The sequence below is a fragment of the Pseudoalteromonas sp. SANK 73390 genome (assembly GCF_054966645.1).
This window is the reverse complement of the sequence record NZ_ARPN01000079.1, coordinates 1-48601: the sequence shown is the minus strand read 5'-3', so window position 1 is coordinate 48601 and position 48601 is coordinate 1. Positions and strand designations below refer to the sequence as shown.

Below are 48601 nucleotides of genomic sequence, written 5' to 3'. Positions count from 1 at the left end.
GAAGAAAAGTGATAAAAACATATTGTTCGTACAAAAATAACGCTAAAAGCTCAATAAAAGCACTTTAATTTTGAGTTTTAGGCATTAAAGCTCGTATTTACTGCAATACAAATCGTTATTTCTCTATATATCCATTACAAAAGCAGCAGAAAACTTGTGTTAAGTTCATTAACTTTTACTTTATAAATAAAAAACTCTATAAGCTAAGTTAAAAGAACAGTGAAATGCTCTACATTAAGTGATAACGATGCTATTGAAGTAAGTTAACGCAACAAAAAACTTAGGAAAGAAAAAAGCCGAGCAATAGCTCGGCTTTTTTTGTGTCTTATAATAAGACTTACTCTGCAGACTGCACGTCTTCTTGAGTTTCTTCCGCAACTGGACGGTCTAGAAGCTCAACATAAGCCATTGGTGCATTATCACCAGCACGGAAGCCACACTTAAGAATACGAGTGTAACCACCTGGACGACCCTCAAAACGAGGACCGATTTCGCTGAATAATTTACCAACTACTTCTTTATCACGTGTGCGAGCAAACGCTAAACGACGGTTTGCAACGCTATCAGTCTTAGCCAGTGTGATTAAAGGTTCAATTACACGGCGCAACTCTTTCGCTTTAGGCAAAGTTGTTTTGATGATTTCGTGCTTCACCAAAGAACCAGCCATGTTGCTGAACATCGCTTTGCGATGGCTGCTGTTACGGTTTAATTGACGACCACTCTTACGATGGCGCATGACCCTATCCTTCTAACTAAATAATATAGTAACTTAGCTTATTCAGCTAAGCTTGCCGGTGGCCAATTTTCTAGGCGCATACCTAGAGATAGACCACGTGAAGCTAGTACATCTTTGATTTCAGTTAGAGACTTCTTACCAAGATTTGGTGTTTTCAGAAGCTCAACTTCAGTACGCTGTACTAAGTCACCGATATATTGAATTTGCTCGGCTTTCAAACAGTTTGCTGAACGTACTGTTAGCTCAAGATCATCAACTGGACGAAGCAGAATAGGATCGAATTCTGGCTTCTCTTCTTTCTCTTCTGGCTCAGAAACATCACGTAAATCTACGAATGCATCTAATTGCTCAGCTAAGATAGTAGACGCACGGCGGATCGCTTCTTCTGGATCTAAAGTACCGTTTGTTTCCATATCAATGATTAACTTGTCTAAGTCTGTACGTTGTTCAACACGGGCTGACTCAACCGAGTACGCAATACGCTCAACTGGACTGAATGATGCATCAAGCAGCAAACGACCAATTGGACGCTCATCGTCATCAGAGGATAAACGGCTAGACGCTGGCACATAACCACGACCGCGTTCAACACGAATACGCATGCTGATCTCGCTGTTACCTGCCGTTAAATGGCAAATAACGTGATCTGGATTGGCGATTGTAACATCTCCGTCGTGCTGGATATCTGCCGCAGTCACAGGGCCTACACCAGACTTAGTCAGGGTCAGAAAAACTTCATCTTTACCTTCTAGAGATACCGCTAAACCTTTTAGATTCAACAAAATTTCAATGATGTCTTCTTGAACGCCTTCTTTCGCGCTGTACTCATGCAATACACCGTCGATTTCAACTTCAGTTACTGCACATCCTGGCATAGATGACAACAGTATACGGCGTAAAGCGTTACCCAAAGTGTGGCCAAAACCACGCTCTAATGGCTCTAAAACTACTTTAGAACGCGTTGGGTTGATAGCGTCGATATCGACTAACCTTGGCTTTAGGAATTCGGTTACAGAACCCTGCATTTTATCCTCTCTTAACTCTTAACTTTACTTCGAGTAAAGTTCGACGATTAATTGTTCGTTAATGTCCGCAGACAGATCAGAACGCTCAGGTAGGCGCTTGAAGCTACCTTCCATTTTCTTACCGTCAACTTCAATCCAAGTTGGCTTTTCACGTTGCTCAGCCAACTCTAGAGCAGCGATGATACGCGCTTGTTTTTTAGACTTCTCACGAATTACTACTACATCTTCAGGAGTAACTACGAAAGAAGGGATATTAACAACACGACCATTAACCATAATCGCTTTGTGGCTTACTAACTGACGTGCTTCAGCACGTGTGCTTGCAAAGCCCATGCGATATACAACATTGTCTAAACGTTGCTCTAGAAGCTGTAATAGATTTTCACCTGTGTTACCTTTAAGGCGAGCAGCTTCTTTATAATAGTTACGGAATTGCTTTTCTAATACACCGTAAATACGACGTACTTTTTGCTTTTCACGTAATTGTAAACCGTAATCAGATAGACGACCTTTACGAGCGCCGTGCTGACCAGGTGCAGTCTCAAGTTTACACTTTGAGTCGATAGCTCTTACGCCGCTCTTAAGGAACAGGTCAGTACCTTCACGACGACTCAGCTTGAGCTTAGGGCCCAAATATCTTGCCATGTTCTTTCTCCTAACCTATTGTTAAACGCGACGTTTCTTCGGTGGACGACAACCATTATGAGGGATTGGCGTCACGTCAGTGATGTTTGTGATACGGTAACCCGCAGCATTCAATGCACGTACAGCAGACTCACGGCCTGGACCTGGACCTTTAATGAATACTTCAAGATTCTTAAGACCATACTCTTGAGCAGCAGTACCTGCACGCTCAGCAGCAACCTGTGCAGCGAACGGAGTAGACTTACGTGAACCACGGAAACCAGAACCACCTGCAGTCGCCCAAGAAAGAGCATTACCTTGACGGTCAGTAATGGTTACGATTGTATTGTTGAATGATGCATGAACATGAGCCATTCCATCAACAACTTGTTTTTTGACCTTTTTACGACGAATTGGTGCTTTAGCCATAACTTACCTCACCTTATCTTTTGATAGGCTTGCGAGGACCCTTACGAGTACGCGCGTTAGTCTTAGTACGTTGACCACGTAGTGGTAACGAACGACGATGACGTAAGCCACGGAAACATCCAAGGTCCATAAGACGCTTGATGTTTAAAGTCACTTCACGACGAAGATCACCTTCGACAGTGTACTTGCCAACTTCTTCACGAAGTACGTCAAGTGTTTCGTCTGAAAGTTCACCGATTTTTGTATTCTCGGCGATACCTGTCGCTGCTAAGATAGCCTTAGCGCGAGTTTTACCTACACCATAGATGCTAGTTAAACCAATAACTGCATGCTTATGATCAGGGACGTTAATGCCAGCGATACGGGCCACTAACACATCTCCTATATTTAGATCCGATTCCCATGTGTTTGAAAAGCCCGCAAGGATACTCAAACGAAGATCGGATCACATTCAAAAACACAGGCTAAGTAAAATTTTACTTAGCCTGCATGACTTTTATTAGCCTTGCCTTTGCTTGTGCTTAGGCTCACTGCATATCACACGTACTACACCAGCACGCTTGATAACTTTACAGTTACGGCAAATTTTCTTAACGGAAGCACGTACTTTCATTGCTCAACTCCGTGAAAATAACCTTATCGACCGTAGCCTTTAAGGTTTGCTTTTTTCAGCACAGAATCATACTGATGTGACATCATATGAGTCTGTACTTGTGCCATAAAGTCCATGATAACAACAACGATAATCAAAATTGATGTACCGCCGAAGTAGAATGGCGTTTGCCACGCCATCGTCATAAACTCGGGCACCAGACAGATAAAGGTTATATACAAAGCACCTGCCAATGTCAGGCGTGTCATCACTTTATCAATGTATTTAGATGTCTGCTCACCTGGACGAATGCCTGGAATAAAAGCGCCAGATTTTTTCAGGTTATCTGCTGTCTCACGCGGGTTAAATACCAACGCAGTGTAGAAGAAGCAGAAGAAGATAATAGCCGCAGCTAACACCATCGCATACAGAGGTTGACCAGGAGTCAACACTGCAGAGATAGCTTGTAGCACATCAGCGACCGGACCTTCACCTTGGCCGAACCAGCTTGCAATTGTACCAGGGAACAAAATTATACTGCTAGCAAAGATTGGTGGAATAACACCCGCCATGTTTACTTTCAATGGTAAATGCGTGCTTTGAGCAGCAAATACTTGACGACCTTGTTGACGTTTAGCATAGTTAACGACAATTCGTCGTTGCCCACGTTCAAAGAAGACTACAAGATAAGTAACTGCGAATACGATTACCGCAATCAATAACAGTACAAGAACATTCAGATCACCTTGGCGCGCCATTTCAGCTGTCGAACCAATCGCAGACGGCAGGTTAGCTACAATACCCACAAAAATCAGTACTGAGATACCGTTACCAATACCTCGTTCTGTAATTTGTTCGCCCAGCCACATTAAGAACATAGTACCAGTTACTAAACTTACTACTGCAGTAAAATAGAAACCAAAACCTGGGTTAACAACTAACCCGTTCATCATGCTTGGTAAGCCAGTGGCAATACCTATTGACTGGAATGTAGCAAGCACAAGCGTACCATAACGCGTGTACTGACTAATTTTCTTACGCCCTTGCTCGCCTTCTTTTTTAAGCTCTATCATCGCAGGATGTATGTGCGTTAATAGCTGCATAATAATTGAAGCCGATATATAAGGCATAATACCGAGTGCCAGTACCGAAGCACGCTCAAGCGCACCACCGCTGAACATGTTGAACATTTCAACAATGGTGCCCTTTTGTTGCTCGAAGAATTCGGCAAGTACAGCGGCATCAATCCCAGGGATCGGCACGAATGAACCTAGACGGTAAATAATGATAGCACCCAATACAAAAAGTAATCGACGCTTCAGTTCCGCAAGCCCACTTTGTGCACTTTGCATATCTTGACCTGGTTTAGCCATTAGTGTACTTCCTTAGTCTTCTACCTTGCCTCCGGCAGCTTCGATAGCCTCGCGAGCACCTTTAGACACTTTCATGCCTTTAACGGTAACTGCGCGTGAAACTTCGCCAGATTTAACAACTTTAACGAACAGAACGTTCTTTTTAACTAGACCAGCTGCTTGTAACGCGTTTAGGTCTACCACATCGCCTTCAACTTTAGCGATTTCGTAAAGGTTTACTTCTGTAGATACTAAAGATTTACGTGAAGTGAAACCAAACTTAGGTAGACGACGTTGCATAGGCATTTGACCGCCTTCAAAACCAACGCGTACTTTACCGCCAGAACGTGACTTTTGACCTTTGTGACCACGACCACCAGTCTTACCAAGACCAGAACCGATACCACGACCAACACGTTTAGCAGTAGTTTTTGAACCTGCAGCAGGAGAAAGTGTATTCAAATGCATTCGAATTACCCCTCAACCTTAACCATGTAAGAAACTTGGTTGATCATACCACGTACACATGCTGTGTCTTCCAACTCAACAGTGTGATTGATACGACGTAAACCAAGGCCACGTAAAGTCGCTTTATGCTTCGGTAAACGACCGATAGAGCTCTTTACTTGAGTAACTTTTACAGTTTTATTAGCCATGGTTAATTACCCCTGAATCTGTTCAACAGTTAAACCACGTTTCGCAGCAATACCTTCAGGAGAATTCATATTCTCTAGAGCAGCAATTGTTGCACGTACAACGTTGATTGGGTTTGTTGAACCGTAACATTTAGAAAGAACGTTTTGAACACCCGTTACTTCTAATACTGCACGCATTGCACCACCTGCGATGATACCAGTACCTTCAGAGGCTGGTTTCATGAACACTTGTGAACCTGCATGGCGACCCTTGATAGGGTGTTGCAATGTGTTACCGTTAAGATCTACATTGATCATGTTACGACGCGCTTTTTCCATTGCTTTTTGAATAGCAGCTGGAACTTCACGTGCTTTACCGTAACCAAAACCTACTTTACCTGCGCCATCACCAACTACTGTTAGTGCTGTGAAGCTAAAGATACGACCACCTTTAACTACTTTAGACACACGGTTTACCGCAATTAGCTTTTCTGCTAAATCAGGCTGTTGTTGCTTTGCTTCTACGTTAGCCATTGTCTACTCCTAGAATTGCAAACCGGCTTCACGCGCAGCATCAGCTAGCGCCTTCACACGGCCGTGATATTTAAAGCCACTGCGATCAAAAGCAATTTTTTCAATGCCTTTGTCAGCTGCACGTTCAGCAACCGCTTTACCTACAGCTTGCGCTGCAGCAACGTTGCTTGTACCTGTAACTGTTTCGCTAATCGCTTTTTCAACAGTAGAAGCAGCAGCCAGTACACCACCCTCAGCATTAACAACCTGAGCATAGATGTGACGTGGCGTGCGGTGGATAACAAGGCGCGTAGTGCCTTGTTCAATAAAATTTCTACGGGTGCGTTTAGCACGACGTAGACGAGCTGTTTTTTTATCCATCGTCTTACCTTACTTCTTCTTAGCTTCTTTACGACGCACATGCTCATCAGCGTAACGTACACCTTTACCTTTATAAGGTTCTGGCTCACGGTATGCACGGATGTTAGCAGCAGTTTGACCAACTAGTTGTTTGTCAGCGCCTTTAACTACAAGTTCAGTTTGGCTTGGAGCTTCGATAGTAACCCCTTCAGGGATATCGAAGTTCACTGGGTGAGAGAAGCCAAGAGTTAAGTCTAAAACTTTACCCTTAACAGCCGCACGGTAACCAACACCAACTAGCTGAAGTTTTTTCTCATAACCTTCATGCGTACCAACAATCATGTTGTTGATAAGTGCACGAGCAGTACCTGCTTGTGCCCACGCGTTCGCAACGTCACGAGGTGTCGTTGTGATCACGCTGTCAGTAAGAGTTACTTCAACTGCGTCGTTGATAGTACGAGACAACTCACCATTTTTGCCTTTAACTGTGATGTCCTGGCCTTTAATTGTAACTTCTACACCGGCAGGAACTGTAATTGGAGCCTTCGCTATACGAGACATAGTTCCTCCGATTAAGCTACAAAGCCAATGATTTCACCACCAACGCCTGCACTACGTGCTGCGCGGTCTGTCATCAAGCCTTGAGAAGTTGATACGATAGCGATACCTAGACCACCCATTACCTTAGGTAATGCATCACGTTTCTTATAGATACGTAGACCAGGGCGGCTAACACGCTGGATGTTTTCAATAACAGCTTTGCCTTCGAAGTACTTTAATTCGATAGTCAATTCTGGTTTTACGTCGCCAGATACTGCGAAGTCAGTGATATAACCTTCGTCTTTAAGTACCTTAGCTACAGCTACTTTCAGCTTTGAAGTTGGCATTGCTACAGCAACCTTCTTCGCAGTCTGACCGTTACGGATACGTGTGAACAAATCCGCAATAGGATCTTGCAAGCTCATGTCTTACTCCCGTGATTCTATTACCAAGAAGCCTTTTTAAGGCCAGGAATTTCACCGCGCATAGCTGCTTCGCGAACTTTAATACGGCTCATGCCGAATTTACGAAGGAAACCATGTGGGCGGCCCGTGATGTTACAACGATTACGTTGACGTGCAGGGCTTGAATCACGCGGTAAGCTTTGAAGCTTTAATACCGCATCCCAACGATCATCTTCAGATGTATTAACATCGCTGATGATAGCTTTTAGTGCTGCGCGCTTTTCAGCGTACTGAGCAACAAGTTTAGTGCGCTTTGCTTCGCGCGCTTTCATAGAATTCTTTGCCATAACCCTACCCTTATTTCTTAAATGGGAAGTTAAACGCTTCTAACAACGCACGGCCTTCCTCATCAGTTTTCGCAGAAGTTGTGATTGTGATGTCCATACCGCGAACGCGGTCAACTTTATCATAATCGATTTCTGGGAAGATGATTTGCTCACGTACGCCCATAGAGTAGTTACCGCGACCGTCAAAAGACTTTGCGCTAACACCGCGGAAATCACGAATACGTGGCATTGCAATTGAGACTAAACGCTCAAGGAAATCCCACATACGCTCACCGCGTAGGGTTACTTTACAACCAATTGGGTAGCCTTCACGAATTTTGAAGCCAGCAACTGATTTGCGTGCTTTCGTGATAAGTGCTTTCTGACCAGAGATTGCTTCTAGATCGTTAACTGCGTTCTCTAGAATTTTCTTGTCAGCTAGGGCTTCGCCCACGCCCATGTTTAATGTGATCTTTTCGATCTGAGGGACTTGCATGACAGAGCTGAAACCAAACTTCTCTTGAAGTTCAGAAACTACTTTGTCTTTATATACTTCATGCAGTTTCGCCATCGTCTACTCCAACTATTAGATAGTTTTACCAGTAGATTTGAAGATACGTAATTTCTTACCGTCTTCAATCTTGAAACCTACACGATCTGCTTTACCAGTTTCCTGGTTGAAGATCGCAACGTTTGATACGTCGATTGACGCTTCTTTCTCAACAATACCGCCAGCTTGCTGTAACTGAGGTACAGGCTTTTGGTGCTTCTTGATTAAGTTAATGCCTTCGACAAATACTCGACCAGCTTCTGTTACAACTGAAAGCACTTTTCCGCGCTTACCTTTGTCTTTACCGGCTAGTACGATTACTTCGTCATCACGACGGATTTTTGCTGCCATGATAGACTCCTTATAGTACTTCTGGGGCTAGTGAAACGATTTTCATGAACTTTTCAGTACGAAGTTCACGCGTCACAGGGCCGAAAATACGAGTACCAATAGGCTGTAAGTTATCATTTAAGATAACAGCCGCATTGCTATCGAAACGGATCAAAGAACCGTCCGGACGACGAACGCCTTTTCTAGTACGCACAACTACCGCGTTTTTAACATCACCTTTCTTCACTTTACCGCGAGGAATAGCTTCTTTAACAGAAACTTTAATGATGTCACCAACAGCCGCGTAGCGACGGTGCGAACCACCAAGGACTTTAATACACTGCACTTTGCGAGCGCCGCTGTTATCAGCAACGTCCAGCTGAGTTTGCATTTGGATCATATTAATGAGCTCCGGTGTAGTAATAACTCGCTTGAATTTTGTTTAAAATCAAAGCATTTAGATTATATTCCACTCAAAAAACGTGTTCTTTGTCTTTCAAGGGCGGGCAATTGTACCAGCAAAGATTGGTTATGGATAGTTCAATTTTTAATTAATTTAGTAAACACGATCGTTACAGCAGGTACAGTTTTACTATGTGTGGGCCTAAGTTAGTTAATTCAAGACAAAAGTCTCTTTTAACGTCAATTGTTTAAAAAGCATCCAACTTATTTTACTCTGCTCTTTGCTTATCAATAAAGTTTGCTACATTATCTACCGTATCTAACCAGTAACCATTGCTTGGGTCTTTTAAATACACAATTAAAGCGTCTAGTGCATCACGGTCGATTGTGTACATGCCTTTTGGCCCCACTTCATGTCCGGCTAAAATAATCCAGCTTTGGCTGAAGCGCATTGCCTCTAGCGTGGCTTTTATTTGCTCAAACGTCATACCATCAATGCGAATACCTGTAAGTTGGGCAAAATCGGCGTAGTTTGCATCATTTGCCGTTTCATCAAGCCAAGTACGACCCGTTATAAATAGCTCAGCAATCAGTGGTACGTAACTTTGCACCTCGCTCCCTCGACCAACAAAGGTATTACCACAAGGGTAGGCGAATGAGCGTGGGGTCACGCCTAAATTACTTTCAATAAACTGATTGGTCTTTTCAATATCATCACGCATCCACGTTAAATCAACTTGCTCTAAGCCTTTACCTATAGCTCTTAACCATTGGAAGTTACCCGTGCATAAATGGCTTTGTGTATGATTGCCAATTTCATGACCATTGCTAGCAACCCCTTGCCAATCGGCCAGCCTCGCCCGCACAGGTTCGGGCATTACATAAAAGGTCGCTTTAACATTATGTTTGTCTAAAATTGGCATGCCTACATCGAGTTGACTCGCTCTAGCGTCGTCAAAGGTAATACTAATGGCATTGCGCGCTTGGTTAGGATATTGCCATGCTTGGTCATTGTTCTTGGAGAATTGTTGCTTTGCTTTTGCTTGTGATTCAGCTTCTACGCTATTGCAGCCAACCAAACCCAGTGTAAGCGTCAGTAGCAAAGCTTTTTTTAACCGGCTCTTCATTTGTTCCTCCTTGATAAGCAAATTTACTCGAAAATTAGTAAACCATGACTTAAATACTGCCGCAATTGAATAAAATTAATCACACTTTTTGTGTAATTAGAGGTTCTCAACCTGCGTACATCTCTATAAACTGAAAAGTAAGAATAAAGTTGGAATTTGAGTTTGCAGTGATCGACCTAAGCACCCATTATCAAAACGTTTTACCTATTGGCCAAGGTGGGATGAGTTCTGTCTTTTTGGCGACAGATATAACGTTAGGTCGTAAGGTCGCGCTTAAAGTCCTAAATGGCACCAACCTGCATAGTCAAAGTTTACTTGACGAAGCTCGCTTGCTTGCCAAACTCAACCATCCAAATATTGTACAAGTTTATAATGTACGTGAAATTAGCGATAGCCTTGTGCTAGAAATGGAATATGTGCAAGGAACTACCTTGTGCAACTTCTCAAAAGAGTGCCACCTCGATTTAGAACAAAAGTTATCTATCTTAATTGATATTGCACAAGGGCTAGAAGCTGCACATAAACAACAAATTTTGCACTTAGACTTAAAGCCTGCCAATGTATTAATAGATGAACAAGACCGAGCTAAAATTGCTGACTTTGGTATTTCTCAGTTAAAAGGTGAGCGAGAACTTGCCAACATGTCGAGTTTTGGTAGCTTAACGACAATGTCACCTGAGCAACTACGTGAAGAGCCACTCGACCAACGTAGCGATTTATTCTCATTCGGTATACTCGCTTACCAGTTACTCTCTGGCACGCACCCATATCGTGCTCAAACTAAAGAAGACAGTGATATTGCCATTGCTGAACAAATTAAATTTACCCCACTTGAAAATAGTGCTCGCGCTATTATTGAACTACCTAGTCCGTTAATCACCCTTATAGATAGACTGCTGCAATTTAATAAAGACTTACGCCCCAATAGCGCTGATGAAGTTGCCATGCAGCTTAAACAAATTATTATGGCGGTGAGCTACGACAATAGCGATCCGACCGTTGAAATAAGTAGCATCAATATCGTTAATCCAAAAAAAGCGAAAGGTAAATTGCTGGCTTTCTTTTCATTTATCCTTTTTGTGGTCGGTTTAATTGGCAGCGGTATTTGGTATTGGCAAGCCAATAAACCCAAAACCTATATTGCGGCTTTGCCTATGGAATTTATAGGCACAGATAAGGTTATGAGTTCTCAGAAGCAGCTATTAACAGTAGCCATAAACGAAGCCATCAGAAATTATTTTTTACAGAATCCAAACTACATTCTTATTTCTAATACTGAAGTCAGGCGTACCACTAAGCTGTTAACACAAGATGCAACAACATCTAAACTTGGTCAAGCGTTGTTAGCTGATGTATTATTGAGCACATCTTTAAATTGCGGCGCTTTAACTTGCGATATAACACTCTCTATTCTAGATGGAAGTAAAGCCACTGTTTTAGCTAGCGCACGAACAGCAGGGAGTACTGAAAATTATTCAAACTCATACTTAGCAACAAAAGCAGCATTAATGAAGCTTGTTGAAAGCGACAATAATGCAAATAAAAAACCTACGATATCTGAAGATTTATATATATTCGATAAATATACTAATGTACTTAATCAAACATATGAGCACACAAGCACAATAGATTCACTAATTGAAAGCACCAAAGCTATGTTACTTGACCATAAGGAATGGCTAGCTCTTTACCCATTATATAGGAAACTTGCTATTAGAAAGTACAAAGAAACCAATAATATTAATGTCTTGCTAGACTTTAAAAAAGTTATAGAAAATGCTCCACATTCGTATAAAAATAGTGCTGACTCTTTAGCAAGTTTACTTCAAATCGCCGTGTTGTCCGAATCAATTTATGATGTCGATAGAGTTTTGAAAAAAATAGAGTCATCAAATAATATTGATGAATATCAAAAGTTTAGCATGCTTGCACTCCATTATCGAAGTGTAAGTAATTATCACAAAGCTAACTTATACGCAGAAAAAGCATTCAAGAGCCGAGGGACACTATTGGCTCTAAAAAACCTCGCTTTATCCTATGTTATGCTTGAAGATTACAAAAAAGCAATGCCCTATTTAGAACTCGTTACTAAATTCGCTCCCAGAGACTTCACTTCATTACAAACATTAGCCGATATAGCACTGTTAACTGGCAAGCTTGATTTAGCAAAACAAAACTATGAAGCTCTCATAACAAATTATAAGGCGTCTGCCGATACTTATAGTAATTACTCTATTGCCCTTTCGTTAATGAATCATACTAGTTTAGCTATGACATACGCCCGCAAATCCATTGATATGATTAATCCAAAATCAACTCATTTGTTAAATTATGCTGATGCTCTATACATAAGCGGAGATAAGAAACAGGCTAAGGTGCTATATAAAAAAATCGTTGATATGACTAACTCTGACAGCAATAACATAAGGCAATCCCTTGATCTGGCTCAAGCTTTAGCACATTTAGAACAAGGCGCAGAATCGCTATATATAGTTGATAAAATTATAAGAACTAACTCATCTCTAGGAGAGCCATATTTTATTAAAGCAATGATTCAATCTATTTTGAAAGAAAAATATTCTGCACTTGCATCTGTAGAAGAAAGCATAAATAGAGGATGGAGCCCTGTATTTTATAGGCTCCCTTGGTTTAAAGAGCTTTGCACCGAAAAGAAGCTACCATTACTTTTAGGTGAAGATAACTTCGGTAGTTTATGTACACATTAAGTTGTTAGTTTTAAACCTCAATATCTTGAATGATCACTCCAGGATCTTGCGAAAAATATCGAACATCCGAATTACCATCACCTATCAGTCTAGCAATCAACCTAAAATTCACTTGATAATCAGTACATGGGACCAATGTTGTTTTCAGGGGCGCTTGTGCGTTCGCTGTATTAGCTAAAAACTCCACAGCATCTTTAGACAAGGAAAGGTTGGGTTCTATATTAGCAATCATCACAACCAAAGATTTACCACCATTGGCTACCACACTGCTCAGCTGATAACTGAAATTATCTCGTGCGTCGACAAATAACGTCCCATTTTCAGCAAACTGCCAGCCGGCATCTGCACTATCAGAGTGTATTGAGTAATATAAATTGACTGGTTGACCCGGCGCTAAATCTGCTAGGTTAACCTTTATTTGTTCCATAGGTACACCTTGATTATCTGTAATACTCCACTGTTCACCATCGGTTCTAGGCCCAACTAGATAACTAAAATCTGTACTCATTGTAATTTCCTTAACATTTGGTGTTAAAAGTAATAGAAACATAGTATGCGAAAACTCACAATTACACACGATTACAAAGCCCAACATGGGCTATAAAAACGTCTGCTTACTACGTATAAAAATAATGTCCACCTCGTTAGCTCTCTAATTCAAAACAATACTCAGCAGCATCAATAATTATTTTACAATCATAAAAGTGACTGGGTATTGCCTGATCATAGCGCCGCTCTTGAGCTGCATTTTTTACTGTATCAACTAAGGCTTGCCTTTGCTCAACCCACCCCTTTGGAAAGTTTGGATTATTGTGGATATGAGATAGGCTCCTAAACTCAAAATAAATTGTTCTGCGCTGGCTGTCGCTTTTTTGTTTATTAGAGCCATGAATGGTTCTGGCATGATGAAATACCACCTCTGCGGCTTTTACATCCACATGGTGAGCCTTAATATAACCGCCGTTTAAATCTCGCTTATAGTCACACACCGTTTTGGTATTTAAGTGAGAGCCTGCAAGTACTTTGAGTGCACCGTGTTCCGCATAGGCATCATCAAGATACACCCCCACAGTGAGTATGGTATCAGCGGTATTGGTATTAACATCTCGATGCCAATCAAAGGCATTATCCCATGGGTGCTTAACTAACAGCGACTCATAAATAGGTAGTACGGGTTCACCGATAATGTTTTCAGCAATTTGGGTGATGTTAGGCTGTGCTAGCAAACCAATAAACTGTGGCGCAAACAAAAATAAATCATTCACGCGAGACACAAAACGTGTACCTTGGTATTGCCCAACCGCAATTCGCTCTAATTGCTGTTCGTTATCAGCGAGCGCAGTTGTGCTCTCCATCACTTGCAAACTCAGTTGCTGCAATTGATTAAGTAAAGAAGGACTCAACGCTTGTTTAATGACGCCATAACCCTGATTATGGAAATCTACATACCATTGCTGTGTTTGTGTCATGTTTAACTTCCCTATCTACTAAAGGGGGAAACAAAAACTGAAGCCCCCAACACCAATCAAACAGCTAAAGCCTAACCACCAAAAAGCCCTTTGAGCTTATCTTTTAATTTATCCTTTAATTTATCTTTGGCTTTGTCTTTAGCCGCGCCACCTACATCAATGTTCACATCCACTTTATGGAATGGACCCTTGATCCGTAGCGGTACTTTAAACCCTGTGCTGTCATCGGTGCTGGCTTGGCCTTCAATGGTATCAACAATGCCTGTCACTAAACGGTAGTTCACATTAGTTTGCGGTAAGTCTACGTCCCCTTCACCCGTAATACGAATAAGCGGGCTTGCTAAATACAGGTCAGTATTAACGCCAACGCCATTGGTAAAAATCATGCTCCCCGTTAAAGATGAAAAGTCGGTTTTTTGCTCGGGGTTATAATCGGCGTTTAAGCCTTCTTTTAAGGATGAAAAGTCGCCTTTGAGCATTTCTTTGGCTTTACGGGTCATTTCAGCAATGTTAGCACCTTTAACGCCACCATCTTTTAAATTAAATGCCAGTTTTCCGCCAAGCGCTGATACAAATGCTTTTTGACTTTGCCCTGTCGTGGTTAAATCCCAATTTATACTGCCTTTGCCTAATACTTTGTCAAAACCTACCGCATCAGTTAACAGCGGTTCAGCATTGATGCTATCAAGCGCAAACTGGGTATTTATTTTATAAGGCGTGCGACTAGCATTGAGTGTAACCGTGCCCTTGCCTGTTCCCTCATAGGCACTAAACTTATCTAAGCCAATATTTGCCACACCGTTGTTCAGCTTGAATGATAACTGGTTTTCACCCAGTTTTATCTCACGGGCTTTAAGACCTGTTGAGCGAACAACTATATTTGCATCTAGCGACTTTAAAGCAGATAAATCAATGGTTGTATCATCCCATACAATAGGTTGCGCTTGTTGCGGCTCTTTTGGTGCTTTAGGTTGCTCTATAGGTTCGGGTAAGTAAGGATTTAAATCCAACATACCTAAGTCTACATTCGCTTGCACGTTTAAACGATTACCTAGCTGTAACTCACTTTGACCTGCAATCGATAATTTATCTAGTTTGGCGACTAGCTTTTTAAGTGTGAATGTTTGCCCTGAAAAACGCATACTGCCGTTCACTTCAAAACCATTAAATGCATTCTCTTTTGCTTTTAGGTCCACACCCTGCCATTGTGCTATGGCTTTTACTGAACCACCTTTGAGTGTAAGTTCACCTTGGATATCTTTGCCACCTTGTGCCACTTTTCCTGTAAAGGTCATATCAGCTAAGGCTGAGTTAAGTGTTTGTGTTACCGTAAACGGGTTGCCGCTAATGAGCTTTTCTGGTGTTGCTAACGTCGTGTTGAGTTCAAACACTTGTTTTTGATAGGTAATAGACCCCGCAATTGCCAAAGTGTCACGTAATGAAGGTAACTGCACCGTCACCTCCACATCACTCAGCTGATGCTTTACACCTGTTTGGCCATCGGCATAGGTAAATGTACCGCCATAAATAGCCACTTCCCCTAACTTTACATCAAAGTTAGTGGGTAAAGAGGTTGTCTCTTTATTTTGTTCTGTTTGCGGGTCTGTCGTTGATGGCTGTGTAGGCAGTATTTGCCAATTAGGCATGCCCTGTTGATTGGTTTCTAATAAAATATCAGGCTGGCGAATAACAAACTTCTCAAGCTTAGCTTCGCCACTAAATACGGATAACCAAGGAATGTGAACTTCAAGGGCTTGCATGCTCACCATGTCTTCTCGACTGCCTGAAGACATATTGGCAAAGTGTACATCATTGAGTTCTATTTTTAAGCTTGGCAGCACTGACAACTCGCTTTGCCCTAAGATCTGTAGTTTTCTACCGGTATTTAATTCAACTTGCTCAGAGAGCTCACTAATAATACGTTCAGTAGGAATTAAAAATGGTGCGGCAAGTACTACACCAACTAATACCAGAATTGTTCCACCCAATACCTTTATCGCGGTTTTCATAACATTCCTTAATGATTCATGGCTGAAGCGATTACTACTATAGTAGCGCTGCTAATAACTAAATTCATGCATATTCACTATGATAACAGTAAAAATAATTGCTGCAGAATGATGTTTATCTTGAAAGCGGCGTAAATATCGCTTTATTGGATTGTAAGTTCGCAATTCTTCGGTATGATCGCCCGCCCTTGTCATTTTTATCTGACATTGGCTAAACTTTAACGATGAATTTTTAAGCAAGTGTGTGGAGACTCAAACCAGCATGAAAAAGTTGCTCATTTCCCCGTCGCAAATGGCTCTAGGTGAACAAGAAAGTCAGATTTACCAGAATATCTTAAAACAAGCGACCGAGATCAGCCTAAACCTAATGGCGGTGAAGGTAGAGAACCACCCGGAAGATTTTTTACAATGGTGCTATGAACTACAAGACATTGCAAAAAACCGACTCAATTTTGATTTATTAGATGATCACCAACTTCCAACAGTTAAAAAACTACAAGACCAATTGACCTCTGCGATTAGCTTTTTGCAATTAAAAACGCTACGTATTACACCTTGGCCGGTGTTGGCTGCTTTTGTAGAGCAACATAGTGAAGTATTAGCACTTGATGAGCAGTTAAAGTTAGTGACCTATTTAGCTGACAAACGTACTGCTGCTTTAAAAGAGATGATTGTTGAAGACCGCTTAGCGTTTAGTGGCAAACATGCTGCTTCATTAGACCCAGCAGTGTACAACTTTGATGTAGAATGGTTTAGCTCAACTAAAAATGCCAAAGGTTTTCATCAGCTATTAGCTGATTTACCGGGTGCTTTTGATGAAGCGTTGGCACATATTCCAGCCCAAGGCGACGTCACAGAGCAAGATTACCAACAGTTTATGATTGCCTATTTTATGGCGTTTAATGGGAGTGACGAAAAGCCGACCCTTGCGCCTGCTACACGTTTATTAGCTATGCGCCGCCCTGATGTATTCACACCTATTAGCAACTCAAAACTCGATGCATTATGTTCAGCACTTGGGATTACAAAACTAAATAATCGCGACTTTGAGCGCTATTGGCAAGATATCGTATTAACGGTTCATGCAATGCCTTGGTTTAAAATGCCAACACCTGCAAATGAGCTTGAACAACAACTTGTCGACATTAAAGCCTTACTGCCTTGTTGGTTTTACTATGTAGACAAAAGCACTTCTGAAAACTCTAACTACTTAAAGTTATTAAATAAGCCAAAGCGCACAACCAGTAGCGGTGGTAAAAAGGCGGTCCGCCGTGGTAAAGAATCTGCCGAGATATTGGTTGATAGAGCACTCAGTGACGAGTCTATTCCTGAGCACATTCGTGCCAAACGTGATTCTATCATTGCTGAAGTTGAAAAAGGACGCAGTGTGAATGAAACTATTTCATTAATGCGCACTATTTTTGGTTAAGTAGTCTTTTGTACAGTTGATTTGCACATGTTACTTGCTAGGTACATGTGCAAAACCTTCCCTCATTATGCACCAGCAAAGTGCACTTGTAGAAATAGCACTCCTCTAATACTGTAAATTAGATGAATAAAATTCATATTTATCATCGCATTAAATAAAACACGAAGATTTTCAAAAATTTGGCGTAGCCGTTGCTAATATTAGTTATATCTCACAGCGCTTTAGGAAATATAATGAAAAAAACAGCTTCTTTATTGGCTCTTACATGCCTTTCAATCATCTCGTTTAATACAAGTGCAGAAGTTAGCGCCAACGTCGCGGCCAGTTCAAACTACTACTGGCGAGGATTAACCCAAACCGATGATGCTGCGGCCCTTTCCGGCGGTATTGATTATAACTCTGATAACGGGTTTTATGCTGGTACTTGGGTCTCGAATGTCGACTTTGACGATCAAACCAGTTACGAGATGGACTTTTACGCCGGCTTTAGTGGCGAAACCCAAGGGTTAGGGTACGACCTTGGTTACATTTATTACGCTTACCCTGATGCCCCCGGTGATAGTGATTTTGGCGAATTATATGGCTCACTCAGCTGGCAATGGTTGAGCGCAAAAGTCAGTTACCTCACGCATGCCCAAAATGACTCAAGTAACGAAGACGATATGCTTTATTTAGAACTTAATGCTAGCTTCAGCATTTTAACTGATAGCGAGCTTGCGCTGCACATTGGCCGTTCCAGTGGCGATACTATATTAGAGTGGACGGGCGAAGATGACAGTTATATGGATTATGGCATTAGCGTTAGCAAAGACGGATTTACCCTAGGGGTAGTAAAAACAGATTTAAACACCAATGATGATATTAAAGCCTACGTGAGTTATGGCGTCGACTTTTCTTTATAAAGTTAGTTTTTGATACTTGCTGCAAACTCAAGGGCCAAAAGGCCCTTGCTTACACAATCAACTAAGGTACGCTGTGCCCTGTGGATGCTTGCCAAATACGATACCATTGCTCACGCGTTAAAGTTAATTGCAAAGCTGAAATGGCCGACTCAACCCTGTTAATATTACTTGTGCCTAACACAATCGAAGGTTTACTGGGTAGTTTATTTAACCATACATAAGCCACCTGATCGATAGCGGATGCACCAATCTCTTGTGCGACTTGTTCTAATACTGTCGCTAACCGAGAGGCCTTTTCATCCTGAGTATCAAACAGACGGCCACCAGCTAGAGGAGACCAAAGCATAGGCTTTATAGATAACCTTTGGCACTGATCAAGCGTGCCATCATCTAACGCTTTCATCTGATAAACTGAGCATTCAATTTGATTTGTAAATAATGGAAAGTCCAACCGAGCTTGTAAAAGCTCTACTTGTGAGGGTGTAAAATTAGATACGCCAAAATCTAATACGTCACCTTGGCGCTTCAAAGTATAAAATGCCTCTGCAACTTCATCTGTCTCCATTAAATAATCAGGCCGGTGAATGAGTAATGCATCTAATCTATCAGTATTAAAATTTTTCAAGCTTTGCTGGGCCGATGCAATAATGTGCGCTTTACTCGAATCATAATGGTTGGCCTTACCTGCTAAGCCCTTTTTCTCTAAAGCAGGGCGAATGCCACATTTGGTAATAATTTTAATTTGCTCACGTACCTGAGGAGCCAATTTTAATGCTTTGCCAAAAGCGGCTTCACATTCATATTGACCATAAATATCCGCATGATCGGTATCTGTAATACCTAATTCAATACACTGCTGTAAATAAGTTAAGCACTGTTTATCTGTTAGCTGCCATTCTAATAAACGCCAAAAGCCTACAGCAAACGGCGCAATGATAGACTTGGCGCTATTCATCATAGTGATACCTTAATACAACTTGCTGCCGTTACTGCCTTAGTGACGGCCTTTTCAACTGTATTACTTCTTGCCAATGCCACTCCCATACGCCGCGTACCTATCACCTCAGGTTTACCAAACAAACGTACCTCGGTGTTGGGCATAGACAAAGCATCATCAAGGCCGCTATATTGCAACTGCTTTGACTCTCCGGTGACTAAAATCACGCTTGATGCCGATGGACCATGAAAATGAATGTTGGGAATAGGTAACCCTAAAATCGCTCGCACATGCAATGCAAATTCACTTAAGTCTTGTGAAATTAAAGTGACCATACCTGTGTCGTGAGGTCTTGGTGACACTTCACTAAAATACACATCATCGCCTTTAATGAATAGCTCAACGCCAAATAAACCTCGACCACCGAGCGCGTCAGTTACTTTGCTGGCAATTTCTTTACTGCGCGCCAATGCTAGGTCGCTCATATTCTGGGGCTGCCAACTTTGCTGATAATCGCCATTTTCTTGCACATGCCCAATCGGTTCACAAAAGCTTGTGCCGTTAATATGGCAAGTAGTGAGTAAGGTAATTTCATAATCAAAATCGACAAAGCCTTCAACAATAACTCGCCCTTGCCCTGCACGTCCACCTTCTTGAGCATAATGCCATGCCGCATCAATATCTTGCGCTGATTTTACAACACTTTGCCCCTTACCTGATGAACTCATGATTGGCTTCACCACACAAGGCATACCAATATCGGTAATCGCTTTTTTAAAGTCCGCTAGCGTATCTACAAAGTAATAAGGTGATGTGGCAAGACTAAGCTCCTCAGCCGCTAAACGCCGAATTCCCTCGCGATTCATGGTCAATTGGGTTGCTTTGGCACTGGGTACAACCGTAAACCCTTGATTTTCTAATTCAACAAGCCTGTCGGTCGCGATAGCTTCTATTTCCGGTACAATGTAATCAGGTTGCTCCTGCTTTATTACTTCTTCTAGACGCTCGCCATCAAGCATCGATAGCACATAGCTTCTATCAGCTACCTGCATAGCAGGTGCATGCGGATAACGGTCTAGCACCACAACCTCACAGCCCAGGCGTTTAAATTCTAGTACTACCTCTTTACCTAGCTCACCGCCGCCACATAACAACACCTTACATGCTGTTGTAGAAAAGGGTGTACCTAACGATTTTATTTTCATTTACTTTCCTATACTAGGGCTTGTTGCTATATTCTGTGTATTGTTCCAGCCGTCATTCGAGTGTTTCCCCAAGGCTGAACCTGCGCTGCATAGTTATTCGATATAAGTAAGGTGATAACGTAGAAAAAATGCCCGAATGGCACTGCCTAAAGGGTTCAATCACAGGCTTACACTGCGTTGTCATGGGCTATTAACATAGATTACTATGCAACATAGCCTATACCTAGCATTGAAAACCTTTGATTTGAATAAAACTCTACCTCAAAGATCAACACGTCCTAACATCAGCTCTAGATAAGCAAATTTGCCCACTCTTTGCGTTACGTTTATTAAAAGATTGGTCATTCTATCGAGCTAGATGACTCATAATTTAACAAAAAATCATCATTGGGTGGCAAATAATGCGAGTTATTACCTATTTACTATTTCAAAACCCTTATTCAAGCCAGAGGCTCTACTAACACTCACTAAACTACAGCCCTGCTTATTGAAAAGCGATTTGCGCGTAATGCCTAGGCCCACCGTTGAGCTGTAAGCATAACCGTGAATTATCTTCTAATTTGCCAACGCCTTCTGGGGTGCCCGTCAAAATAACATCCCCTGGTAATAATGTGCAAAATTGCGAAATATTTTTAAGTAATTGCTCAAAGGAGAAAATCATCATGTTTGAATGCCCATGCTGCATCAATTCGTCATTTTGCCAAAAGCGAAATTCAATATGATTTAACTGAGCAAGAGAATTAACTGGTACAAATGCAGTGATAGGGCAACTACCATCATATGATTTTGCTCGCTCCCAAGGGTATCCTTGCTTTTTTAGTTTTGTTTGCTCAGCACGTAACGTTAAGTCCAACGCTAATCCAATACCCAAAACAGCATTAATTACCGAAATGCTATGTTTATCAATTTTTTCGCCAATTAATAATGCGACTTCCGCTTCATAGTGATGCGCGCCAAGGGAGCTATCTAACTCAACCTCACCATCAAAGCTCTGAAAGCTGGTGTTAGGCTTCATAAATATTAGGGGTTCTAAAGGGATTGGGTTACTTAATTCTTGCGCGTGGGCAGCATAATTGCGTCCTATACAAACGACTTTACCTGCAGCCAAGTTCACTTCTTGCCCAGTCACCCAATGGTGTTTATACATAACATCTCCATAAACTTATATTATGAGGTGAACCCGATCATAAGCTACTTTATGAAAATTTAAATCATCTTTAAGTTAACTTTACACAATAGCTACTATAAAAGAGATTTATGTATAGCTACTCACCAGCCACACCTGAGCTGTTAATACGCACATCACCACAAGCCGATACTTTGTCATATATGTAATTAGAGTCTGCACAAAAAGTTAGCCACTCATCATCCCCTAAAAAGCTTAGCTTTCTCATAAAGTCGCCTAAGCTTAGTGGCCCATAGTCTGGTAAAAGGGCATATTCAACTTGTCCCCCCTTTAGATTTTCATTACCTTCAAAAAGTGGTTGAATGTAATTAAATCGAATCGTTTTCGCTCTTTTTGACAAGCGTAATTGCATTCCATCCGCAAAGAACGCTTGTGCTTGCTCATGTACTTTATATTTATAGCGATATGACACCACTCCTTGCACAACAACGGAATTTTCTGAAATTAAAATGAGTGGAAACTGTCGTGCTATGAGCTCGTCGCTTCGTTGATAAGACAGTTCTATATAGGCTGTATGAGACGCAGCATCCAAAGGGTTAGTTGTTACTAAGTATAATTCCCAATCCGTTACTTTTGAGGTAAACAACTCCGCAGTAAAATATACTTTTTGAATAAATTCTGGATATGTTTTGCGTACCGCAACAGGCTGTAACTTCCAGCCTGCGGTGCCTGCAATTAATGTTACTTCGCTCAATTTTCCTACAACACTGCAGCCATTTATTAGCAGCAGAAAAATAAGCAAAATACATGATCGCCTACACAGCACTAGTCAACTCCTTTATAAACTGTTTAGCAACATCATTGCTGCTTGTAACCGTTTGCACAATTCGTCCATTAGCTGCATTAAAAACAAACTGCTTATTACCATTTGTTTCAAACATCAAATTTAAAGAAATGCTAAATGCCTTGGGTGCAACTTGCAGATGAGCATCTTTGGAGGGTTCATAATATATCACTTCACCTCTTCGCAATGGGTGAGCCCCATTAAATGCTAAGTTAGCATCACATCCTGTCTCTAATTTATCCGCATAGTCATAATGATAAAATCGAGAGGTATAACCAGGGCCATAGTAATTCGTTGTTAAAAAGGCAAAGTTATGATCATGCAAGCATCTGTAAACATTTAACTTATCATTTTGATGTTTGTGCTCACCATCTGGGTGCCAAAAGCAAGCTCTAACTTGAAAAAATGGCGACTTATTAACATATACGACCAACGAATCATTGCCGTACATGTTGCCTGTATCTACTTGCAAAGCATCTTTTAAAACACGCTCACTCACCAGTTCTGTTAAAAAATACTTATTGTTCGCCAGAAGTTGCAGTTGCAAAGCAAAATAATGTAGCTGATGTTCATGCAAGCTCTCTAAGCCATGGTATTTTAATTTAACCCTTTCTATAAAGGTGGCTAAAGAGATGGCGTTTTTACTGCTAAAACTAAATGAGTAAGTCACGCTAAGCCTCCATTTTATCAAGTGTAGACGTCATAGCTGCTGAGCGATTGCGAATAACCTCACAACAATGTGCTGTTTTATATTCATTTACCAACTGCGCCGCTTTATAGCGATCTCTTAAATAAATCCCCTCTATCGCTCGCCAAGCCAGTTCATCAATATGGCTTGTTGAAAGCGCTAATAATGCTTGAAAGCTTTTTTCACACGTCGAACGGGCTAAGATCTCTATAAAATTAAATAATCGAGCATGATTTTGATATAACAGCGAAGTGATGATAGGTTCGAGTGTCACAGCGCAAAGTTTCACACTTTTTGTATGATTAACCTCTTTGTCGTACAAGGCCATCCAATAAGCATCGCTAGAGGCGTGATAGTCAAATGCTTCTAAGTAGGCCACTTGCAGCGCATCACCTTGAACTAAATTGGTAATCGTTACAGGTCCATTAGCAACAATTGTGCTCGATGTACCGTTATGGGTTAATCGCTCTTCTAGCGATACCTTTTTGAGCCGCAGTGACCCTTGTAATAAACAGATTGAATGCGCAGCAGAGTTACACAATGTCGCACCAAAGCAACTTGGACCTTTATAAAGCACTAATCGATGTGACGCTGTATCTTTGAGTACTAGGCGGTTTTTATCTGGTGAAAAAGTGTAATCAGTGTGCGACTTTAATATCTCGATTACATCTTGTACTGAGTGTATGTTCTCAAATTCACGCAAAACATTCATAAAGATTTCCTTATCTAATTCGTTTCCTTACTCACTTACATATTGCCCTAACCTAAGCTAGGGCAAGATACTTCCGTTGTACTACGCTGAAACCACAATAATAATCGGAATAACAAAAACTGGGTCTAATGCTTGAGGGTCAAATAACTGAACATCAAAATTACCCAAAGTGTTAACAACTTCTGTGATTATTTCCATAACTATCGTCCTTTTTAGTATGTAATAGATTGATTAAGTTAGACCTACTTGCCTTACACAATCACATAATCGACTTCTCAGCCGACAACTAAAAACTAGGTAAGCAATAACAAAATATCAACATTGAGTAATATTTTTCATGTTAGATAAACAATAAATTACGGTGTATTTAAATCATTAAAAAGCAAAAAAGCGTTGCTACTAGAAATGATAAAACCTAGCTATAAATTAACAATAAAACAACATGATATTGTCACTTTATATTCTTTAAAAAGAATTATTAAATTAAAAAACATGCAGCTTTTAACAATTATTTAGAGGTGAAAATGTAAACATTAATATTTTACAGCAGATACAACATGAAAAAAATTAATGACCATTATTGTGATGTTCTTAGTTATAACAATTAGCATGTTGACGCTCTTGTCTTCCCCCCATACTCTTGAAACCGTGATACACCAGTAAAAGTAGTGTGACTCACGATGCCAGCAAGGAACAAAAAGTTTGCTGAATATAAATAAAACAACGCTAACAAACGAAAATAATCATGGACTAACATTATGCAAAATCATAAGAATGTGCCTTTAAATGACTTCATTGAGTACCCTCAACAAGACATGCTGCTACGGGCAAACGATAATTTAAACGAATACCAACGTCGCCATACTGTACGTAGCTTTAGTGACCGAGAAGTGCCTCAAAATATCATTGAAGCATGTATAAAGGCCGCTGCCAGTGCGCCAAGTGGTGCAAACCATCAGCCATGGCATTTTGTAGCAATTCACAGTGCTGATGTGAAAAAGAAAATTCGTGAGGCGGCAGAAGACTTGGAGCACTCATTCTATCAAGGTCGAGCGGGGGATGAATGGCTTGACGCACTTAAGCCATTAGGCACTGATGCCGATAAACCTTACCTTGAGCATGCTCCTTGGTTAATTGCTATTTTTAGTCAAAAGAAGGGTGGTATTAGCAGCGAAGACAAAAATACCAACTATTATGTGCATGAATCAGTGGGCATTGCGACAGGCTTTTTAATTCAAGCACTGCATCATGCGGGGCTCGCTACATTAACACATACGCCTAAACCAATGAGCTTTTTAACCGATATTTGCGGGCGAGACAAAGACAACGAGCGCCCTTACATGCTGCTGATCGCAGGCTACCCGAGTGAGGATGCCACGGTGCCAGAACATGCACTTGTGAAAAAGCCTTTTGATGAGATAGCTTCCTTTTTATAAAAGGTAGCTTATTGGAATTGGCAGCTGGTTCGCTGCCAATTCCTCAGCAACTATCATCAATCCATTATTACGTTGATACCAATTAGGTATGGTTTAGTCTATTTATTACTGTTAACTTAATTCAGTCGGCTTTCACTAATTGGTGCCCAATGATCTCGTTACTTAAACAACCAGGTATAAAGGAGTAAGACATGCTAACCCCAGTGCAAGACCTACTGAAAATTATTAAACCAAATCAAAGGTGTATTAGCGCATTACAAGCTAAAAATGAAATAGAACAAAACCACGGTTTACTCATTGATGTACGTGAGCCATCAGAGTACAAAACCATAGCAGCAGCGATAGCTGTTAATGTTCCTAGAGGCTTACTTGAATTTAAACTTCCTGAGATTGAAAAAGATGCTAAGCGACCGATTTACGTGCATTGTGCTGCAGGTGGCCGTGCCGTATTTGCAGCAGAGCAACTCACTCGCTTGGGTTATCAAAATGTCAGTGTGATCACTTGTAAGGCAGAAGAAGTAAGCCAAACATTCTAGAATGTAACTTGCCAGTTCTGCTTGCTAGGTGTTTAAAAACAGCATAGAGTCTCTAAAAATGGGAATTACTCCTATGGCTCTAGCAACCAAACAGGTACATTGAGTGGTCGTATTTTTAGAACAAATTTTGATTTTGCTTGGCTGTGTTCACGCATTAATATTGAGTCTATTTTTATTTAAACAGCGCACTCAAAACCCGGCTAATATTTACCTAAGTTTGTTCACTGGTATTTTTTCATTCGTTCTTTTTTTTATATTTCTGGATATATCCGGTATTATTTTTGTGTATCCACACCTAATTGGTGTACAAGAATGGTTAATACCCTTGCTTGGGCCGCTGCTCTTTCTTTATGTACTCAAGTTAACTGCACAAGGGCCAAACACACCAATTTGGTACCACTTTATACCCAGTATGATTATTGCGGCTCTGAGTGTTGAGTTTTTGATGCAAGATGTGGCACTCAAAAGCCAGTTTATTAGTGCAGAGAGTCTTCTCACCCCTGCCAATGAGCGGTTCGAGCACTTAGTAGATACTATTATTCCTGCATTTTCGTTAATACAAATAACTTGCTATCTACTGCTTATCTTCAAGGTATTAAAGCACCATGCAATTAATGTTAAAAAACAATTCTCATACCTTGAAAAAGTAAATTTAGCTTGGTTGTTATGGCTGAGTAAATTCATTGCAGTACTGTTATTATTGTGGTTAATAGATGAGCTTATAGCACTACATATTAGGCTTTGTTTTGATACCAGCTTAAATATGATGTGTAACATGCTATGGGTCAATGAAGACCGTTATTTTTACCCCTCTGAAATTGGGATTATTATATGTGTTTACGCGATAACCTATTACGCACTTAAACAGCCTGCCATTTTTTATCAACAAATACAAAAGCTTGAAAAAACAATAGACGACCCGTCTCATACAGTCCAAAATACTCCTCGTTATGCTAACTCTGCATTGTCTGAATCTTTAGCCCAACAGCTGTTTAACGAACTAGACGCTCAAGTTAAAAAGCAGCAGATATATACAAACCCAATACTAACATTAGACGAACTTGCCAATATCACCGGCTGGTCTCGCCACCAATTATCTCAAGCAATAAATCAAGTCAGTGGCCGACACTTTTTCGACTATATCAATATGCTGAGAATTGAGAGCGCTAAACAGTTGTTGTTAGAGCAGCCACAAAAAACGGTACTTGAGATCGCACTTGAAACTGGGTTTAACTCACGTTCTGCGTTTTACACTGCTTTCAAAAAGTGCACCCAGCAAACCCCCACACAATACAAAAAAACGCAACCTCTGGCTGTAAAATAAAAATAAGCTTATTTTTCATGGCACTAAAATACTGTCTTAGTTTATCGATACGGACGATTCCAATCAATTTATCACTCAGAATAAAGCGTCGGTCTAAATTTAGGAGATCCCATGTCTCGACGATTATTTATAAAGTATTGCTTGCTAAGTTTAATTGCTGCCACACTCATTCTACTCGGTGCATGCAATAAAGAGTTTGAAAGTAAGGTAGAAAAAAGCACATCAAAATTGCCAGTAGCCAAACACGTTCAAACCGGTTTAACGCCTCCACAACGTCCTAGGAGATTAGTTTTTGACAATGTAAATGTTATTACAATGGATGAAAACGAGCCAGATATATTAATGGGGCAGCGCGTGGTGGTCGTTTCAAACCACATTACAATCATTGATAACGCAAAAGACGTTCCTTTTGCCGTTGATGATAAAGTGATCGATGCACAAGGCGGTTATTTACTACCTGGGCTAATCGATTCTCACGCACACCTCAGACATGAGCCCAGCGCGTCACAAAGTATTGTAGAAATTCAAACGTCACCCGCACAGATGTCTATATTCCTTCAACAAGGTATTACTACACTGAGAAATTATTCTGGCGCACCTAACGAGCTTCAATGGCGAGATAAAGTAAATACACAGCAATGGCTAGGTACTCGCATCATTAGCAGTGGGCCAATTATCTCTCTATATGAACCTGAAGACCCTTTTTTAGGTGCGCCTCATGGGCAATTCAGCGAAGAATTTTTAAATACCCTATCACTCACCTGGCCAAAAACCCCGCTTGAAGCAGAACAAGCCGTGCTCACACAAAAACAGCATGGTTACGATTTTATTAAAGTCTACTCTGGTGTGAGTGAAGAAATATATGTGCAAGTCAGCCAAACAGCGAAAGCACAAAACTTGTTCCTTGCCGGTCATATTCCTAACGTACCTATGTCATTAGCCCTTAAAAATCAAAATGAAATCGCTCACCTCTCAGAGATTATTGCCGGAAGAGAGCGTGCTCCTGAAGGCATGGATGACGAGACTTATATCGATTGGGTGATTGAGCGAATGCTCGAAAATAACATCTCTTTAGTATTTAACTGGTCTACCGATGAAGTGGTAAGTCGCTGGGCTCAAGGAGAGGATATCTATCGCTCTGACAGTTATAACGTAATTCCACAACCGATTTTAGATGCATGGCAACAAGAAGAACGAGAGCCTGATACTGACCCTGAGTTGCATGACATCGCCTTGATGCTAGTAAAAGCATTAGTCGATGAAGGCATTGCTGTACAAGTTGGATCTGATACGGGTGATGCAGGTTCAATTCCTGAATTGTTGCTCAGAGATATGGAGCTAATGGTAGAAGCAGGGCTGACACCAATGCAAGCGCTTGATGCAGCAACTAACATACCCGCACAGGTGATCTCGCGTATTACCCAACAGCCTCAAGATAGGGGTGTAATTAAACCAGACTACCTGGCTGACCTTGTACTATTCAAAAACAATCCATTAGAAGATATTAGCCACATCAGATCTCGCATAGGTGTCGTTATCAACGGACATTGGTTATCGCAACAGCAACTTGACAATATGGCGCATGAATTCGCCAGCCAAAATGTGCAATATTTGGAGCTACCATGAACACTCGTTTTCATACTCACCTTCTTGTGGCCAGTAGTCTCACATTTTTATGGCATCCTGCCTTCGCGCAGAACGAGCACACTATCGAGCATATTGAAGTTGGGGCTAGTCGCTATACCATCCTTAAAAATAATGGCTCAGCGTTACATCAATTTAGTAAAGAAGAAATAGCGCAAGCTCCTCATATTGCTGATGATGTATTTCGTTTAATGCCCTCTTTACCCGGTGTCAGCGCAGGTGACTATTCTGCTCACTTTCATGTACGTGGTGGCCAAAAAAATGAAGTGCTGGTTCTACTGGATGGTCAGCAGCTATATAGACCCTTTCATATGAAAAGTTTTAACAGCGCATTTAGCATTATTGATACTGAAAATGCTGAGCAGGTCAACTTATATACCGGAGGTTTTTCTGCTCGCTATGGCAATAAGCTCAGCGGAGTGCTTGATATTCAATCATTACAGCCATCACAAAAAAATATATACAGTTTAGGCGCCAGCTTTATCAACGCCCGAGCGGCAGGCCAAGGTAGTTTTGACTCGCAAAAAGGCCATTGGCTCATATCTGCACGACGTGGCTATTTAGATATGGTCCTCAAAGCTATGGACGATGAAACCAGTAAGTTTGAACCTGTATATGCAGATCTTTACTCGAAATTCAGCTATGAACTTACCGATATACACACGGTATCAATGAATCTACTGTATGCCTATGACGATGAAATTTTGGATGACAATTTTGATGAGTGGAATGGGTTTGAAAAATATTATGTAAAAGAAAAAATCACGGGTTCCTATGCCAGTCAGTACTTATGGTCACGATTAAGCTCACAATGGAATGACACTTTATCATCACAGACTATATTGTCTGTTGGTAAAGTTGATGAACAAAGACGTGGCGGTCAAAGTGATCCCTATGAGATTGAGTTGACGGTCAATGACGATAGATCTTTTTCATTTTATGGGTTAAAACATCACTGGCAATGGCTTGCAAGCGATGTTTTTATGTTGGAGTTTGGTTTGCATAGCAAACAAGTTGATACTCATTATGATTACAAAATGGATGTGTATCGCTATCGCGTATTTGCAGATACGCCACAAAGTCAGCGTAATAGTGCCAAAGTCACGGCTAAAGGATCTGAGTCAGGTATATTTATTAGTAACAAATACAAGCTATCGTCAGATTGGGTCTCGCAGCTGGGTATTCGCTATGACAAACAAAACTATCAAGGTTTTAACGATAGTCAAATAAGTCCTCGTGCTGCCTTAACTTATAATATTTCAACAACTGACAGCCTAAACTTTAGTTGGGGTCACTTCTATCAAGCACAAGATGTACTCGATTTACAAATTAGTGATGGCGTTACACATTATGCATCAGCCCAGAAGTCAACGCATTATATTGTAGGTTACTCTGGGGCCTATCAATCACTATCCTATCGTATCGAAAGCTACTATAAACACTTATCAAACATACCAAAACGCTTTGAAAATGTGCTTGACCCTCTAAACTTCTTTCCAGAAGCACAAGCTGATAGATACCTAATAAAAGCGACAGAGGGAGACATTTCAGGGCTTGAACTGTCATTTGAACAGCGTATCAACAAAAAATTTCGTTGGCACCTGAACTATACGTGGTCAAAGGCTTTGGAAACAATTAATGGGGAGAAAGTTAAACGTAGTTGGGATCAAACCCATACCCTCAATGGTGGGGTAAACTATGCGTTTGATAACGGCTGGAACCTTAATGTCACTGGCCACTACCACAGCGGTTGGCCCACAACGGGTGAGTATGGCACGCTGCAAACCAATAATAATGCGCAGCAGCAAATTGTCAGGCACCTTAAGCGACGTAACCAACAAAGTTTAGATAGCTACTTACGCTTTGACTTGCGTATATCTAAACAATACCCACTACATAAAAGTCAACTGCAAGTGTTTTTTGAGGTTTCAAACCTCCTAAATCGAAAAAACCAATGCTGTGTAGAGTCATCTAACTACACACTCACTAATGACAACAATGTTACTGTAAAACAAGAGCATGGACATTGGCTGCCAATGATACCCAGTTTTGGCGTTAAGTGGGATTTTTAACATACATCTTTACCCGACTTCCCCTGAGGGTAATCGTCTGTTTGAGCAGTCGATGCCCTTTTCATTGCTGTATTATTAACAATATAAATTCATACACAAACCCAAAACTTTATTACATTTTCTGTGTACTTTTATACAGTAACTCACTACTGCCCCGCTTAGACTCCCTTTAATTAATACTACAAAGCAAAAAGGATTAACCTTATGAAGTCATCTATCACCCCTGTGGCACTTGCCATTTTGACAGGTCTACTCTTAAGCGGCTGTAATAACAATAACAACAAGGCTCAAACCAACCTGATAATAAAAGATCACTCTAATGTACATAAAGCACAAGGAATTTGGCATAAGCAAGCCTACGGCGAAGTCGTGTCGATAAGCCATGGGCAAGTCAAGCATTATGAATTTAATACCCAAGCATGCACACTAACCAGCGATAATAGCTATCAAAAAGTGATGCAAGAACACGTTGATACACTCAATGTCATTGGCACTGATTTTTTAAGTATTCAAGATAAAGGCAGCCCAACTTCATATACTTTAAAACATATCGAGCAATTACCGGCGTCATGCCAAACCCCAATTGCAAAAAATCAAGCCACTAGTCCAAGTCAAGTTTTTCAATACTTTTGGCACACATTTAATGATTATTACGCCTTTTTTGATCTGCGTGATATCGACTGGCAAGTCCAATATGATAGCTACGCGCCATTGATCAATGACAATATGAGTGATGATGCACTATTTGAAATACTGAGTGAGATGGTAGCACCACTAAAAGATGCACATGTTTCTATTGAAAGTGACACTCAATCTTTTAACAGTATGAAACCCGCTCCAGTATTAAGAAGCGCTCTCGGCAAAGCCAGATCCTACTTACGTTTTGGTCTTGATGTTGACATTTCGGATGTTATTACTGACACCTTAGATGATTACCAACATACTACTGCCAGCTATATCACTGCAGATAGTTTAAAAAGCTTTCCACACGATGACGATTCTAAAACTTTGCTATGGGGGGTTACGCCGAACAATGTAGGAATTTTAGTGATCAATAATATGGCCCAATACCACCAAAACCCAAATGCCACTGAAAAACAACAGCAACAAGCCGCCAACCAATTAATAGATCAAGTACTTAAAGAGCTTGAAGATACGGATGGGCTCATTTTAGATATTAGAAACAACCTAGGTGGAGATGATGCCATCGCTTTAACATTAGCAACCCACTTTGCCAGTGAAAACAAACTCGCTTTTAAAAAACAAGCTGTAAATAAATCAGGTCTTGGTCACACCACTGTGACTATGATAAAAAAACCAACACATAGTTATACAAAACCTGTTTATATGCTAACAAGCCAAATTACCGTCAGCGCAGGTGAGGTATTTGCCATGGCAATGAAGCAATTTCCCCATGTTACTCAAGTTGGTGAGGAAACGTCCGGCGCTTTTTCGGATATACTAAACTTCACCTTACCCAATGGCTGGGAAATTGGCTTATCTAATGAGGTATACCACAATGCTCAAGGCGAGAACTTTGAAAAGAGAGGTTTACAGCCAGATGTCAATATCAGTGCATTTTCAAGTTTAGAGACTGACCTTCCACGCTTTGCTACTTATGATTACGCGTTAGAAGCGATGGGCAAACAAACCTATCCTCAACTGAGTGTTGCGGATTTTGAGCAACAAGCGCAACAGCTAATACAGCAAAGTGAGTTACCTGGCTTAGCAATTGCTGTTATCAAAAATGGTCAAATAAAATATGCTAATGGTTTCGGTATTGCTGATGAGCAAAATACGCCAGTCACTGCCGACACACTTTTTTACATTGCATCAGTAAGTAAAGCCTTAGTTGGCGCAACCATTGCCCATGCCGTCGCACAAAAAACCGTATCTCTTGATGAGCCAGTTGCCCCGATATTACCTTTTACAACAAATGTAATACCAGCACAGAAAACACCTATTACACTACGCCACCTTGTTACCCATACAAGCGGAATTATTGACTCTGATCCTGCGTATTTATGTTCTTACTACCTTCATGATACTAAACAAAATATCAGTGACGCGCTGCTTGGTACAAATAAGTGTGATAAGCAAATAAATACCGATCTGCAACAGTATTTAAATAATTATCTTAATCATACGGGCCGCTTCTATCAAGATGCTAACTTCTCGTCACAATATGGTTTTGAAACCGCACAAGTCTATATCTATTCTAACATTGCCACTGCCCTTGCAGCCTATACATTGGAGCAAAAAAGCAATACGCCTTTTATAGAGCTGGTGCAAGATTACGTGTTTTCACCACTGAATATGACTAACAGCAGCTGGGCTACAGGGAAACCAGGCGCAAACGTCGCCACTCGCTTTGTCCATAATCCTCAAACAGGTGAACGTTCAGCAATGCCCAGCTATGGCGCAATTACCTATGCGGATGGCTCTGCTATTTCAACAGTTAACGACCTTGCCCGGTTTTTAATCGCCAGTATGAATAAAGGTAAAATTGAGCAACAGCAAGTGCTGTCTCAAGCTGCTGTTGAGGCAATGTTAAGCCCACAAACCGATACACCTGTACCTAGTCGTGATATCGGTTACTTTTGGGAATTAGATGGCAGCTATATTCACCATAACGGGGCAGATCCCGGTGTCATGTCGCAAGTCATAGGTGATTTAAAGACACAAAATGCCATTATCATGCTCAGTAACGGCGATGAAAATTATGAGCCACATGATCGTACTTTCTATAAGATAAAAAACTTGGCCCTACAACTTGCCAACTCAAACTAAAAGTACGGTGCATATCAAAATGCTGCTCGTTTAAGGTGATGAGATTATGAAATTAGGAAGACGGCAGAGCCCAAACAGACCTCTGCGGCCTTCCTGATGAAAGTCTGGGGCTCTTAAACGATCTGCATTAGTACATGTGCACCGCTATTTTTATGCTTTATTTGGTACAATTTGAATTTCTACGCGGCGATTTTTAGAACGCCCTTGTTCACTCTCATTACTTGCCACAGGCTGAGACTCACCCATACCTTGCGTGCGCAAACGCACAGCCAACACTTGCTGCCCTAATAAGTAGTTCTTTACACTATTTGCTCGTTGCTCACTCAGTTGTTGATTAAGGGCCTGTGACCCAGTACTGTCGGTATGACCCTCTATATTTAATAAGGTTTTTTCATACTTGTTCATTACCTTGGTGATAGCATCTAAAGTTTGATAGAAGTTTGGTGAAATACTCGCTTGGCCTGATGCAAACGTGATATTACTTGGCATCACTAAACGCATATTATCACCCTCGCGAATGACCTCAACGCCAGAGCCTGCAAGCTCTTTTCTAAATGCGGCTTCTTGTTTATCCATATAATCACCAATCGCAGCACCCGCAATTGCGCCAATGGCCGCGCCGATAAAAATACGCTTATCTTTATGATTACCAGTCGCTTTTCCTAATACTGCACCGGTTGCAGCACCAATTGAAGCTCCTTTGCCAGTATTAGTCATTTCACAACCGCTAAGTAAAGCTAAGCCCACTGACACTACAATTAATTGTTGCCTATTGATCATCATTGATTTCTCTATGTCACTGTTTAATCTAGGCTAGCTCATTTCAGGTGAATAGAAAATTAACTTATGTTGCTTATTGCACCAATTCAGGCGGGATTGGGGGTAAGGAGTAAGGGGCGATTAACTTATCTAGTAACTTATTTTTAGCCAACGCCTGCATTGTTTTTGTGATGTACTCTGCCGCTTCAGTTTGCGAAAAATGCTGACTAAATACCATATAGCCATATATCACATTGGTGTGTCGAAACTGCATTTTCTCTAACTGAGAAATAGGCTGCTTTAATACTTTCATAGCTACTTCAGCGGTATCCTCAACTGCAATTGCTAAGTCCACTCGCTCTTTTAATACTAACTCAAGTGCAACTTGTTCAGATGTCACATCAACTTTATTAATGTTTTTATCTTCATCAAAACGCTCAAAAAAAGCGGCGCCTCGCATAACTGCAATGCGTTTACCATATAAATCTTCAAATTTTGATACCGATAAGTTACTGCCTTTTTTTGCGTAAAACACATACGAAGAAGACAATGCCATATAAGGTGGCTCTACAAAAATCATGGTATTTTGACGCTGTGATGTTTTAATTAACCCACCCATTACATCAACATCACCCTGCTCCAGCATACGCAAACATCTCGACACAGGGCAAGGGACAGGGCGGACTTGAAATTTTTCACCTGCAGCAGCTCGAACTAGCTCTAGAATTAACCCTTCAGATTCTCCATCGTTACTGACCGAACTATAAGGTGGGGCATGATCGATTGCTACATGAATCGTTTGATGACCAGCATATAAACCACAGCTAGCAAAAAAACTGAGAAAACAAAAAACTAATAATAATAGCGGCAAATCATCACACCTCTAACTTAGACCCAACTTTTGTGATTTGTTGAACAATTAAATCAATATAGCCGTCTCAACCGGCAAGTAATAAAAATGTCACAATAGTGTGCCAGCATATATTGTTAACTGTATCATAAGGTGAACTATGGCACTGAGTATTTTCTATCAATTTTTTCTGCTCGGCTGTACCAGCTTCGGTGGCCCTGCTGCGCATTTAGGTATCTTTAAAAAACATTTTGTCGATAACTTAGGCTGGCTTCCTAATGAACGCTACGGCGCAATGATCAGCTTATCGCAAATTTTGCCTGGCCCTGGATCTAGCCAAGTTGGCTTTGCCATTGGTTTAGAGCGTGCAGGCATTTTAGGCGGCATTGCGGCATTTATCGGATTTACCTTACCCTCATTTTTGCTAATGTTAATGCTTGCTATGACAGCATCTCAACTGCCTGAACCGATTGAAAACATTATCGTTGGGTTAAAATTATTTGCGGTTGTAGTTGTTGCTGATGCCATATTTAGTATGGCTAAAAGCTTTTGCAAGACGACACCTTTAAAAGTAGTAACATTTATAAGTACACTGGCACTGTTGTTATTACCCAGTTTGCATGCCCAATTATGGCTATTAGTGATCGTTTCAGTTGTAGCATATTTTTATCGCTTTAGTCCTATTGTAGATGATAAACACAATTCACCTATTATGCTTAACTGGCCTGTTCTTGGCCTATTTATCGCTGTATTTGCTTTAACATTTTTTGGCTTACCAAATAATCTATTTGCCCAGTTTTACCAAGCTGGTGCCTTGGTCTTTGGCGGGGGCCATGTGGTACTGCCACTATTGCAAAATGGTGTTTCAGGATTATCCCAAGAAAGCTTTTTAACCGCGTATGCCGCCGCTCAAGCTGTGCCAGGGCCTATGTTCAGCATAGCTTCGTTCTTAGGCGCTGAGGTCGGGGGGGAGCATGTATTTGCCTCATCGCTTTTAGCAACCGTTGCTATTTTCTTACCAGGGTTACTATTAATGTGGGCATGTCATCACAGCTGGCAATCTCTGAGTTCCTTACCTAAATTTGCCAGCATTAGCGCAGCTTTAAACGCTGCAGTGGTCGGCTTATTAGCTGCCGCTTTTTACAACCCTATTTGGCAATCAGCAGTTTACTCACTATGGCATATTGCCGTAGTCATAGGTGGCTTTATACTACTGAAATACGCTAAGCCACCCATTTGGATGATGTTATTACTGTTTTGTGGGGTTGGTGTCTTGTTGCCACATTTGCCCTGAAAAGCTTTGATATGGGCGTAGTTCAAATGCGCCCATAATGGCGAACATATGGTCTAGGATATCTGCTTGCAAATGCTCATAAGCCACCCACCTTTTATCGGCACTAAAGCAGTAAAACTCAACAGGCAGACCATTACTTGCCGGTGCCAGCTCTCTGACCATTAACACGCACTCTTGATTAATTGCTGGATGTTGCGCTAAATACTGCTCGGCATAGCGCCTAAACAACCCCAAATTAGTGGCCTCATCAGGTATAGACTCCACCTCGTTAAGCTCACTAAATTGAGCTTGCAATGCTTCTACTTCACTTTTTTTAAGTACCTTAATACTATACATGTCAACTAATATTGCACGTTTAATTCGTCGCCCTGCTGACTCTTGCATGGCGCGCCAGTTTTTAAATGAGTCTGAGATCAGCATGTAGGTTGGAATCGTTGTAACCGTATTATCCCAGTTACGTACTCTAACCGTATTCAAGCCAAGATCAATGACTTCACCGTCAGCACCAAAAGTATCAACCTGAATCCAATCACCGGTCTTTACTAATCGATTCGCAGCAATTTGTATACTGGCGACAAGACCTAAAATAGTGTCTTTGAATACAAGTAATGTAACGGCAGCTATAGCACCAAAACCTGAAAGAATGTATGTGGGAGACTTATCTAAAATCAGACTAATAATCAAAATGCCACTGACTATGAATGTCAGCAACTTAGTCACCTGCACAATTCCTAGTATTGGAACATCTTTAGCAAAACGTAGCTGGTTGTATATTGCGTGTGCTAGGTTTACAACGCTACTAAATAAAAAGCCAGTTAAAACAATTAATACTATTTGACCCAAAGAGTGCAATACATCTACAACCCATGGCGGTGCGACCAATACCTTATCGTTAAATGCCAAAAACACTACTGCGCAGATCATTGCAGAAAGGCGACCACTGACTTTATTCAGCTCAGGAGCAAGGTGGCCCATACGTTCAGGTGAAACTCGCATTAACCCTTTTTGAATACTTGGTAACACCAAGCGACGAGTAAATAGGTATAAGAAAATAAGCGCGATAAAACCTATACTATTGGCAGTTAATGCGCTTATGAATTTGCCTTGTGGTACATTCGCAAACCAAATATCCAACAAATCTGTTAAATGTACCAATGTCATAGTGATGCTACTTTTTTGTTTGTGTGTGAACTCATATCGCTGCGCTCAACCATATGCTGGATTATTTGTTCATCTTTATTCTGCCAAAGCTGATTGAGGTAGTTTTGAAAGTGCCTGCGATAACGGTTATCTCGTTGATAACTGCCTTGTGGCACCTGTGAGATTGCCAATAACTCAACCTCAACATTCACGCTTTGCAGTTGGCCAAGCATAAAACTGCCACAGATATGCTGACTCTTGGCTTGATACATTAACGTACAATTGAGTAACCCATCAAGTTGCTGCGCTAATACTTCTAACGCAAAAGCTGTGCCTCCGGCTTTCGGCTTAAGCAAGTAGTTATAGCCTCCACCTTGTTTTTTTTGCTTTGTTTGCGTAAATCGTGTTCCCTCGGTAAAATTAATCACCGTTGTAGGATGTTGTCGAAAATTTCGGCAACTATGCTTTGTTCGTTCTACATCGAGCCCTTTTAGTTTGGGGTTCTTAGCAACTTGTGCTTTACTAGCTCGCTTCATAAACGGCATACCCATTGCCCATGCACCAGTTCCTATAAATGGAATATACTTTAACTCATCTTTGAGAAAAAACTTTGGCGCAGGCAAAGCTTCTGCGGCACTGAGCACCACAATATCTAACCAACTAATATGATTGGATACTAGTAAATACCAGCCCTGTTGTTTTACTGTATCAGGTACGTTGATATTTACCTGCTCACAGCCCACATACAACCCAAGCCTATTACCTTTACACCACATACCATATGCAAAGTGTAATAAAATTGATATGGCTCTAATTGGTAAAAATAATTTTACCAAGCCCAAAACAAATACAATACTCCCGCTTACTACTGTATTAAATAACAAGAGTAAAGTAGCACAAAAGCCAAAAAACCAATTCGGTAACACCTTTCTAAGCACTAACAGCCTCTCTCAAGATTTATTCTGATCCACGCAATTGCTGCAACTGCTCATCTTTTTGTCGCCACAAATAGTTTAACTCACTTTGAAAACGCACTCTAAAATCACTGTCATTGCTATAATCACCAATCAAGTTTTCACTCACTGGTAAAACGTCAACATGCACTTCAATTTGCTTCACTTTACCACTGACAAAATCAATGAAGGTAGGGATCCCATCTGGGTAATGAATAGTTACATTGACAACCTTTGTTATCTGCTCCCCCATCGCTTGCATAACAAAAGCAATCCCGCCTGCTTTAGGTTTGAGTAAATGATTAAAGGGGCTATTTTGACGGCGATGTTTATCTTGTGTATAACGCGTCCCTTCAACAAAGTTAACGATACTTACAGGCATTGTCTTAAACTTTTCGCAAGCTTTACGTGTGGTTTCTACATCTTTACCTTTTAGTTTTGGATTTTTCCTTATCTGACTTTTGCTAGTTCGAGTCATAAATGGAAAATCTAATGCCCACCAAGCAAGACCGAGAAAAGGCACATATAACAATTCTTTTTTCAAAAAAAAGTTTAAAAAAGGAATTTTACGATGCAAAACCCGCTGCATCACCAAAATATCCACCCAGCTTTGATGGTTTGCTATGACTAAATACCAATCACGACGTTCAAGGCTATCTAAGCCTGTAACATTAAGTGTGTAGGGACTTAACAAGTTTTGATTCAAGCTATTACCAGCAACCCATAAACTAGCGCATTCTTTTGCCAACCAACTACATGCCTTTTGCAAAGGCATGATAGGTAGCAACTTTATTAACCCGAAGATAAATATGGGGACAAACCATACAAGTGTGTTTAGTGTATATAGCAGCAAACTTAAGATACGGCGTAACAACAACATGCAATGCTTCCTTTACAACTAAGCCAACTGGCGCAGCCAGCCAAATGCTGGCTAAGCCTTTAATATGATACAGGATGATACCTTGTTTTTATTTTGCAAAAAACCTAACAGCTAATAATTTATCTAATCTTCAAAGTAGGTGTAGCCTGCAAGCCCTGCGTTGAGCTCTTGCAAATACTGCACTCGAAGTGATTTATTTTTAACGCTTTTCGAAACCCTCGTCTCAAAATTCTTTGCTAATTGAACATGATCATAATGCACAAATTTCAGCACCTCTTGCACACTATCACCCTTAATTGCATTCGTCAGCTTATAGCCATTATCACTTAGCTCAACATGAACTGAGTCCGTATCTCCAAATAAATTATGCAGATCACCAAGAATTTCTTGATAAGCCCCGACCATGAACATAGCAATATGGTATTGTTCGCCAGCGACATAAGGGGGTATAGGTAAACTAGACTCGATACCAGAACCTTCCACATATTCACGAATTTGGCCATCAGAGTCACACGTTATATCTTGTAAAATTGCTCTTTGAGTCAGAGGTTTATCTAAAGACTCTATCGGCATAATGGGAAATAATTGTTGAATTCCCCATACATCTGGTAATGATTGAAATAATGAAAAGTTTACAAACAATTTATCGGCTAGCTTTTCATTTAAATCATCGAGTACTTCACGGTGAGCACGTGCATTTTCATTAAGCAACTCTCTAACGCGATGCAAAATAGTAAAGTACAATTGCTCAATCTGGGCCCATTGAGTCATGCTCACCATACCATGCACATACTGTGCATGGGCTTCACTAAATAAATGCATGGCATCATGATAAGTCTCTAGCGCTAATCGCGCTGTTATCCGATTATAAGCTTGCCACAACTCTTGTAAAATTGTGTGTGAATCTTGCTCTGGTGCAACTGATTGAACCTGATTAGGTGCCTTTTCAACGTCAATCACATCGGTGATTAATACGGCGTGGTGAGCTGTTAAAGCCCGCCCAGACTCTGTAATAATGGTTGGGTGGGTTAAATTATGCTGTTCACACACCTCAGCAAATGCACTGACTACGTTACGTGCATATTCTGCAACGGTGTAATTCATTGAACAAGCACTACGCGATCCTGAGCCTTCATAATCAACGCCTAAACCACCGCCTACATCTACGGTTTTCAAAGGCACGCCTAATTGTGATAACTCTGCAAAGTGACGTGCACACTCTTTGAGTGCACGATGGATATCACGAATATTAGCGATTTGGGAACCAATATGAAAATGTACCAAGTTCATTAAATGCAACTTATTAGCTTTTCTTAGCGTATTAACAGCATCAAGTACTTGTCCCGCCGTTAAGCCAAACTTACCTTTTTCTCCTCCAGTATTTTGCCACTTGCCTTTTCCAACCGAATTCAAACGAATACGAATACCAATGGCAGGTTCTATTTTAAGATCATCAATTTCTTTGATCAGTGTCGTTAGCTCCGACAGCTTTTCAACCACAATATTTATGTTGTGACCCATCGCCTGACCAATACATGCCAAGCGCAAAAACTCACTATCTTTATAGCCATTACACACTATAGTAATTGGTTGTGTCGCAATACCTAAAATAGCCATGAGTTCTGGCTTAGAGCCAGCTTCTAAACCAACCTGACCACTTGGGTGCGCTAGTAACTTAGTCACGACTGAGCGCTGCTGATTCACTTTGATTGGATAAACACAATTGTACTGACCTTGATAGTCTCGCTGTTGGCACGCAAGTGTGAATGCCTCTGTCATGGTATCAACACGATGTTTTAATATATCAGTAAAACGCACTAACACGGGTAAGGTTAAACCTTGTGTTTTAAAATCTTCAGTTAATTGATTGAGTGAAATGGGTGCTTTATCGTGATCGCCATCTGGATACGCAACAAGCTCACCTTGCGCATTAATATCAAAATACCCTTCACTCCAATGAGCCACATTGTAAATTTCGCGTGCAGTACCTAAACCCCAAGTCATAGCTGTCTCATTCAATCATATAAAACGCTTAGTTTAATACGCTTGTTGGGCGATAGCGATAGCACCTTTACTATTTACAACAATAAACACACAGATGTAACATTTGACATACAAACCAAACATCTTTACCTTTAAAAGGTAATGCTAATAACCACATATTTTGAGGAAACTAATGAAAATCTTAGGTACTGCAGCATGCATTCTTTCTGCTATGTTTTGCGGGTATGCTTTTTCCCAACCACATATAAACAATCATCATTTAACAGTATTAGAGCTGACTAACCAGTATCAAAGTGATGCTCAGATGGTGGGGCTTGACGAGTATAGCTATATCAATGCTATACAACGATACACACAGTACATGAACTCTTTTTCACCAGAGAAGTATGGCGTAGTTGAGGGAGTTGAAGACATTTTACCGATGAATCAACTACCAGCTTTCACCAGAGTACTGCAAGGCGAAGAGCTAACACCGGAGCTTGTAACTGAATGGATAAAGCAAAAAAATATTAATAATGCTAAGCTTGCAAACTTTTTACAAATTGACGTAAAGTACTTAGAGCGCTTCGAAAAGGTGTATACAGAGGCCATGGCCTCTGGAAAAACAATCGGAAAAAATGACACTCTGATAGAGCCCTATTCAACAGAAAGGATAATCGTCGAGTTTACATGTCGAGACGTTTGCTCTGGTTTTGGCTTATCAGCACGTGATTATGTTGATTTAGCAAGAGAAGCCGAAAGAGTTAGAGTTAATGGTTGGATCAAAGAATTTGCTGTTAAGTTATATTCCAAAGATGGTCAATATCAAAAGACTGCGATATGGAAAAAGGACAAAAGGGGCAACATATGGCAAGCAAGAGCTTTAAGCTGCGATAGCGAGATTGCTTGCCACGCAGAACCATAATACGCTACTTTACTTTCTTTGCCGTGTATGAACATCATGAACTTAGCCGTTAAGTAACCTCTGCTGCGGATAAACGTTATGATAGAGACATTGCGACTCTTCCAACATCCAATAAAGCTATTTTACTTATGTGCAGCTAAAGATAAGTGCATTGCTGTATTTTTACTATCAATAGAAGGAAACTAGCCCTTGAAGAAATTAGTTTTGAGTACCTTATTCGCTTCATCCCTGTGCAGCAACGTCATCATGGCTGCCAATACACAAACCACAACTTATGATAGCGCAGACGTGGCTCTAGCAGCCCAACTAGCAAATATTCACTTAAATACGTTTACACAGGCAATAGCAAAATATGATACTTGGTTGGCGGGCATTGACAATAAAGCGCACCATTTTTCAGATAATCCACACGGAGTTAAACCCTTTAATCAACTGGAAGCAGTGCGTGCTTTTGACAATGGTGCTAAGTTCTCGCCAAAGCTACAAGCCAAGCTAATTAAGCAGTACAATGACAATCAGGCGAAACTCGCGACCTATTTGGGCCTGCCTGTCGATGAACTGATGCCTTTTGTGAAAAGTCATGCCGATCTTTACACGAAGACACAAACAGGCAACTAGGGTTTGCTGGGCTCGGTGCTGGTGCTGAGCCTCATTAATTTTAACTAAAATTAAACGCTTTCAGCATATTAGTCGAAATATCTCAAAAACTTCCCATCATAACTTTGGCAAATACGCTAAAATTAATTGAGCAAAGCATAAAGCACTGGCAAAATTGCCACCAATTTATAGTAAGTGTGAAAAAGATATGTCGAATTTAGAAGCAAACCGTTGGTTTACAGAAGTCAGCGACCGAGATGGCAGCGCCTTTTCGTTGCGTATTAATAAAAAGCTAGATGAAATTCAATCTCCATTTCAAAATATTGAAATGTACGAGACAACCAATTATGGCAACCTGATGATCATTGATGGCTGCACTATGGTCAGCTCTCGAGAGAATTTTTTCTATCATGAAATGATAAGCCACCCTGCATTATTTTCTCACCCAACGCCAAAAAATGTGGTGATCATTGGGGGTGGTGATTGCGGTACACTTAGAGAAGTATTAAAACATTCAGACGTTGAAAATGTTACACAAATCGACATAGACGAAGTTGTTACACAAATGTCGCTTAAATATTTTCCCGAGCTGTGTGAGTCTAATAGTGACCCCCGTGCTACTGTAATGTTCGACGACGGCATTAAGTACATGCGCGAAATTGCACCTGAATCAGTTGACGTCGTTATCGTTGATGGCACAGACCCAGTTGGTCCAGGTGAAGGGCTATTTAACCATGCCTTTTACACTAGCTGCTTAAAAGCTCTGCGTACTGGAGGTATTCTCGTTCAACAAAGTGAGTCACCACTTACTCATATGCCTTTATTGTTAGATATGCGTGATGCTATGCTCGAGGTAGGCTTTGTTGATTTACATACATTGCCTTTTCCACAGCCCATCTACCCTAGCGGCCTCTGGTCTGCGACTCTAGCACGTAAAGGTGAATCATTTAACGGCTTTAGAGAACAAGACGCTGACAATGCAAAATTTGACACTGAGTATTACAACTCAGGTATCCACAAAGGCGCATTGGCCACGCCTAACTTTATGAAACGTGCATTTATTAAATAAGCGCCAGTCTCAAATGACCCAATAAAACACAAAAAACCCAAGCACGCTTGGGTTTTTCTATTTAACCATTTAGCCAATCATCACTTGTGATATTTAGCGCTAAACTCATGCACAGCATTAATAAATACACCTGCATTTTCAGGGTCAACATCTGGTGTAATACCATGGCCAAGGTTAAAGACGTGGCCCGAACCATCACCAAAACTAGCCAAAATAGATTGTACCTCTTCACGAATACGCTCAGGTGTACCATGAAGCATAGAAGGATCCATATTCCCTTGTAGTGCTACTTTGTCACCAACACGACGTTTCGCATCTGCAATATCAATCGTCCAATCAAGACCAATAGCGTCACAGCCTGTTGCAGCTATCGCCTCTATCCATTGGCCACCATTTTTAGTAAATAACGTTACTGGCACTTTGCGACCATCGTGATTTCTTATTAAGCCATCCACAATTTTGTGCATATATTGCAAAGAAAACTCTTTATAATCACGCGGGCTTAACACTCCACCCCATGAGTCAAATACCATCAAAGATTGTGCACCTGCCTTTACCTGCGCATTTAAATAGTCAATAACTGAATCGGCTAATTTATCTAACAACAAATGCAGGGTTTGTGGCTCTGCAAATGCCATTTTCTTAATTTTACCAAACACCTTGCTACTACCACCTTCAACCATATATGTTGCCAGTGTCCAAGGCGAGCCAGAAAAGCCTATCAGAGGTACTTCACCTTTGAGTTCACGACGAATAGTACTTACCGCATTCATTACATAACCCAACTCATCAGTCGGATCGAGCTTAGGAATATTTTTTACATCTTGCAGTGAACTGATCGGGCGCTCAAACTTAGGACCTTCACCAGTTTCAAAATACAGACCTAAGCCCATTGCATCTGGAATCGTCAGAATATCGCTAAATAAAATTGCTGCATCTAGCGGGTAACGACGCAATGGCTGTAACGTCACCTCACAAGCTAACTCCGCATTTCGACACAAACTCATGAAGTCACCAGCTTGTGCTCGGGTTGCACGATATTCAGGTAAATATCGACCTGCTTGACGCATCATCCACACCGGAGTGACATCAACAGGTTGTTTCATCAACGCACGTAAATAACGATCGTTTTTCAATTCGCTCATAGCGTATCTCGACTCCAAAACTTTAAAAATTGTTCAGATTGTACCACCATCTTGGCAAGCACTCTATCTAAACCCAAGCGCAAATTAATCCGCATATGATCTAAATTAAAGTTCCTATAACTCAAAAAGTTAGTAAATTAGTATCAAAAATAGGCAAAAATCATGTCGCCTAGGTATTTACAATAGAGGTCAAAACTTGGTATAAAATTGTCGCGTTACAAAAATAACAACAAAACACCTTTAGAATAAGAATAACAATAGTTATCAACTAGCTAAACTGCATTCAAACCACCTCTTTAGGTGGTTTTTCTTTTTAAAAAACCCAAAAAAGGAACTCCTTAATTTTCAATTGCTTACCATGTTTCTTTACAATAAAAATAAAAATAGGTTGACCTTTGCCACAGATTTCCTTTTTATAGAGGAAACAATCCGCAATAGGAGATCACTATGCTTTCACGGTTAGAACGAGCCCAAGAAAAGTGGGGAGGCAGCCATAGTGTTATTGATGCATGGTTAGCAGAGCGACAAGAACTATTACTGCAGTACTACAAACTTGCAGGATTCTCTCCTTATGACAAAAAAGATCATGCTTTGCCTGATCAGATGAAGATCCAATCTTTTTGTCAAATACTGATGGACTACCTTTCTGCTGGGCACTTTGAGATTTACGATAACTTAGTCGAAGCTTGCGAAGAAAAGGGTCCGGATAGTGCTAAACTTGCACAAGCATTGTATCCACGCATTGCTGGTACCACCGATGTGGCTTTAGACTTTAATGATAAGTATGCAGAAAATTCTCAGGAACAGGTGTTACAGGATTTTGATAAAGACCTATCTCACTTAGGTGAAGTGTTAGAGTCTCGTTTTGAATTAGAAGACGAACTGATTGATAATTTGTACGCCAATCATAGCGATTAATGCTCAATACGCAGCGGAACGTATAAAGCAATTAAAAAAGGGCCATAAGGCCCTTTTTTAATGCTTTAAGCTGTATTTATTCTGCTTCTGCTTTTTGCGCTTCTTCTTGAATTTCAAGTAGTTCAACTTCAAAAACCAATGTTGAGTTTGATGGGATTTTACCCAAGTTACGCTCGCCATAACCTAGCTCAGCTGGAATAGTAAATTTATACTTAGAACCAACAGACATTAACTGCAAACCCTCAGTCCAACCTTTGATCACTTGACGAAGACCGAAAGTAGCAGGCTGCTCACGCGCATATGAGCTATCGAACTCAGTACCATCTAACAATGTGCCTTTGTAATGAACGGTTACTTTATCCGTATCAACAGGTTTTTTACCGTCACCTTCTGAAATCACTTCATATTGTAAGCCAGACTCAGTAACAACAACGCCTTCTTTCTTCGCGTTTTCAGTTAAATACTTTTCACCGTCCGCTTTGTTCTTTTCTGCTTCATGCTTTACTTTTTCAGCTTGCTTTTCACGAACTGAAGTATCAAGCGCAGTCAATACTTCACGAATTTTGGCTTCATCTAATTGCGCGTTACCCGCAAGTGCGTCCTCAAAACCACGCTTTAAGAGGGCTTGGTCAAGCTCCACACCAAAACTACTTTTATCAGCCAAATCTTTTTGTAAAAAATTACCCACTGACGCACCAATGCCATAAGCTTGTTGCTGTGCTTCTGTTTCTAATTTTAATTCAGCTGGTTTTTCTTCTGCTTTTTGGTTACATGCAGTCAGTGCAAGTACTGCAGCTGCCACCAAAGACAATTTAATCGTCTGTTTCATTCTCTTTTCTCCGACAAGCCCATCGGCTGCCTGTTAATATTATATTAATGGTTAATTCTATTTAGCCACATTACCATTCATCGTGATAGATGCCAACTTGTATGACATCAATGCAGATATATAACGTTTTCTGTGACTTGTAGCGACTTTGTGGTAACGATACGCTACTATCAAAGTAACAATACACTTAAATTGTTTAGATTTTTATAGTTTACCTTGTGTAACTCACAGCGTTAAGGGGAAATACCCATATTATGCCCAAACTTGATCGCTTCTTGCTGTTTATAGCGCTATTTTTATTAAGTAGCTGCACGCCAGCTGATAAAAAAGCCGATTTAACTGTTGAGCATGCCACCAGAGGCGCTTTTGCTGCTGCTATTTCACATGATGGTCGTTACAGTTTAGTGTCATCAGTAGAACATGGTGTCAGTCTGTGGGACAATCAAGTCCATGGCTTAAAATATCAATGGCAACAATCAAAACCTGATGGCAACTTAGTACATTCACTCGCCATTGCTTATGACAATAGCGTTGCCGTTACAGCTGAAAACGAAACCTTTGCTATTTGGGATATTGCCACAGGTAAAAACCTCGGTTTTTATCAAATCCAAACGGGCACAATCAGAGACATCGCTATTAGTAATAAAGGACGATTTGTGCTTTATGGACGAAGCGACAACGTGGTTGTACACCTGGACTTAGAGAGTGGAAGACGGATTGAGTTCCTCGGCCATCAAGAAAAAATTAATTCTATTGACCTGTCCCCAAATGGATACTTTGCCCTTTCAGGTGCCAATGACTATAGCGCCTACTTTTGGGACACCCGCACAGGCCAAGTAATTCACCGTTTCAACCACCCTAGTCGTGTAACAAAAGTCGCGCTAGATGCGACGGGTCAATATGCATTTACTGCCGATAGTTTAAAAAAAGCCAGTATTTGGCAGCTGACTTCAGGTGATCTCATTTCACAATTACAGTATATTGCGCGTCAGAAGATATTCAGCGCGGTCCGCTTTAATCAATCAGGTACGCTACTGGCCACTGGTTCACCAAACAGAGAACTCACACTTTGGCGCGTCAAAGATGGACAAAAACTGGGATTGTGGAAAGTACAACCGCGCGAAGGCAGCCGGCCTAAATCGGCAGTTGTGTTCGATGTTACCTTTGTCGAACAAAATAATGCTTTAATCACCGAAAGTTCAAGTGGCTTACTAGAGCGTTTTAATCATGTGGAGTCCCAATGACTGAATTAGAAAACCGTGTTATGGAGCTAGAAGCTAAGGTATCTTTTCAAGATGATACTATTGACACACTCAATGATGAACTCAAAATGCACCAGCAAAGACTGGCTAAAATGCAGCGTCAAATAGAGTTACTGGGTGAAAAAATCAAAGAAGGCCAAGAGGAAGGTTTAATGCCACAGCATCAAGAACCACCGCCGCCTCATTACTAGAGGCTGTTGCTC

51 protein-coding genes and 1 pseudogene are annotated in these 48601 nt (G+C 40.8%); 17 read left to right on the top strand and 35 right to left on the bottom strand.

Going from position 1 to position 48601, the window contains the following annotated elements; all coding sequences use genetic code 11:
• Positions 1–337: 337 nt before the first annotated feature.
• The 18 genes from rplQ to SANK73390_RS10455 all read right to left on the bottom strand — a co-directional run bounded on the left by rplQ (position 338) and on the right by SANK73390_RS10455 (position 9945).
• Positions 338–736: a 50S ribosomal protein L17 gene (gene rplQ / locus SANK73390_RS10540; protein WP_261594610.1), complete on the bottom strand. Its 399-nt coding sequence runs from the start codon at positions 734–736 to the stop codon at positions 338–340.
• Positions 737–774: 38 nt separating this feature from the next.
• Positions 775–1761 carry a DNA-directed RNA polymerase subunit alpha gene (locus SANK73390_RS10535; protein WP_261594611.1) on the bottom strand — a complete coding sequence of 329 codons (987 nt, stop codon included), beginning with the start codon at positions 1759–1761 and terminating at the stop codon, positions 775–777.
• A gap of 24 nt (positions 1762–1785) precedes the next feature.
• Positions 1786–2406, bottom strand: coding sequence for a 30S ribosomal protein S4 (gene rpsD, locus SANK73390_RS10530; RefSeq protein ID WP_171628000.1), 621 nt, complete (start codon positions 2404–2406; stop codon positions 1786–1788).
• Between the two features lie 21 nt (positions 2407–2427).
• Positions 2428–2814: a 30S ribosomal protein S11 gene (rpsK, locus tag SANK73390_RS10525; protein ID WP_010363724.1), complete on the bottom strand. Its 387-nt coding sequence runs from the start codon at positions 2812–2814 to the stop codon at positions 2428–2430.
• A gap of 13 nt (positions 2815–2827) precedes the next feature.
• Positions 2828–3184: a 30S ribosomal protein S13 gene (rpsM, locus tag SANK73390_RS10520; protein ID WP_261594612.1), complete on the bottom strand. Its 357-nt coding sequence runs from the start codon at positions 3182–3184 to the stop codon at positions 2828–2830.
• Positions 3185–3313: 129 nt separating this feature from the next.
• On the bottom strand, positions 3314–3427 hold the full coding sequence (gene rpmJ, locus SANK73390_RS10515) for a 50S ribosomal protein L36 (RefSeq protein WP_002959476.1): 114 nt from the start codon (positions 3425–3427) through the stop codon (positions 3314–3316).
• A 23-nt stretch (positions 3428–3450) separates the two neighbouring features.
• A complete protein-coding gene (secY, locus tag SANK73390_RS10510; RefSeq protein WP_261594613.1) occupies positions 3451–4779 on the bottom strand; it encodes a preprotein translocase subunit SecY in 1329 nt (442 codons plus the stop codon).
• A 12-nt stretch (positions 4780–4791) separates the two neighbouring features.
• Positions 4792–5226: a 50S ribosomal protein L15 gene (gene rplO / locus SANK73390_RS10505; protein WP_261594614.1), complete on the bottom strand. Its 435-nt coding sequence runs from the start codon at positions 5224–5226 to the stop codon at positions 4792–4794.
• A gap of 5 nt (positions 5227–5231) precedes the next feature.
• Positions 5232–5414, bottom strand: coding sequence for a 50S ribosomal protein L30 (rpmD, locus tag SANK73390_RS10500; protein WP_016710201.1), 183 nt, complete (start codon positions 5412–5414; stop codon positions 5232–5234).
• A gap of 6 nt (positions 5415–5420) precedes the next feature.
• Entirely contained in the window at positions 5421–5927 is a 507-nt protein-coding gene (gene rpsE, locus SANK73390_RS10495; protein ID WP_261594615.1) for a 30S ribosomal protein S5, read from the bottom strand.
• Positions 5928–5936: 9 nt separating this feature from the next.
• Positions 5937–6287 carry a 50S ribosomal protein L18 gene (rplR, locus tag SANK73390_RS10490; protein ID WP_261594616.1) on the bottom strand — a complete coding sequence of 117 codons (351 nt, stop codon included), beginning with the start codon at positions 6285–6287 and terminating at the stop codon, positions 5937–5939.
• Positions 6288–6296: 9 nt separating this feature from the next.
• A complete protein-coding gene (gene rplF, locus SANK73390_RS10485; RefSeq protein WP_261594617.1) occupies positions 6297–6827 on the bottom strand; it encodes a 50S ribosomal protein L6 in 531 nt (176 codons plus the stop codon).
• Between the two features lie 11 nt (positions 6828–6838).
• Positions 6839–7231 (bottom strand): 30S ribosomal protein S8, encoded by a 393-nt coding sequence (rpsH, locus tag SANK73390_RS10480; RefSeq protein WP_261594618.1) that lies wholly within the window; start codon positions 7229–7231, stop codon positions 6839–6841.
• Between the two features lie 20 nt (positions 7232–7251).
• The gene (gene rpsN / locus SANK73390_RS10475; protein WP_261594619.1) at positions 7252–7557 is read right to left on the bottom strand and encodes a 30S ribosomal protein S14; all 306 of its coding nucleotides are present in this window, start codon (positions 7555–7557) and stop codon (positions 7252–7254) included.
• 10 nt (positions 7558–7567) lie between these two features.
• Positions 7568–8107, bottom strand: coding sequence for a 50S ribosomal protein L5 (gene rplE / locus SANK73390_RS10470; RefSeq protein ID WP_261594620.1), 540 nt, complete (start codon positions 8105–8107; stop codon positions 7568–7570).
• A 15-nt stretch (positions 8108–8122) separates the two neighbouring features.
• On the bottom strand, positions 8123–8437 hold the full coding sequence (gene rplX / locus SANK73390_RS10465) for a 50S ribosomal protein L24 (protein ID WP_261594621.1): 315 nt from the start codon (positions 8435–8437) through the stop codon (positions 8123–8125).
• Positions 8438–8447: 10 nt separating this feature from the next.
• Positions 8448–8816, bottom strand: coding sequence for a 50S ribosomal protein L14 (gene rplN / locus SANK73390_RS10460; protein WP_261594622.1), 369 nt, complete (start codon positions 8814–8816; stop codon positions 8448–8450).
• Positions 8817–9087: 271 nt separating this feature from the next.
• Entirely contained in the window at positions 9088–9945 is an 858-nt protein-coding gene (locus SANK73390_RS10455) for a polysaccharide deacetylase family protein (protein WP_462765993.1), read from the bottom strand.
• Between the two features lie 149 nt (positions 9946–10094).
• On the opposite strand from SANK73390_RS10455, the gene SANK73390_RS10450 reads away from it, so the two are divergent.
• On the top strand, positions 10095–12671 hold the full coding sequence (locus SANK73390_RS10450; RefSeq protein ID WP_462765992.1) for a protein kinase domain-containing protein: 2577 nt from the start codon (positions 10095–10097) through the stop codon (positions 12669–12671).
• A gap of 10 nt (positions 12672–12681) precedes the next feature.
• On the opposite strand, the gene SANK73390_RS10445 is transcribed toward SANK73390_RS10450, so the two are convergent.
• The 3 genes from SANK73390_RS10445 to SANK73390_RS10435 form a co-directional block, all read right to left on the bottom strand.
• Positions 12682–13179: a hypothetical protein gene (locus SANK73390_RS10445; protein WP_462765991.1), complete on the bottom strand. Its 498-nt coding sequence runs from the start codon at positions 13177–13179 to the stop codon at positions 12682–12684.
• Positions 13180–13315: 136 nt separating this feature from the next.
• Positions 13316–14140, bottom strand: a complete 825-nt coding sequence (locus tag SANK73390_RS10440; RefSeq protein ID WP_462765990.1) for a phytanoyl-CoA dioxygenase family protein — start codon at positions 14138–14140, stop codon at positions 13316–13318.
• A gap of 71 nt (positions 14141–14211) precedes the next feature.
• Positions 14212–16149, bottom strand: coding sequence for an AsmA family protein (locus SANK73390_RS10435; protein WP_462765989.1), 1938 nt, complete (start codon positions 16147–16149; stop codon positions 14212–14214).
• Between the two features lie 262 nt (positions 16150–16411).
• Here SANK73390_RS10435 and SANK73390_RS10430 point away from each other — a divergent pair, with 262 nt between their 5' ends.
• Both SANK73390_RS10430 and SANK73390_RS10425 read left to right on the top strand, forming a co-directional pair.
• Entirely contained in the window at positions 16412–17578 is a 1167-nt protein-coding gene (locus SANK73390_RS10430) for a hypothetical protein (protein ID WP_462765988.1), read from the top strand.
• A 233-nt stretch (positions 17579–17811) separates the two neighbouring features.
• Entirely contained in the window at positions 17812–18480 is a 669-nt protein-coding gene (locus SANK73390_RS10425) for a TorF family putative porin (protein ID WP_261594629.1), read from the top strand.
• A 61-nt stretch (positions 18481–18541) separates the two neighbouring features.
• Here the strand turns inward: SANK73390_RS10425 and SANK73390_RS10420 are convergent, their stop codons facing one another.
• The 6 genes from SANK73390_RS10420 to SANK73390_RS10395 all read right to left on the bottom strand — a co-directional run bounded on the left by SANK73390_RS10420 (position 18542) and on the right by SANK73390_RS10395 (position 23992).
• Positions 18542–19435, bottom strand: coding sequence for an aldo/keto reductase (locus tag SANK73390_RS10420; RefSeq protein WP_462765995.1), 894 nt, complete (start codon positions 19433–19435; stop codon positions 18542–18544).
• A complete protein-coding gene (gene purT / locus SANK73390_RS10415; RefSeq protein ID WP_261626898.1) occupies positions 19435–20622 on the bottom strand; it encodes a formate-dependent phosphoribosylglycinamide formyltransferase in 1188 nt (395 codons plus the stop codon). Before purT ends, SANK73390_RS10420 begins: the two co-directional genes overlap by 1 nt.
• A gap of 484 nt (positions 20623–21106) precedes the next feature.
• On the bottom strand, positions 21107–21769 hold the full coding sequence (locus SANK73390_RS10410) for a fumarylacetoacetate hydrolase family protein (protein ID WP_462765987.1): 663 nt from the start codon (positions 21767–21769) through the stop codon (positions 21107–21109).
• A 118-nt stretch (positions 21770–21887) separates the two neighbouring features.
• The gene (locus tag SANK73390_RS10405) at positions 21888–22502 is read right to left on the bottom strand and encodes a hypothetical protein (protein ID WP_462765986.1); all 615 of its coding nucleotides are present in this window, start codon (positions 22500–22502) and stop codon (positions 21888–21890) included.
• Positions 22503–22563: 61 nt separating this feature from the next.
• Positions 22564–23262 carry a hypothetical protein gene (locus SANK73390_RS10400; protein ID WP_462765985.1) on the bottom strand — a complete coding sequence of 233 codons (699 nt, stop codon included), beginning with the start codon at positions 23260–23262 and terminating at the stop codon, positions 22564–22566.
• Between the two features lies 1 nt (position 23263).
• Positions 23264–23992: a hypothetical protein gene (locus SANK73390_RS10395; RefSeq protein ID WP_462765984.1), complete on the bottom strand. Its 729-nt coding sequence runs from the start codon at positions 23990–23992 to the stop codon at positions 23264–23266.
• A 758-nt stretch (positions 23993–24750) separates the two neighbouring features.
• On the opposite strand from SANK73390_RS10395, the gene SANK73390_RS10390 reads away from it, so the two are divergent.
• From SANK73390_RS10390 to SANK73390_RS10360, 7 genes and pseudogenes are all read left to right on the top strand, one after another.
• A complete protein-coding gene (locus SANK73390_RS10390) occupies positions 24751–25428 on the top strand; it encodes a nitroreductase family protein (RefSeq protein WP_462765983.1) in 678 nt (225 codons plus the stop codon).
• A 101-nt stretch (positions 25429–25529) separates the two neighbouring features.
• Positions 25530–25616, top strand: a pseudogene (locus tag SANK73390_RS10385) (YgaP family membrane protein); the annotation flags it as partial.
• A gap of 3 nt (positions 25617–25619) precedes the next feature.
• On the top strand, positions 25620–25964 hold the full coding sequence (locus SANK73390_RS10380; RefSeq protein WP_462765982.1) for a rhodanese-like domain-containing protein: 345 nt from the start codon (positions 25620–25622) through the stop codon (positions 25962–25964).
• A gap of 283 nt (positions 25965–26247) precedes the next feature.
• Positions 26248–27288, top strand: coding sequence for a helix-turn-helix domain-containing protein (locus SANK73390_RS10375; protein WP_462765981.1), 1041 nt, complete (start codon positions 26248–26250; stop codon positions 27286–27288).
• A 111-nt stretch (positions 27289–27399) separates the two neighbouring features.
• Entirely contained in the window at positions 27400–28914 is a 1515-nt protein-coding gene (locus SANK73390_RS10370; protein WP_462765980.1) for an amidohydrolase family protein, read from the top strand.
• Positions 28911–31004: a TonB-dependent receptor plug domain-containing protein gene (locus SANK73390_RS10365; RefSeq protein WP_462765979.1), complete on the top strand. Its 2094-nt coding sequence runs from the start codon at positions 28911–28913 to the stop codon at positions 31002–31004. The genes SANK73390_RS10370 and SANK73390_RS10365 overlap by 4 nt, the downstream gene beginning before the upstream one ends.
• Before the next feature lie 204 nt (positions 31005–31208).
• Positions 31209–33794: a serine hydrolase gene (locus SANK73390_RS10360; RefSeq protein WP_462765978.1), complete on the top strand. Its 2586-nt coding sequence runs from the start codon at positions 31209–31211 to the stop codon at positions 33792–33794.
• 150 nt (positions 33795–33944) lie between these two features.
• Here SANK73390_RS10360 and SANK73390_RS10355 read toward each other — a convergent pair whose 3' ends face one another.
• Both SANK73390_RS10355 and SANK73390_RS10350 read right to left on the bottom strand, forming a co-directional pair.
• Positions 33945–34574, bottom strand: a complete 630-nt coding sequence (locus SANK73390_RS10355; protein WP_462765994.1) for an OmpA family protein — start codon at positions 34572–34574, stop codon at positions 33945–33947.
• 73 nt (positions 34575–34647) lie between these two features.
• Complete coding sequence (locus tag SANK73390_RS10350) at positions 34648–35424, bottom strand: substrate-binding periplasmic protein (RefSeq protein WP_462765977.1); 777 nt, start codon at positions 35422–35424, stop codon at positions 34648–34650.
• A gap of 139 nt (positions 35425–35563) precedes the next feature.
• Here SANK73390_RS10350 and chrA point away from each other — a divergent pair, with 139 nt between their 5' ends.
• Positions 35564–36697, top strand: coding sequence for a chromate efflux transporter (gene chrA / locus SANK73390_RS10345; protein ID WP_462765976.1), 1134 nt, complete (start codon positions 35564–35566; stop codon positions 36695–36697).
• Here chrA and SANK73390_RS10340 read toward each other — a convergent pair.
• From SANK73390_RS10340 to speA, 4 genes are all read right to left on the bottom strand, one after another.
• Positions 36653–37858, bottom strand: a complete 1206-nt coding sequence (locus SANK73390_RS10340; RefSeq protein ID WP_462765975.1) for a mechanosensitive ion channel family protein — start codon at positions 37856–37858, stop codon at positions 36653–36655. The two genes, chrA and SANK73390_RS10340, sit on opposite strands and share 45 nt — an antisense overlap.
• Positions 37855–38775, bottom strand: a complete 921-nt coding sequence (locus SANK73390_RS10335) for an acetyltransferase (protein ID WP_462765974.1) — start codon at positions 38773–38775, stop codon at positions 37855–37857. Before SANK73390_RS10335 ends, SANK73390_RS10340 begins: the two co-directional genes overlap by 4 nt.
• 19 nt (positions 38776–38794) lie before the next feature.
• Positions 38795–39670: an acyltransferase gene (locus tag SANK73390_RS10330; RefSeq protein WP_462765973.1), complete on the bottom strand. Its 876-nt coding sequence runs from the start codon at positions 39668–39670 to the stop codon at positions 38795–38797.
• A gap of 123 nt (positions 39671–39793) precedes the next feature.
• Positions 39794–41674 (bottom strand): biosynthetic arginine decarboxylase, encoded by a 1881-nt coding sequence (gene speA, locus SANK73390_RS10325; protein WP_462765972.1) that lies wholly within the window; start codon positions 41672–41674, stop codon positions 39794–39796.
• Between the two features lie 172 nt (positions 41675–41846).
• On the opposite strand from speA, the gene SANK73390_RS10320 reads away from it, so the two are divergent.
• From SANK73390_RS10320 to speE, 3 genes are all read left to right on the top strand, one after another.
• Positions 41847–42578 (top strand): hypothetical protein, encoded by a 732-nt coding sequence (locus SANK73390_RS10320; protein WP_462765971.1) that lies wholly within the window; start codon positions 41847–41849, stop codon positions 42576–42578.
• A gap of 189 nt (positions 42579–42767) precedes the next feature.
• A complete protein-coding gene (locus SANK73390_RS10315) occupies positions 42768–43196 on the top strand; it encodes a hypothetical protein (RefSeq protein ID WP_462765970.1) in 429 nt (142 codons plus the stop codon).
• 187 nt (positions 43197–43383) lie between these two features.
• Positions 43384–44244: a polyamine aminopropyltransferase gene (gene speE, locus SANK73390_RS10310; protein ID WP_462765969.1), complete on the top strand. Its 861-nt coding sequence runs from the start codon at positions 43384–43386 to the stop codon at positions 44242–44244.
• An 80-nt stretch (positions 44245–44324) separates the two neighbouring features.
• On the opposite strand, the gene hemE is transcribed toward speE, so the two are convergent.
• Positions 44325–45389 (bottom strand): uroporphyrinogen decarboxylase, encoded by a 1065-nt coding sequence (gene hemE / locus SANK73390_RS10305; protein ID WP_462765968.1) that lies wholly within the window; start codon positions 45387–45389, stop codon positions 44325–44327.
• 447 nt (positions 45390–45836) lie between these two features.
• Here hemE and rsd point away from each other — a divergent pair, with 447 nt between their 5' ends.
• The gene (gene rsd, locus SANK73390_RS10300) at positions 45837–46307 is read left to right on the top strand and encodes a sigma D regulator (RefSeq protein WP_462765967.1); all 471 of its coding nucleotides are present in this window, start codon (positions 45837–45839) and stop codon (positions 46305–46307) included.
• A gap of 76 nt (positions 46308–46383) precedes the next feature.
• Here rsd and fkpA read toward each other — a convergent pair whose 3' ends face one another.
• Positions 46384–47136: an FKBP-type peptidyl-prolyl cis-trans isomerase gene (fkpA, locus tag SANK73390_RS10295; protein ID WP_462765966.1), complete on the bottom strand. Its 753-nt coding sequence runs from the start codon at positions 47134–47136 to the stop codon at positions 46384–46386.
• A 254-nt stretch (positions 47137–47390) separates the two neighbouring features.
• Here fkpA and SANK73390_RS10290 point away from each other — a divergent pair, with 254 nt between their 5' ends.
• Positions 47391–48380, top strand: a complete 990-nt coding sequence (locus SANK73390_RS10290) for a WD40 repeat domain-containing protein (protein ID WP_462765965.1) — start codon at positions 47391–47393, stop codon at positions 48378–48380.
• Entirely contained in the window at positions 48377–48589 is a 213-nt protein-coding gene (locus tag SANK73390_RS10285) for a SlyX family protein (protein WP_261626909.1), read from the top strand. The genes SANK73390_RS10290 and SANK73390_RS10285 overlap by 4 nt, the downstream gene beginning before the upstream one ends.
• Positions 48590–48601: the final 12 nt, after the last annotated feature.

Bases quoted from the DNA above. Each gene is read 5' to 3' on its own strand.
- SANK73390_RS10330 (WP_462765973.1), bottom strand. From the start codon at position 39,670: ATGTTGTTGTTACGCCGTATCTTAAGTTTGCTGCTATATACACTAAAC.
- purT (WP_261626898.1), bottom strand. From the start codon at position 20,622: ATGAAAATAAAATCGTTAGGTACACCCTTTTCTACAACAGCATGTAAG.
- rsd (WP_462765967.1), top strand. From the start codon at position 45,837: ATGCTTTCACGGTTAGAACGAGCCCAAGAAAAGTGGGGAGGCAGCCAT.
- fkpA (WP_462765966.1), bottom strand. From the start codon at position 47,136: ATGAAACAGACGATTAAATTGTCTTTGGTGGCAGCTGCAGTACTTGCA.
- rplF (WP_261594617.1), bottom strand. From the start codon at position 6,827: ATGTCTCGTATAGCGAAGGCTCCAATTACAGTTCCTGCCGGTGTAGAA.
- SANK73390_RS10320 (WP_462765971.1), top strand. From the start codon at position 41,847: ATGAAAATCTTAGGTACTGCAGCATGCATTCTTTCTGCTATGTTTTGC.
- rpsH (WP_261594618.1), bottom strand. From the start codon at position 7,231: ATGAGCTTGCAAGATCCTATTGCGGATTTGTTCACACGTATCCGTAAC.
- rplQ (WP_261594610.1), bottom strand. From the start codon at position 736: ATGCGCCATCGTAAGAGTGGTCGTCAATTAAACCGTAACAGCAGCCAT.
- rplR (WP_261594616.1), bottom strand. From the start codon at position 6,287: ATGGATAAAAAAACAGCTCGTCTACGTCGTGCTAAACGCACCCGTAGA.
- rplO (WP_261594614.1), bottom strand. From the start codon at position 5,226: ATGCATTTGAATACACTTTCTCCTGCTGCAGGTTCAAAAACTACTGCT.
- SANK73390_RS10380 (WP_462765982.1), top strand. From the start codon at position 25,620: ATGCTAACCCCAGTGCAAGACCTACTGAAAATTATTAAACCAAATCAA.
- rplE (WP_261594620.1), bottom strand. From the start codon at position 8,107: ATGGCGAAACTGCATGAAGTATATAAAGACAAAGTAGTTTCTGAACTT.
- SANK73390_RS10365 (WP_462765979.1), top strand. From the start codon at position 28,911: ATGAACACTCGTTTTCATACTCACCTTCTTGTGGCCAGTAGTCTCACA.
- SANK73390_RS10340 (WP_462765975.1), bottom strand. From the start codon at position 37,858: ATGACATTGGTACATTTAACAGATTTGTTGGATATTTGGTTTGCGAAT.
- rpsE (WP_261594615.1), bottom strand. From the start codon at position 5,927: ATGGCTAACGTAGAAGCAAAGCAACAACAGCCTGATTTAGCAGAAAAG.
- speA (WP_462765972.1), bottom strand. From the start codon at position 41,674: ATGACTTGGGGTTTAGGTACTGCACGCGAAATTTACAATGTGGCTCAT.
- SANK73390_RS10440 (WP_462765990.1), bottom strand. From the start codon at position 14,140: ATGACACAAACACAGCAATGGTATGTAGATTTCCATAATCAGGGTTAT.
- SANK73390_RS10355 (WP_462765994.1), bottom strand. From the start codon at position 34,574: ATGATCAATAGGCAACAATTAATTGTAGTGTCAGTGGGCTTAGCTTTA.
- SANK73390_RS10430 (WP_462765988.1), top strand. From the start codon at position 16,412: ATGAAAAAGTTGCTCATTTCCCCGTCGCAAATGGCTCTAGGTGAACAA.
- SANK73390_RS10390 (WP_462765983.1), top strand. From the start codon at position 24,751: ATGCAAAATCATAAGAATGTGCCTTTAAATGACTTCATTGAGTACCCT.
- SANK73390_RS10535 (WP_261594611.1), bottom strand. From the start codon at position 1,761: ATGCAGGGTTCTGTAACCGAATTCCTAAAGCCAAGGTTAGTCGATATC.
- SANK73390_RS10445 (WP_462765991.1), bottom strand. From the start codon at position 13,179: ATGAGTACAGATTTTAGTTATCTAGTTGGGCCTAGAACCGATGGTGAA.
- hemE (WP_462765968.1), bottom strand. From the start codon at position 45,389: ATGAGCGAATTGAAAAACGATCGTTATTTACGTGCGTTGATGAAACAA.
- SANK73390_RS10285 (WP_261626909.1), top strand. From the start codon at position 48,377: ATGACTGAATTAGAAAACCGTGTTATGGAGCTAGAAGCTAAGGTATCT.
- SANK73390_RS10425 (WP_261594629.1), top strand. From the start codon at position 17,812: ATGAAAAAAACAGCTTCTTTATTGGCTCTTACATGCCTTTCAATCATC.
- rpsD (WP_171628000.1), bottom strand. From the start codon at position 2,406: ATGGCAAGATATTTGGGCCCTAAGCTCAAGCTGAGTCGTCGTGAAGGT.
- SANK73390_RS10360 (WP_462765978.1), top strand. From the start codon at position 31,209: ATGAAGTCATCTATCACCCCTGTGGCACTTGCCATTTTGACAGGTCTA.
- SANK73390_RS10395 (WP_462765984.1), bottom strand. From the start codon at position 23,992: ATGAATGTTTTGCGTGAATTTGAGAACATACACTCAGTACAAGATGTA.
- secY (WP_261594613.1), bottom strand. From the start codon at position 4,779: ATGGCTAAACCAGGTCAAGATATGCAAAGTGCACAAAGTGGGCTTGCG.
- SANK73390_RS10455 (WP_462765993.1), bottom strand. From the start codon at position 9,945: ATGAAGAGCCGGTTAAAAAAAGCTTTGCTACTGACGCTTACACTGGGT.
- rplX (WP_261594621.1), bottom strand. From the start codon at position 8,437: ATGGCAGCAAAAATCCGTCGTGATGACGAAGTAATCGTACTAGCCGGT.
- rplN (WP_261594622.1), bottom strand. From the start codon at position 8,816: ATGATCCAAATGCAAACTCAGCTGGACGTTGCTGATAACAGCGGCGCT.
- SANK73390_RS10420 (WP_462765995.1), bottom strand. From the start codon at position 19,435: ATGAATAGCGCCAAGTCTATCATTGCGCCGTTTGCTGTAGGCTTTTGG.
- rpmJ (WP_002959476.1), bottom strand. From the start codon at position 3,427: ATGAAAGTACGTGCTTCCGTTAAGAAAATTTGCCGTAACTGTAAAGTT.
- SANK73390_RS10290 (WP_462765965.1), top strand. From the start codon at position 47,391: ATGCCCAAACTTGATCGCTTCTTGCTGTTTATAGCGCTATTTTTATTA.
- rpsN (WP_261594619.1), bottom strand. From the start codon at position 7,557: ATGGCAAAGAATTCTATGAAAGCGCGCGAAGCAAAGCGCACTAAACTT.
- rpsK (WP_010363724.1), bottom strand. From the start codon at position 2,814: ATGGCTAAAGCACCAATTCGTCGTAAAAAGGTCAAAAAACAAGTTGTT.
- SANK73390_RS10435 (WP_462765989.1), bottom strand. From the start codon at position 16,149: ATGAAAACCGCGATAAAGGTATTGGGTGGAACAATTCTGGTATTAGTT.
- speE (WP_462765969.1), top strand. From the start codon at position 43,384: ATGTCGAATTTAGAAGCAAACCGTTGGTTTACAGAAGTCAGCGACCGA.
- chrA (WP_462765976.1), top strand. From the start codon at position 35,564: ATGGCACTGAGTATTTTCTATCAATTTTTTCTGCTCGGCTGTACCAGC.
- rpmD (WP_016710201.1), bottom strand. From the start codon at position 5,414: ATGGCTAATAAAACTGTAAAAGTTACTCAAGTAAAGAGCTCTATCGGT.
- SANK73390_RS10370 (WP_462765980.1), top strand. From the start codon at position 27,400: ATGTCTCGACGATTATTTATAAAGTATTGCTTGCTAAGTTTAATTGCT.
- SANK73390_RS10410 (WP_462765987.1), bottom strand. From the start codon at position 21,769: ATGTATAAACACCATTGGGTGACTGGGCAAGAAGTGAACTTGGCTGCA.